Below are 57,671 nucleotides of genomic sequence, written 5' to 3' on the forward strand. Positions count from 1 at the left end.
CAGAATCAGGATCCAAAAGCCCTATGGATCCCGGATCTGCTTCGCGTCCGGGATGACGTGGATTTGTTAAATGAACAGCATCACGGGCATTGCCAGTTTTTCTCCCGACTCCAAACAATCAATTTGTTGTAGGCTGGGCCGTGCCCAGCAAATGTTGGGCGGGGCCCAACCTACTTCCGACACCGAGTCCGCTCTGCTGCTGAAACAAAAAAGGGCAGCCATACGGCCGCCCTGTAAAAGCGGGGAGAACATCAAGCGCCAACTGGAAGAAACCCCGCAAAGCAAATTCACACCTGCCAATAAAACATGCCGGACTTCTTGTTCAGCACCACGGCAGACCAGTGTTTATCAACGGCTTTACCTGCCATGCCATAACACACATGCAAAGGCAGCAAATGCTCTTCACGTGGGTGACAGAAGCGAGCTTCAGGCGCCTTTTCCCAACCTGAAAATCGCTCTTTCCTTTCAGTTTCTGACAAACGATCACTGCTACAGGTTTCCAGCAACCAGCTTTCAAACGCCTCATTTCGTGCCTGAAGTTCACGCGTGTTTGGTGCAAAGAACGCCCGCATGTTGTGGAACGAGAAACCCGAACCGAGAACCAGCAGATTTTCAAACTCCAGCCCTTGCAATGCTTCACCAATCGCCAGGTGAACATCCGGATTCAGGCTATGCACCAGCGACAGTTGCACGACCGGAATATCGGCCTCCGGGAAGAGGATCTTCAGCGGTACAAACATACCGTGGTCAAAGCCACGACGAGCATCACCACGCACCGGCAGACCAGCCGCCTGCAGGCTTTGCATGACTTTTTCAGCCAGTTGCGGATGGCCCGGAGCCGGATACTTGATGCTGTAGGTTTCTGGCGGGAAGCCATAATAGTCATAGATCAGCTCTGGCGTGGAACCGGTGGTGACCGTCGCAACCTGCTCTTCCCAATGGGCGCTGATCAGCAAAATCGCATCCGGCTTTTTCAGCTGCTTACGAATTTCGTGCAAACGTTTAACCATCTCCTGGTGACCAGGGTCGCCCATCAACGGCATCGGCCCACCGCCATGGGATACAAACAGAATCTGTTGTTGCTTGCTCATAACAATCTCCTTTCCGGCCTTCCAGACCGTTTTATAAGTTCAACGCTGTTCGGTACAAATGGGGCAGTTTCAAATGGAATAAGGTCCCACAGGCACAATTCCATTTGGATTCAATGCCTTGATAGAGTAATAACCCGCCTTGATATGTTTCAAATTGACGGTATTGGCAACTCCCGGTAACGCCAGCACCCGATGCATATAACCATGCAGGCCTGGCATTTCCTTCAAGCGATTGCGGTTACATTTGAACAGGCCGTGATAGGCTGCATCAAAACGCACCAGGGTCACAAACAAACGAATATCAGCTTCCGTCAGCTGCGCGCCAAACAAAAATTCACGGCCATCAGCAAAGCGGCTTTCGAGCTCATCCAGCATGCCGAACACATTTGCGTAGGCTTCGTCGTAAGCCAGCTGGGTGGTGGCAAAACCAGCCTGATAAACGCCGTTGTTCAAACGCGGATAAATCTGGCCGTTCAGTTCATCAATAGCACTGGCGAGCTCAGCCGGGTATAGGTCCAACGCTGCCTGCTCTGGCTGCTGTTCAGCCAACAGATCGTTAAAGGCCGTATTCAGCATCCGCACAATGTCAGCAGATTCATTATTGACCATGCGATTGGTCTGCTTGTCCCACAGCACCGGTACAGTCGCCCGACCGGTAAATTGGGGGTCGGCCTGGGTGTACAACTGGTGCATGTATTGAGCGCCATTCAACTCATCGTTATCTGCACCATCGAAGCCACCAAACTGCCAGCCCTGTTCGGTCAGCACCGGATTCACCACAGAAACCGTGATGTAATCCTGCAGACCTTTCAACTCCCGTACCATCAGGGTGCGAGACGCCCATGGACAAATATAGGCGACGTATAAATGATAGCGGCCCTTTTCAGCCTTGAAGCCAGCCTCTCCGGTTGGGCCAGCGCTGCCATCCGCGGTTACCCAATGACGAAAGGAAGAAACCTGACGGATAAAACGGCCGTCTTCGTCTTCGCTTTGCACCGGTTGCCAGTTTTGCTGCCAAACGCCATTCACCAACATCTGAAACCTCACCTTGAATTCGTCAAATCAAATATCGGCAGGCTCTGATCCGAGAGCCTGCCGCCTGTAGCTGTCGTGCCCGACTACTTAGTGAGCCAGTGCTGCCGCCGCTGAATAAGGCTTGCCAGCCACCAGCTTGTTACGCAGCACATTGTCCAGAGAGAAATAACCAGCACCCTGGATCGCCAGCGCCACAGTCACCGCCAGCAGGCTCAGGGCATATTCATAACCATTGTTGGTCAGGAACAGGCCGTTGCTGATGTGGGTACTGAAAATAGCCACCAGCATGGTGAAAGCCGTCACAATGGCCGCAGGGCGGGTCAACAAGCCCAGCACCAGCGCCAGGCCACCGAAAAACTCGGCACTACCCGCCAGCAAGGCCATCAGATAACCGGGTTCCAGACCAATGCTGGCCATCCACTGACCGGTTCCTTCAAGACCGTAGCCACCGAACCAGCCGAACAGTTTTTGCGAACCGTGGGCTGCCAGTACGATACCAACCGGTACACGCAGGGCCAGCGCAGCAAAGCCACCAGTGGTACCCAGCAGGGCATTCAGAAAACGTTTGTTAGTTGTGTTGCTCATGGCGAATTCCTCATCTTTCATCTGTTTGGGACGGAAGCCGCAACACTCTGTTTGTTGCCTTGCTTCAGCGTATGAGCACACTTTACTATCGCCGAATCGACACAATAAGATGGCTATCATTGCTTAATTAGCAACATTTCATTGATAGTTGTCCTGCAACCAGCCAGGCGGAAACGGAGTCACCGATGGACAGAATTGATGCCATGCGCACCTTTGTAACTGTGGTGAATGAAGGCGCTTTCAGCCGTGCCGCCGAGCGGCTGGATATGTCGCCCCAGCTGGTCAGTAAATACGTCTCGCAGCTGGAGCAACACCTCGGCGTGCGATTGCTCAATCGCACTACCCGCAAGGTCCATTTGACCGAGGCTGGCAACCGCTACTTCCAGCGCAGCCAACAGCTACTGGATGATATTGATGATCTGGAGAACCAGCTCGGCGACTGGCAGGATGGCGCTCGTGGTACCTTGCGTGTCAGTGCGCCGGTGTCGTTTGCCACCCAGCACATGGCGCAACTCCTGGTCGATTTTCAACAAGCCTATCCGGCAGTTGGGGTGGATTTGCAATTGAATGATCGCAAGGTCGATATCATCGAAGAAGGTTTTGATGTGGCGCTGAGGATTGGCCATCTGAAGAACTCGTCCCTGATCGCCCGCCGTATTGCTCCGGTCCGGCTGGCCATCTGCGCATCAGCGGATTACCTCAAGAAAAACGGTACGCCCACCAGCCTGGATGACTTACGCCAGCACAGATATTTACGCTACAGCTACGCCGACACCAGCAACGAGTTATTTGGCGTGTTGGGCAGTGGCCGCAATGATCAGGCGGATTTGATCAGTAATAACGGCGACGTGCTGGTGCAGTCAGCCATTGGCGGCGCCGGTATCGCGATTCAGCCCACCTTTATTGCCGGCCCGGCGATTGCGGCTGGCAAACTGGTGATGCTGCTGCCCGAGGAAGCACCACCACCATTGAACCTGTACGCCGTTTACGCTCACCGCCAGCTACTGGCCAGCAAGGTTCGCTGCTTTATTGATTTTCTGGATGGTTATTACGGCGAAGTTCCCTATTGGGATCAGGGGCTGTAACTGCTGCCCAGATCTGAATAGCCGGGTTATGCCAGTTCACAAGCATCTTCAGCAGCATCCAGCGAACGGGCCGTCAGACACTCCAGCACGACGTCTTTATCGACAAACGGAACGTGGCGCCCAGCCATGTTCTGATATGTCTCATGGCCACGACCAAGAATCATAATCAGGTCATTGGCTTCAGCAACTCTGAGGCTGTATTCAATCGCCTCCCGCCGATCGATGTATTTTTCATAAGGCGTGTTCGCCAAAAAACCCCGCTCGATATCTGCCAGAATCTTTTCTGGGTCTTCGAATCTTGGCGTATCGGACGTCAGTACAACCAGATCGCAGAACAGGCTTAGTAACCTGCCAATCATCGGCCGTTTATGCTCGTCACGATTACCACCACTGCCCATCACCGCAATCAGCCGCCCCCTGCAGATCGCTCTGGCGGCAATCAGGGTCTTTTCAACGCCGTCTGGCGTGTGAGCAAAATCGACCACGATTTCAGCCGGGTGTGAGGTCATCAGGCGCTCAAAGCGCCCTGGAATAACGGTTTTCTGCAGACCGGCAAAGATAACCTCAGCAGCCAGCCCATAATGAAAGCCAACGGCTATCGCCGCCAGGCAGTTATAAACATAGTGTTTACCCACAAACGGCAGCTCCAGGGCATAAGACTCGCCGTCGAACCAGAGATCAAAAGCGATGGTAAAGCCCAGGTAACGTATATTAGTGGCACGCAGATCCGCTTCCGCATCAATGCCATAAGTGACAACCCGGGCATGCGACAGAGACGCTGTGAGTTCAGCACCATAAGCATCGTCGATATTGATAATGGCAGTGCCGCAGCTGCGCTCGACACTGTCAAACAAGCTTTTTTTGGCCGCAAAATAATCTGCCATCGTGCCATGATGGTTGAGATGGTCGCGGGTCAGATTGGTAAATACAGCAACATCAAAGTCAACATCATCCACGCGGTTCAGAGAAAGACCGTGCGAACTGACTTCCATCACCGCATGGGAAACCCCATCATCTTTGGCCTGCCGGAAAAAACCATGCAACACCGGCGCTTCCGGCGTGGTGTTAACAGTCGGGATAATCCGGTTGAGGTAACGATTCTCAACGGTACTGACCAACGCCGTGTGATGGCCGCCGTGGTTGAGCATCTGCTCAACCATATAAGCGATGGAGGTTTTGCCATTGGTGCCCGTAACGCCCACCAGTTTCAGACCCTGCGCGGGTTGGCCATACCAACAGGCAGCAAGCCGCGACAGCGCCTTGCGGGTATGGGGAACGATAATTTGAGGCACCTGCGCAAAAACAGATAACGGCGCTTCCAGTACCAAAGCCACCGCGCCACGTTGCAGCGCATCGGCAACACTGGCTTCGATATGCTCACGGGAGTTTTCTGCAGGCATCAGATAGTTCGGCGTCCAGATAAACAGGAAGCCATCACTGACGTCTGTATTGACACAGGTTAGCCCGGTCAGCTGCACGTCCTGTGGATATTCACAATGCAATTCCAGCTCGCGCAGCAGCGCAGACAAATTGAGTTTCATAGGCCACCTTTCCCTGTGTGTTTATGAAACCGACTTAATACTCCCAAAACATGGCAATACTGAGCAGAAAATATGAATTCTGGCAGTTTGTGGCTCAAATAGTCTCAATACCACTGAAGCACCCGCAATAGTTGGGTACTACATAAATTCGAATGCCAAGCATAGTTCGACAAGCGTAGTTCGGACGGCAGTGATTTTACTTCGGCACTTCCCCCATCCAGCGGTACAGCGCCGGCACCACGTAAAGAGTCAGCAAGGTCGAGAACAGCAAGCCACCAACAATCGCCCAGCCCATCGGCGACCACATGCTGGAGCCCGACAGCGTCAACGGCAGCAGACCGCCGATAGTGGTCACACTGGTGAGCACAATGGGAATGAATCGGGTACGGGCGGATTCCAGAATGGCGTCGACCCGGCTTTCTCCTTCCAGCTGATTCTGATTGGCTGTGTCGACCAGAATAATGGCGTTGTTGACCACAATTCCTATCAGTGACGTCAGGCCGACAAAGGCCGTGAAACTGAAGGTGTAGCCGGTGAAATACAGCGCCCAGACTGCGCCAATCACCGCAAATGGAATCGCGCCGAAAATAATCATCGGCTGTACAAACGAGCGGAACTGCAGCACCAGCACCGCGTAAATTCCCAGCACGGCCAGAATCAGGGCCTTGGCCATGCCACCAAATGCTTCGTCACGGCTGGCGGCCTCGCCTCCCAGCACGTAACGCACGCCTGCTGGCCAGTGGTACGCATCGAGAGATTCTACCACCCGTTCAGTGACTTTCTGGGTAATGAAGCCGGGCAGCACCTGAGCGGTAACCTGAGCGGTTCTTTCAGTATCCCGGTGCTGGAAGCGGGCAATACCGGTTTCGAACCGGATATCCGCTACCTGACTCAAGGGAATCAGCTGACCGTCTGCAGACATCAAACGCAGTGATTCCAGCAAACTCAGCTGCGGCATAGGGCCCTGCGCCCTGGCTTCATTGCTATTCAGACGCACCATCAAGGGGTAGATTTCACCATCAACATGGCGGTAGCTCCCCACTTCAACACCCGCCAGCGTCGCCCGAACCATTTGATCGATGGTGCTAATGCCGATGCCCAGCATGGCGGCTTTTTCGCGATCAATATCCACCCGAATATCGGTCTTGTGGCGACCCACCGGGTTATCGATATCGGTCAGCCCCTCGGTGGATTTCAACAGATCAGCAATGTCTTTTGAGACAGACTGGATAGTACGAATATCGTTACCCACGATCCGGATCTCCACCGGTGCGGCAATTGGCGGGCCTTGCAACAACTCTTTTACCGTAATGTCCGCGCCTGCGATCTCTTCGAAGCGCTCGCGCAGCTGTGCCACAAAAGGTTCCACCACAGGCAACTCAAAGGCCTTGAGAGTGACGAACAATTGGCCATAGTTAACCCGCTGCTGGGCCGGAATTTCGTTGTAATAAATACGCGGATTGCCGCGCCCAATGTTGATGGCAACGTCTTTGACCAGCTCGTATTGACGCAAAATGTTCTCGACTTCTCTGGCCAGCTGGCGGGTCTGCTCGAAAGACGCGCTTTCCGGCAAGTCCAGATTCACCAGAATCATGGGCTTTTCCGCCTTCGGAAACAGACTCACACCAATCACAGGAATCAGCGCAACCGAGCCCACCAACATGGCAATCGACACCAGCAGAGTCAGAATCGGCCGTTTCACCACAGTGGCTAACGACGTTGCGTAGGCACCAGCAGCAACCTGCTCCAGCCAGCGATGCAGCAAGGTAGTGTCTCCACGAGGCGGTTTGCTGGCAGCTTTCGAGTCAGGTTCTTCGTCAGCAGCTTTAAACAAGGTGTTAGTCAGTGGCGTCACTGTCAGGGCAATCAGCAAGGAAGCCACCAGCGCCAGAATAACGGTAACTGGCATCGCCCGGATAAAAGTGCCGGAGCTATTCTGCATCATCAGCATGGGCAGGAAAGACAACACCGTGGTAATGGTGCCGGAAGCCACTGCCCAAGCTACTCGCTGGCTGCCTTCAATAGCCGCCACCTTGCCGCTCAAACCCTTGTGACGCTGCTGTTTGATGTTCTCGACCACCACAATGGCGTTATCCACCAGCAAGCCAAGCGCAATCACCAGCCCCACAATGGACATCTGCTGAAGGCCAAAACCCGAGAGATCCAGCCAACCAATGGCAATCAGAATCGACAGCGGAATCGCCATCACCACAACCAGAGAAGAGCGCCAGCCCAGCACCAGCAGAGCCGCAATGGCGACCAGCGCAAGCCCCTGATAGAAGTTGTTGAAAAAACCTGAAATCTGGCGGTCGACACTCTCGCTCTGATCCATGACGACCGTCATAGCCAGCGTATCCGGCAGCTGGGAACGATAGTCTTCCATCGCGGCCTTAACGCCATCCATCACATTGAAAATCTGGGTACCCCGACGCTGAACGACCGATAGAAATACTGCCGTTTGGCCATTCAGTTCCGCCCGATAAATCGGCAAGCCAGTGGTAAACCGAACCTCCGCCAGATCACCCAGATGCTGGGTGCCTGCTGATGCCGCCTTCACCACCACCTGTTCAACGTCTTCAGGCTGGTCAAATTCACCACTGGTACGAACCGTAAAACGGCGGTCTCCGGAAAGCAGATGCCCTGCCGGAATATTCCCCGACGCCTCCTTGATTGCGCCGATCACTTGAGCCAACGGCAGCTGTTGGCCCTCCAGCCGCAATGCATCGAGTTCAATCTGCATTTCCATCTCAGGCAAGGCGTCGACATCTACCCGCTTCACACCAGACACCCGTTCGAGACGACGTTCCAGCTGATTGGCGTGATAAGTCAGCAGCTCGTAATCAGAGTCAGCTGAAGTCAGTGCAATCTGAAGAATGGAAACTTCTGCCGGGCTGATACGATCCACATCCAGCAGTGCCAGGGTATCGGGCAACTCCGAACGCGCCCGGCTAACAGCCGCGACCACCTCATCAAATTTGTCGTCGGCATCTGTGCCATATAGAAATTCAATCTGAATCACTGCCAGGCCATCGGAAATACGGGTTTCCAGCTTGGCGACATCTTCCAGCTCGTACAGCTCAGACTCCAGCGGGTCGACCACCAGGGTTTCGATATCTTCGGGCGTTGTTCCCGGGCTAACGGCCTTGATCAGCGCCGCCGGAAAGTTGAATTGAGGGTCTTCCGAGCGCGGCATCGTCAGGTAGGAAACCGTCCCCAGCAGCACCAGCAAGGCGATGATTACCAGCGTAAACTGGTAGTAGCGAATCGCGAGCCGAGGGATTTGCATATCAATGCACCTCGTCTGCAGCAATCGGGCGCAGCAAATCTCCGGCTTCGATCAGTTCAGCGCCACGACTGACCAGAAAAGGTTCGTCTTCCAGTCCCGCCCGAATCCAGACAGAACCAGCACTCAATCGCTCAATTTCAACGGTACGTTGTTCGGCAGTCCAACCGCCATCACCCCTGGAAGCCACCATCACTTGCCCATGACGCCCATTAGCGGCGACGAGTGCCGCTGCCGGGATAGATGTCAGCCGGGCTTTCGTTGCCGGGGTAATTTCCACTCGAACCGTTAAACCGGCAATCAGCTGACGCTGCTGTGCGGCACTCAAATCGTCAAAAGCCAATTCTGCGGGAAACAGCGAAGAAGTGGCCATCAGAGACAACTCGCGCACGTGGGCCTTCAGGGTCACTTCATTAGGGGTATTCGGGTTCAGTACCACGCTGGCAGTATCGCCCATAGATACTGCCTGGCGTTGCTGATCCGTCAGCAATAAGCGAACACCAAAACCCGGATCAGCCGGGGCCATCACAAAAATGGTTTGACCCGACTGAACCCACTGCCCTGCCTCCACATTGCGAGCCAGAATCCAGCCATCAGCAGGCGCCAGGATGCGGCTGTGTTTGCGATTGAACTCGGCGATGCGAAGATTTTCTCGCGCCAGGGTTTCTTGCGTCTCAACGCCCTGCAAAGCCTGAATCGAGACAGCATCATTACCCTGCAAACGGCTCAGACGCTGACGCTGGCGAATCACATCATCCAGCTGAGCCTGAGCCTGCTGAACCGCCGCATCCGCTTCCAGGCTGTCCAGTTGTGCCAGCAGCTGTCCTTTGGAAACTCGCTGACCCACATCGCCATTGAGTTGCTGAATCAAGCCACCAATTCGAAAACCCAACAGCAGCTGCTCCAATGCCACCGTCTGACCCGTTACACGAATCGGCAAGGCCATCGAGCGCGACTGAACTTTTACCAGACTCACCGGCGTTTGCCTGATGGCTGATTCTGTAGCTGCCGCCAATGACAGCTGACTGATCGAACCGACCATCAAGCCAGCCAGAATCAACCTGATCCAACGATTAATCTGTCTCGGACATTCCATGTTGAGCACCCTGCGAATTCAATCGCACGCAAATGTTTACATTGAACACATGCTATTTCAGGCATGTTAACACTGTCAACACGCTATGCTAGGCTTGCAGGCAATCCGAACAACAGCCATAGCCACATGACCCCCATCGAAAACGACTCCTACCACCACGGCAACCTGAGACAGGCTTTGCTCGACGCCGCCGTCAGAACACTCAAAAACCACAGCGTGGAACAGCTCAGTTTGCGGGCACTGGCACGAGAAGCAGGCGTTTCGCAAACCGCCCCCTACCGCCACTTCAAAGACAAACACCAGCTGCTGGCGGAACTGGCAACACAAGGATTCGATGAATTAACCGAAGCACTGCTGGCAGACCGGCAGCCCGAAGATAATACCGCTCAAGCCATGTCAGCCTGTGGCCGGGGTTATTTAAGGTTTGCGCTAAACAATCCAGAGAAATACCGACTCATGTTCGGCAAGGGCATGCACGACAGAACGCTTTACCCCGAACTGGAAGCCAGCGGCATGCGCGCATTCGGCGTACTCCAGGAATGGGTAACCAGAGGAATAGAAAACGACGAACTCGACGCCAGCGACCCGGAACTCACCGCCTATCACGTATGGGCCTGTGTACATGGATTGGCATCCCTGATTATGGATGGCAAATCACACTGCAGTGATCAGGAGTCCGTTGAACAACTGGTGGAAGCAAACCTGGGAATGATCAAGCAACGATTATTGAAGTGAGTGAGCAAGACGAAACATCGACCTGGAATACCACATACATCACAAACCTGGGAGTACGGGATTATTGAACCACTACAATCCAATCGGCAAGTTTTGGGAGAGGATGGTAATTGGTATCCAATCGATCAGACTGATATGGGGCATATCGAGGCAGCAGTTGACTATTGGAATCGACTCGGACGCTTTCAAGGGGCTCGATCACCCGAGGTTAGAAGCTTCATGAATACACCAGAAAACTATGTTCTTGAGCCATCCAGCATTAATAGAAGTAAAGGCGCATCATCTGGCTCAAGATACTTGCCAGAAGCGACGGAAGCTGAAAAGAGATCATTCTTCGATATAAATGAACTTGAGCAAAGGGTGAAATGGCCGAACTACCAGAGAAATTGTACAGTGACATTACTTTGCTTTGTAAGCAAGGTGATGAATTGGCTAAATCGGAAAATCTAGAAGAGGCAAAGGTAAAGGTAAAGTATATTTCGGCGCTAAAGTTATTGCCCGACAATATAAATGAATGGGAAGCAGCTACGTGGATATATGTTGCTATTGGTGATATTCATTTTCGTATGGGGAATTACGAAAAGTGCTTTAAATGTTTTTATAATGCTGCCCAATGCCCAAAAGGATTAGGGAATCCATTTATACATTTGAGGCTTGGTCAGATGTACTATGAGCAAGGAAATATGAGTAAGGCAGCTGATGAGTTGACAAGAGCCTATATGGGTGCGGGTATAGATATACTCATGGAAGATGACCCAAAGTACCTGGAGTTTCTAGAGACAAAAATAGAAATCTAGCTCCTAAGTTTTTTCAGGTTGAAGGTTAGTCAAAAGGAGGGTGTTCAGTCAACTACATGAACACCCACTCCAATAACCATAAAAACCAATAAGTCAACTACACGGACATCCGCTTCAATAACCATTAAAAATCAATAAGTTACCAGCATTAATGTCCGGCTGATGCAGTCGGACACACACTAGCCACATCACAAACGGACAACAGCGGCTCCATCATCTGGGGCTTCGACGGCAACGGTAACCTGAAAGACGTCAGCTATCTCTACAACGACAGCCTGCTCGAGAGCGGCAACGAAAGCTATCTCTATGATGAATTTAACCGCCCCACCACCTTTACCGATATTGCCGGGCTGACCACACAATGGCGCTACTACAATAACGATCTGGTCGCCGCCATTGTCTATCCCAATGGCAGCACCACCACACTCACCTGGGATGACCGTCAGCGCCTGGAGTCCGTCATTACTGCCAAAGGTTCCGCCACCTACGGCTATTACAACGACGATCAGCTCGAAACCATTGAATACAGTAGCGGAACGGTCAGCCGTTACGAGTACACCGACCGCAATCTGATCCGCAGTATCAGCCACACCCTCAACAGCGCCACCATCGCCGAGCTGTCTTACACCTAGGACGGCAACGGTAACCTGTACTAAAGTCGTTCATGTAGACGCTCCCCATATTAGCGTTTTGCTCGTAACAGACCCCTTAGCGCTTTTAACGCTGGATCACATGGGAGCATCCATCTCATCATTCATTAAACCGTGCAGATGTTGTGTAACCATCGCCGCAGTTCCAGCCTGGTTACTCGACTTCGATCCGGAATAACCGCGCCCGAAACGCCGCAAACGAATCCGCCAGCCGTTGCAGCACGCCATCGTAGGGCGCAGCTACATACACAGCGCCATAGTCGTCTGCCAGCAGGGATACAAACAGCGGGTTGCCGCCATCGTCGCAGGCAAACGGCAGAAACTCACCGAGCTGCCATTGGCGTTCTTCATCGTCGAATTTCATATCATCGGCCAGATCACGCATCAGGGATTCTGCGGTCTGATGGCCATGGCGAATGGGGTTAAAGCTGTTGAGCGGCCAGCCCCAAAGCCCGGCTTCCCGATCCTGCTCAGACGGCTCGCCGCCGTTGGCTTGCAGATAATGCTGACTCAGGCTCTCTGGCAGGCGGGCGATCAGCTGAGCTTCCAGGGCCGCAATATCATCACGGGTCAGTTGGGCTTCGCAGTCGATCAGTTCGGGCATAAGAAGGGAATTCCGGGTGGCTCATATCGGTGGAGTAAACAGCCGGATATTATAGAGCCGCCCGATTTTATAACCGGAACAAGATCCACTTTCAGCGATCAGTTACGACGCAGGCTGTTCACCGCATCGGCAACTGTCGTATGGCCATCGGTGATTTCGATAATCTCGCGTTTGATTTCCGGCGCATCAATCAAGGCAGCCAGGGTTGCGGCGACGTTGCCACGGGCGATATTGCCGTACGGAATCGCCCGACCGGCATTGATGCGGCCATCGCCGTCGTCAGTCACCAGCGTACCAGGGCGACCGGCTACCTTGATCAGCCGTCTTTCGGTTGAGCAGCTCGCTTCACCGCCGTGTATTCCAGCTGATACCAGTCGATCCGCCGCGACAGATACATCACCACGCCCAGCCCGACAAACAGGCCGATGCTGCCCGCCAGCAAGGAATAGTCCTCAAGCTGCAGCAAGGCATACAAATAGCCATACAGCAGCGCCAGCACGCCACTGATGATCAGCGCCACTCTGGTTTGTCGGAACACCGAACCGGCGTAGCTGCCGATCATCAGGGTAATCGCCAGTGCGGCTATCCCGTAAGCGCCGTCAAAGCCAATATGCTCGGACAGGGAAATCAACAGCAAATAGAACACCGACACCGCAAAGCCAACCAGAATGTACTGAAACGGATGCACCCGGCTGCCACGTACCAGTTCGAAGCTAAAAAACGCGGCGAACGCCGAAAGGATAAATAACAACGCGTATTTGATGGTGCGAGTGGCCTGCTGATAGACATCAGCGGCCACAAACAGCGACACCCCGAAGGCAGAATATTCCACCTGATAGGCGGTGCCATCCCAACTTTGCGGATAGTTACGGTTCAGGTTCAACACGGACCAACGGGCTGTGAAGCCATCCTCTGTGACCTCCCGCTCATCCGGCAAAAACGCGCCATCAAAACTGGGCGATAGCCAGTCGGAAGTCAGCTTGATGGTGTTCTCCACCGCCAGCGGCACAAAGTTGAGCTGATCGCTGCCGTTCAGCACCACCTGTAGTTTAAAGCGCTTACTTTCGAGATTGGTCAGGTCATCAGGCCCGGAGAATCGGTAATTCACCCCGGATTCCACCACCTGTTTGTTCAGCACCCCAGGTGCCATTTCGTGCGACTGCTCGCCAATATTCAGCACAATGCGCTGCTGAATACCGGCCAGATCGCTGATGCCCAGCGATAACGAGCTTTTTGACCAGAGCACGTCATCGGCCTGCAAATCCTGCTCATCGAGAATATCCGCCGGAAACTGGCCTTCGATATCCAGCACCGTCCGGTACAGCACCACCTCGTAAATGCCGCGCTGGCGGATTTCGCTGGTCATCGACACTCTGACATTCAGCTCGTCTGGCAGAACATGGCGCTGGTAAACCAGCTCCCGAACCTCCTCGCCGGTATCCACCAGCGTACGCCACGGCAAGGTAATGAAGGGGCCAGACAGCGTTTGCTGGCCGCCCCATTTGGAGGTCACATCGGCAATTGCCTGATACTTGCGTGACTGCCGTTCATCCACCAGCGAGCCGATCATGCCCATCGGGATCAGCATCACCAGTACCAGCACACCAATCACGATTAACTTGCCGTTAATTCCCTGAAACACACGCATGCGGATTTATCCCTGTTCATTCTCTTGTTTGATCATTGGCATCAAGCGCCAAATGGGCTGAAAAACAGCCGCTTATCGACCATGTTCAACGGACAAATTCCAAAACAGCTGAGCTGTACCTTGATTTGATTCGAGACAAATTGGACACCCACTCTAACTGGTACTTCTGCCTGATTCCATTTTTCGGTTCACAAACCATAATCAGATTTCGATAACTTCACGGATGCAGTTCGATCATGCCCTACTCGCTAATAGAAAGTGCGCAAGCAACAAGTCTCCGTTGAGGCCACGCCCTACTATCACTGCGTTTCTCGCTGTGTTCGCCGCGCTTTTCTTTGTGGCACCGATTCAGTTTCTGGCCAAAGCTATGAACATCGACGTGGTTGGCTCGAAGAGCGAATATTGGCGTTGCCGCAGAGCTTCGCCATTCAGGTCGCGGCCTACGCCGTGATGTCGAAGCACTACCATATCGTTCTTTTCGTCGATTCAGACGAGGCAAATCGCTGGAGAACTACATGGACACCCACTTTAAGATTCGTTACAGATCAATAGATTAACAGCCCCGGAAGAGATTCCCCCATTAGAAGAGCGCAATGGCAAAGTCTGAACCTGAGAGCGACACGGTGAATTCTGCAAATCAACCTGATGCCGGCATGACCGCTAATGATTTAGCCCGCCATTTGGATGTGCATATTGATATCATCAGGTATCGCCTGCAAAATTTTATTGAGAAAGGTTTTGTTGTTCAGAGCGGCGAAAACCGGTACCGGATAAATGACACCAACGGCAATTCCAGGGAGTGGAGTATTTTGAAGCGAATTCTCTTAGTGATCGGCATTTTTCTACTCAGTGTAAACGGCTACACTGAGGTTTATAAATGCATGACAGCAAACAACAAAGTCGCATATCAAGATAAACCTTGTTCAATCAAAAATGTTCAGGAAGTGGTAACCATAGAAAATGGTCCAACTGATGAAGAAGTGAGGGAGGCACAAGCTATCGCAGAACGTATGAAAGGATCACCCAGTAATGCCCGTCATTCTTCCGAGAATCTAAGTCAGAACGCCAGCGAAGATACTAAGAAAGCCTACTGTAAGCAGCTGGTGCAAAAGTACAATGCCGAGAAACAACGAATTGTATCTGCCTGCAAGCAACGCCGGGAAACGTATTGCTCCCTCGATGCAAGCAGGATTCTTGATATGGAGCAGGCAAACTGGATGAAACGCGCCTCGCCACAACAGATCAGGATGTCGAATAAGAATAACCAAAACGAAAAAATCACAACACTGATCGACCAACTGAATTATAGCCATTGCCAATACACCAGATAATGTTCTGGTCAACAAAACCGGACAGCAATCAGGGCATCTATAGACGCTTCCCCAAACGCAAAAAGCCGCCGGGTCATTAACCCGCCGGCTTTTTTTGCATCCACAATCCTGTCTGTAAATCAGGCAGACTTACCGGCATTCAGGGCAGGCAGTGGCTGGGTGGTCAAGGCACACACCTGCTTTAATTCTGCCCGCTGGCTGGTAGTCAGTACGTTCAGTGCTTTCTCGCGAGCAGCAGCGCTGTTGTGTTGCAGCTGTTGTTGCAGATCGGCGACTTCCGCTTCCGCCAGAGTCACGTCGGCCTGGTTTGGATTGTCGTTGGCATACAGGCTATGCAGATGGGTAGTACGACGGTCCAGCTGACGCTGCAGTGGCTGTTGACGTTCATTCAGATCCACCTGGATCAACCGCAGTTGCGCTTGCTGAGCCTGGTTGAGTCCCAGTTTGCTAACGGTTTCAGCATCCACCAGCGGCTGCACGGCATTAGCGGCTGGGCGTACCTGATAGAAATCAGCGGGTTGGCCAGCCCAGTTAATGGAATCATCAGCGAACAGTTTACCGTTGGCGGCAGGGCCAGCTTGTACGGCCAGTGAAGTTAGCCCCAGGCTGGTAGCAACCAATGAACCCAGCAGCAGTTTGTTTACAGTGTTAGCAACAGAATGTTTTTTCATCAGAATATCCTCAAATTAGTTCAGTGCGGTTGGGCGCTGGTGCTGAAGAGCAACCTCTGTGCGCTACCGATGAATACAGATTACATTCGAGATATTTTGACAAACAGACCAATTCTGTTGCTTTATTAACAACAAAACATAGATAAACTTTTTGATAGTCCCATTTTGAAAACAAAAAGGCCGCTAATCCATGAGATTAGCGGCCTGATCGTTAGCTGGATTCTGCTCGTTTACGAATCTGCAAGCTCAGCTTTTGGTTCTTTCAATGTCACGCTTTGGATGCTTGCGCATCTCTTTAAGGCTAGTGCGTTGTTCGTCAGTCAGTAACGCCATCATGCTGGTACGGGCCTTGGTAGTAGAGAGAAACAGCTTCTGCTGAATCTCGGCCATCTCGCCATACGCCTTGTTAATGGCTTTTTCGTCAAACTTGTCGGCCATGTACAGATCACGCAGTTTGTTCTGTACGTCCATCATGGCACCACGAGCAACCCAGTGATCCTTGCGAATCTGATCCTGCAGTTTGGTCATAGCTGTTTGCTGGCTGTCGGTCAGATCAACACCACGCATGCCAAAGCCCATCATGTCTGGCTGGCCACCCATCATGCCAGGAGCCATTCCAGCCCCCATACCAGGACCCATGCCCTGCATGCCAGCCATTTGTGGACCAAAGCCACGACCATCCATCATGCCGCCACGGCCATCACGATCACCATGGCCATCGCGGTCGCCACGGCCATCACGGAAACCGGATTGCTGCATATGGCCGCGATCATTATCGCGCTCATCACACACCGGGCGGTCTTCGTTATCGCGGTCGCCGCGGAATCCGGCCTGGTCATCTTTCAAACGATCCCCTGCTATCGCAGCAACAGAAGAAACGCCCAGCACAACCGCCAGAGCAGTACCCAGCAAGGCTTTTTTGGACTTCATCATTGAGGTTTTCATGTCGTTCTCCTGTAGCCCTTCATGGGCCTTGTTCAGTTACCGGTAGAGAGTCAATTCCGGTGTACAGGATCAGTATATGAACGAAAATCGGCGGCGGAAGGGGGCCTAACAAGGCCTTTCAGACATTTGCACGGGCGGACAAGCCTTACCTAATCCTTACGTTCAAGAAGGAGATTTTAAGTCTCTTTTAATAATGATTTTGGAAAGACGATGTTGGTTTCAGCAAGCTTGTTGCTTTAATTGGAACGATTAACCAAGGATAACAAAGAAGCAGCCCCAACGAACATAGCTGCAAAGCTGCGATTCAGAATTTTTTGTTGTCGTGGTGATTTCAGGTAACGCAGTACCTTGGCGGCTAACCCGGTGTAACCTGCCATCACGATCATATCGACAGCAATCATGGTCACCATCATCAAACTGTATTGCGGCAGCTGGGATTTCGTCACATCGACAAACTGTGGCAACACCGCCAGCATAAATACAATCGCCTTGGGGTTACTGATGTTGACCAGAAATCCTTTCAGAATCATCTTCTGAGGCGACTCCCGTTGCAGCTGCTGCTCCAACTGATGCGTCTGCGCTTCCATATCCGTTGGTACTGCCCGCCATTGCTGCCAGGCCAGAAATACCAGATAACCAACGCCAAACCACTTGATCAGCTGAAAGGCCAGCTCGGATGCCACCAGCACAGCGCCGACCCCGGCCGCGACGATCAGAATCTGCAATGCCAGCGCCGACTGCAGGCCAATCACGTTCCAATAACCATATGGAAAACCATATTTCAGACCACTGGCCATCGACGCTACCGCCCCTGCGCCAGGGGAAATACTGATTACCCAACAGGCGGTAAAAAATGCCAGCCACATTTCAAACGACATACATCAGATCTCCCATTACCTCTTCAACCCAGCCGATTGTCCCGCCTGTAGCAACGCTGGCCAAGATACAGCGGATTAACAATTTGCCAGTACAGTTCTATCAGCCACTTAATCAGCTAATCGTGCCAAGCGTTGCAGTCAACAACTCCGCCAGCTGCTGGCGAGCGCTGTCAGCATCCGATTTGTTTTCGGCAATGGTTTTAGCCAGTTTCAGAAACTGCTTTTGCTCGGCGCTTTCGATATGCCGCAGCACACTCTGATCCTTGATGTTTTGGACTTCACCACCGCGGTTACCGTGGGCATGATTGGCAATTTCGCGGTAATACAGAATCGCCCGGTCCAGCAGCACTACCGGGAATTGCGGGTTTTTACTCGGCCCAACAATCACTTTGGAGCCGCCCAACGGCAGCTTCTTGATACGGATTTTGGCCAGCTCGTCACCCAGAAACCAGACGCTGCCACCACCAATAATCGCCCCTGCGGTCGCAAACAACCCCGCCGATAAACCGCCAAAGGCCGCTTCCAGCGTAACCCCCACCCCGGCGCCCATACCGGCTGCCGCCAGTACCATCTGGGTTTGGGTCAGACCCAATACCTGCCAGGTGGACTCGGAGAACAGGTCTTCTTTCAATACCGAATGCTGCGCCAGTCGGAGATCAAACAGGTTATGCAGATAGAGCTTGCGAATGCCCTCAAACAGCTTGATTTCACGCTCGCTGATCAACCGCTGGTATTGCTCCAGCCCCTGCTTGGCGGCGTCTTTTTCAGCACTGGCTTTGTCGCCGTCACGACCCACCGCTTGCTCGACCGTTAACGGCAAGGCCCATGACAGATAATCCACAATCAGCTCAGCCACCTGTTCACGACGGTTTTGCCAGTTCCACTCAAAGGCCGTGATCGCCCGGTCAATCATCGGCTCCCAGCTTTGCTGAATGGCCTTGAGGGTTTCCAACAGCGCCAGCCGTTCCGGGAAACGGGCCTGATGGGCATTGAATTCACGGATCACGTTAAAGTGACGCCGAAACGCCTGTTCCCATTGCGGCAGGTAATCACGATCCTGATCCTTGAAGTTGATCACTGCCATCCGAGGCTTGTTAATCAGCCGGAGGATTTCCATTTCCGCTTCATCGACAGCCAACAGAGGCCGCGAGCAGTCGACCACAAAAATCAGCGCGGCCCCCTGCGCCAGCGGCTGCATCAATTCGCAGTCGTGGTGATATTCCGGTTGGGACGAAAACTGCTGCAGAAACGCCTGCAACAAGGCATCGTCAGTTTTGCCTGTGGCCCGCATCCATTCCAGAATGCGCTGCGGATTCTGGAATCCCGGGGTATCCACCAGCTCCAGCACCACTTCGCCGTTAATCTCGACCGGAAAATACTGGCAATGGGTAGTTTCACCGGGATAGTCGTTAACCACCACGGAATCATCTTCCGTCAGCGTCGATAACACCGACGACTTGCCTTCGTTGGGATGACCAATCACAGCGATCAGGGGATGATTGCGATGGCTCATAGGTGTTCACCTGCAGTGGCTGCATCAACGTCGGCATGCAGCAGAATATTGGCACATTGCAGCAAATCGAGCTTCTTGCGCCAGACTTCCGCCTGCCGCGCCGACAGCGGCTTGCCAGGGCGCTCCGAAGTATTCCCATCCGAGTCTGAGCCCGGCGGCAAGGGTTTGCCGAGTAACAGCAAATGCAAATCGGCCTGTTGGCGGATCAGCCCGTCAGCCAGCTGTTTGAGTTGCTGCAGGGTTTCTTCGATGGGAGGCTGCCAGCCTTCGAGAATCAGCCAACAACTGTGATTACTGGCCAAATCTGCCAGCCGTTCGATTGGCTGAACCTCACTGACCGCGCCAGTACTTTGAGAAAGCCAGGCTTGCAGGCCTGCTGTCGGATAACGCTTTAGCGTGTCCGCCAGCACAAACAGATGGCTTTCGCTGGCGCTGATTTGCTGCAGTGGTGTCTGCACCGTCGCAGCTTCGCCCTGATGATCGCTGGGCAGGCTCTGGCTGCTGAAAGCCACCGAATGCATACGCCGCCACAGCGCCTGATCGTGATAACCGTCAAATGTCAGCGCATCCAGCAAACGGCCTTCACGCAGCCAGGTGATTGCCCATACCAGCAGCCGTGGCAACAGCCCATACACCAACACGCACAGCAGCATAAACGGCCACCAGACCCGGAAGTCGGCGGCTGCAAAATCCTGCCCGCCCTGTCCCAGGCGAATCTGGGTATTCAGAATTTGCTGTAACGATGGCCAGCCGGTGCCTTCGCCCCACAGCCAGCTCCACGGCAGTGCCAGCGTCGATACCAGACCATGAACCGTTTCCGCCGAAGTGGTTAGCGAACTTTGCCAACCGAACGCCCGATCGGTAACCGCCAGCAACACCAGCACGCACAACAAGGCTCCGAGGTTAAAACCAATGCCCATCACCTGAAACAGCCGCATGGCGCGGTTGGCAAACAAGGGCTTGTAACGCTGCGCCAACTGATTCAGCAATTGGCCACGAATGCGGGCGTCATCAACCTGTTCACGACTGAATTGCTGTCGCGCGCCAGACTTCCAGAACCGGTTCCAGAGCCACTGCGCCATACTGGTAAACGGCTGATACCAGCTGGCAAACAGCTGTTTCCCCACCAGTGAAAACGTCAGTGTTATCACCAACAAGAACAACAGCAGCAATTGCGGCAGTACCAGCAAGGCCAGAAACAGCGCCACATTCACCGGCACCGAACCGTCATACACCATGGCTGAGCTGGCCAGGCCAACACCACTGGCAAAACCAACCAGCAGCATCAGTAATGCCGACAGCGACAGACTGTGCTGTAACAGCTGCCCGGCATCCGAGCTTTGCGGCTGCTGCTCACTGCGTTTGGCCAACCAGAAGCGGTACAACCGGGAACGCAGATTCGGGCTTGCGCCGATTGCTGCAGCCTGAAAAATCTGTCGGTCACGCAGCGCCAGCTGCTCTTCATCCTGTTGCTGATCCTGCAGCCGGTATTGCTCAAACCGCACCAGATCCGCCAGCGACCAACGGTCATCAACCGCCAGCGGCGTGTCATCCTGAAATTGCTTCACTGAAATTCAAAACACCCGGGAAAATAAAAACCAATAAACACGAGATAAACCACAAATCCGATTCACTAAAGAGCCATGGCAATCACCAGCGCTGAGTCACCCATTCAGGTTTAACGAAGGCTCCGGCACAACTCGATAAACTCATAGTCTTCAGCATACCACTGCCGCAAACATGAGATGCCTTCTGGCGGAATATAGCGATCCAGATCCGCCGGATTACGGTGAGCAGAAACGTCGTCTGTCGGTAAAAGCTCAGTGGCAGGAATACTCAGAATACCTTTGAGTATTGCAAAATCGGCGTCCAGTGACTCCTGAAAACCCACGAACAGGATGTCATCAAGGCGGGACCTGAAGTAATCCAGGTCACCATACCAAAAGCGGTATTGCCGCAAATGCATCACCCGTTTCATTGCCATCCGGGCGACATCATGGTGTTCATGCGTTGGCTCCAGCAACGCTGAAGCAAGTTCGGCAGGCGTCGAAAAAGCCGCAAATACCTTTTCTTCAAACGGCTTCCACTCGGATAGATAACGCGGCTGGCCTTTGCGCTGACGACTGTAAAAACCACTGATAAAGCGAGACACAGGATCGCGCAGAAACATCACCACTTTTTCGCCAACCGGCACATCAGCCAGGGTGCTTTTATGGGCGTGTAACACCAGCGGGCTATCCACACTGTCGCTATAACGCTTTAACACCGACTTGACCGCAGTCCCGCCAGTTTTGCCGATATGCAGCAAGTGAACGGTTTGCTGATCGTTATCCTGATTCGCCATTCGAATGAACTGCCTCTCCTGAATATTTGCTGATTGTATCCGCTCACGGGAAACCAAAGTAGGTGCACGTTCAATGAGCGTATAACGCCCACCATGTACTTTCTGGTAGGTTAACTCGCAAGATGAATTCCAGCGGACAACAGCATGACTGCCTCCATTAACTGCGCCATCACTTTCGATTTTGATCAAGTTATTCCGCGCCGGGACTCCGGCTGCTTTAAATGGGATTCCAATCCCAGGGCCTCGACCCTGCCGATGTTTGTGGCGGATATGGATTTCCAGACTGCTCCGGCGGTCATCGAAGCACTGCAGCAGCGGGTTGAGCATGGGGTATTTGGTTACACCTGGATTCGTGACGAATACTTCGAGGCTCTGACCAGCTGGTTTCAGCGCCGTTATCAATTTGCCATCGAACGTGACTGGGTGCTGCCGACAATCGGCATTGTGCCGGCCATCTCGGCGATTTTAGCCAGCCTGGTTAAAGCCAACCTGAAAGCTACTGGAGTCATCGTTCAGACACCGGTTTACCACTGTTTCTTTTCCTCGATTCGTCGCAGCGGCTGTGAAGTGGTAGAAAATCCGCTGCAACTGGATGACCAGGGCGTTTATCAGATCGATTTTGACGATCTGGAACGCAAGGCGGCGGAACCCGATAACAGCGTGCTGCTGCTGTGCCATCCGCATAATCCGTCCGGCCGGGTCTGGCGCAATGATGAGCTGCAGCGTATTGGCGACATCTGTTTACGCCATCAGGTTATTGTGATCAGTGACGAAATCCACTGCGACCTGCTGTTCCCCGGCCAACGTCATCAGCCGTTTGCTGCCCTGCCGCTCCAGTACGCCCAAGACCAGGCCCAATCCCAGACAAAAACCTCCCCGGAACAGATATCCGCCTGGCAAGCCAACTGCATCACCCTGCATTCCGTCAGCAAGACCTTCAACCTGGCCGGGCTGCAAATCGCCAATATCATTATTGCCGATCGCCAGCTGCGCAGCCGGGTTCAGCAAGGCCTGCTGGCACACGAAATCCAGGGCGTAAATCCGTTTGGGGTTGAAGGCCTGATCGCCGCCTGTAACAAGGGCGAAGAGTGGCTGACAGCACTGAACCAATATCTGTTCGGCAACTATCAGTTGATTGAGCAGTTCCTGCAACAGCATTTGCCTCAGCTGCGGCTGTACCCACAACAGTCGACCTATCTGGCCTGGATCGACTGTGCGGCGACAGGTCTGAACGGTGATCAACTGGCCAAACGCCTGTTAGAAGACGGCGACTTGCGTATCAGCAGTGGCATGGGATTCCTGCCAGACAGCAACCAAAGAAACAGTTATATCCGGCTGAATTTTGCCTGCCCGCGATCGGTATTGCAGGATGGCCTGACACGGCTGGCCAAGGTGCTGGGCTAGATTAGCTTCGTAGGGGCTCTGTCCCGGCATGCCGGGACCCTACGAATACGTCTGCAGAACGCGGCGTCAGCCATATCCCGATATTCACAGGGGCAAGTCATGCCTTGCCAGACAATTCTGGCCTGCACCAGCCCGAGCCCTTTTACTGGCGTGCAGATACTCTATACTGCGCGCCCCTCGCACTCTCGCCACCTCATCAAAGTACAGCGGACTTCACCATGACCAGCTTCCAATCCCTGGGTCTGATTCCAGAATTGCTCGATAACCTGCAACGCCTGGGTTACCAGCAGCCCACCGATATTCAGCAACAGGCCATACCGTTGATTTTAAAAGGTCGCGACTTGATGGCGGCAGCGCAAACCGGCACCGGTAAAACCGCCGGTTTTGTGGTGCCCCTATTACAAAGCCTGTTGAAACTGAAAGATGGCAAACCGATGCCCGGCAACTCGGTGCGGGCGCTGATTCTGGTGCCAACCCGCGAACTGGCCGAACAATGTCTGCAAGCTGTGCAGCGTTACAGCGCAGGGCTGCCGCTGCGCAGCTACGCGGTTTACGGTGGTGTCAGCATCAATCCGCAGATGCTGGCAATGCGCAAGGGCATGGATATTCTGGTGGCAACTCCCGGCCGCCTGCTCGACCTTTACCGCCAGAATGCCGTGAAATTCGAGCAGTTGAAGTCGCTTGTGCTGGACGAAGCCGACCGCATGCTGGATCTGGGCTTTGCCGGTGAACTGGATGAGCTTTTCTGCGCCATTCCACGGCAGCGCCAGACGTTGTTGTTCTCCGCGACGTTTTCCCAGCGGGTACGGGATATGGCGGACATAATGCTGCGCGACCCGGCGCTGGTCGAAGTGGCGCAGGCCAACAGCGCTGCCGATACAGTGACCCAATGGCTGATTCCGGTCGACAAGAAGCGCAAGCAGGAGCTGCTGTTACAGGTGTTGCAGCAACAGGCCGCCGCGCAGGTACTGGTGTTTGTCAAAACCCGCAAAAGTGTGGATGAACTCGAAACCGTGCTGGTCAACGCCGGTTATGTGGTTGCCGCCATTCACGGTGACAAAACCCAGGCCAGCCGGATGGGAGCCATGCAGGCATTCCGCGAACGCCAGGTGCAGATTCTGGTGGCTACCGATGTGGCTGCGCGTGGTCTCGACGTCGAAGAATTGCCACTGGTGATCAATCTGGAATTGCCCATCAACGCTGAAGACTATGTCCACCGTATCGGCCGCAGCGGTCGCAAAGGTAATTCAGGAGCCGCCATTTCACTGGTCAGCGCCGATGAAGTCCAGCAACTGGCAACCATTGAAACCCTTATTGGCCAGCTGATCGAGCGCCGCGAAGACAGCGCCTTTACGCCGGAACACAAGGTGCCGGAAACAGCGCTGGGCGGCCAGATCGTCAAGAAGCCCAAAAAGCCGAAGAAAAAACTGATTCCGGGTACCGGTATGGGAATGGCCGAAGCCGCCCAGAAAGCGGCATCCAGACCCGCCAGCCGACGTAACGGCGGTGCCGGAACCGGACGCGTGTTCGATAGTAGTGAAAGTGCACCGGCCAAAGACCGTCGCCGCCGCAGTAATAAAGGTACGGGCAAAGGTAAAGGCAAGAGCCCGGCCGCTAGATAACCCCTTCAGGACGCCTTGAACTGAATCGCCAGCATTTCGCCGCTGGCGAATACCTGCTCGTTATCCCCGCTACCAATACCAAGTGTCAGCGCCAGCTGACACTTGCGGCCGTCCAGCTTTAACAACCGCGCCCGCACTGCCAGCTCAACCCCAATCGGCGTTGGCTGGTGAAAGTTAACCGTCAGTGAGCCAGTCACAAACCGGATCGGCTCGCCATCGTCGCCCCACTGACGTTCTAGCTGGCGATACTGAAAGGCGGCCGCCGAGGCCGTACCGTGGCAGTCCAGCAAGGACGCCACCATGCCGCCATAAACATGGCCCGGCACCCCGCCGCTGAATTTTGGATCGACCGTGTGTAACGCCAATGTCTGCTCAGGCTGCTGCGAGTCCCAGCGGCTTTTCAAATGATGGCCATGCGGGTTACTTCTGCCGCAGCCATAGCAATGGCTGAAGGCATCCGGGTAAAAGTCCTGAAAGGCAGCGCTGTTTTCCATTCGATCGTCCTTACACCTGTATGAAAGTCTTGCCAGCTGGAACCTGCCCCCGTCATCAGAACCCGCCCACGTCATCAGAACCCACACAGATTCATGAATCAGATTCATGGCCGCTATCCATTTATCTCTATAGAAGCTGGCAAGCAGGCCTGAAATCATGCCACAACAACCGAATTTCAATAACCCGTCAGTCTCACGCGCATCTGAGCGCTATATGGCAGACAGAGCCAATGGGTCCAAACAGACCGTTCAAGCTGCTGATCTGGTTTGCTCAGAACCCTTGTGCTGCACTGACAAACAGCAATCCGACTTAACCCATTCCATCCGACACGGCAAGTAACCGTCAGAGTTACGCCCCGGCAAGATCTGATGAGGAGACATTCATGATCAGCGTAACCATTAACGGCGAGCAACGACAGTTCGACGTTCCCGCCGACACCCCGATTTTGTGGGTTCTACGCGACTTCGCCAAACTCACCGGCAGCCGTTTTGGCTGCGGCATGGCACTCTGTGGTGCCTGCACGGTACACCTGGATGGCCAACCGATTCGCTCCTGCGTCAGCCCGATTTCCATGGCGGCCGGCAAACACATCACCACCATTGAGGCTATCGAAAACGACAGTATTGGCAGACGGGTACAGCAGGCCTGGATGGACGAAGCAGTGGCCCAGTGTGGTTATTGTCAGAGCGGCCAGATCATGAGTGCAGTGGCCTTGCTGAAACAGCATCCAAACCCGACTGATGCCCAAATCGATACTGCCATGGCAGGCAATATCTGCCGCTGTGGTACCTACACCCGTATTCGCAGTGCCATTCACCGCGCGGCTGGCCAACGTACAGCCAGCGCTGAGCAAACCAGTAACCGTAACAGCGACCTGTTTACGGAGGTGAAAGCATGAGCCAGAACACGACCATCCAGCAGCCGTCCGTGATGCTGGCGAACGTCAGCCGTCGTCGTTTTATGCAAGGTCTGGCCGTTTCCGGCGCGCTGGTAATGGCTGCCCGCTGGGATCTGGCCATGGCAGACGACAGCCCCAACGCAGCACAAAAGTACGGTGGCGATGCCATGCCGCACGGCTGGGTCGATAACCCGAACGTGTTTATTTCACTGGCTGCCGACGGCAAGATCACCCTGATTAACCATCGCGCTGAAATGGGTCAGGGCATTCGTACAAGTATCGTGATGGTGCTGGCCGATGAACTGGGTGCCGATTGGCAACTGGTCAGCGTAGAGCAGGCCCAGGCTAACGAAGAAAAATACGGCAACCAGAACACCGACGGTTCGCGCTCCATGCGTCACTGGTTCGACCCAATGCGCCGGGCTGGGGCTGCCATGCGTCAGATGCTGGAACAAGCCGCAGCGAACCATTGGCATGTAGCCGCCAGCGACTGTCTCGCAACCGTGCATCAGGTGGTTCACGAACCAACCGGTCGCAGCCTCTCCTTCGGTGAACTGGCGGCAGCCGCAGCCGCTCTGGAAGTACCTGCCCGCGATAGCCTGCGCCTGAAAACAACAGATCAGTGGCGTTATATCAACCAGCTGCCAAAAGCCTATCCCGAATCGAACCAGCAACAGCCGCTGGCAGTGGACGGTTGGGACATAGTCACCGGCAAAGCCAAATACGCCGCCGATGTTGAATTCGACAATATGCTTTACGCCGTGATTGCCCGCCCGCCGTCTTATGGATCGGCGGTGAAGTCCTGGGACGACAGTGAAACGCTCAAGGTCGACGGTGTGGTGAAGGTTATCGCCCTGCCAACCGCCAGCCAGCCGTCCGCCTTTGAACCGCTCGGTGGCGTTGCCGTGCTGGCGACCAACACCTGGGCTGCCATCAAGGGCCGTAATGCCCTCAAGGTGGAATGGGACAAGGGGCCAGCCGGTGATAACGGCCGTTATGACTCCAGCACGTTCAGCCAGCAAATGCAGCAAACTGCACAGCTACCAGGCAAGGTCGTGCGCCAACAAGGAGATTTTGTCGCCGCCCAACAGCAGGCCAACAGCACCTTCAAGGCCGAATATTATGCGCCGCATATGGCCCAGGCACCGATGGAACCACCTGCAGCCATCGTCCGCATCCAGCAGACAGACAACGGCATCAAGGCCGACGTCTGGACTTCGGTGCAGAACCCGCAACTGGCCCGTGACGGCGTTGCCAAACGACTGGGGCTGCAACCAACCGACGTGACCGTTAACTGCGCCCTGCTGGGTGGCGGTTTTGGTCGTAAAGCCAAGCCCGACTATGTGTTTGAAGCGGCAGACCTGTCGAAAGCCATGGGTGGACGGCCGGTACGGGTGCAGTGGACCCGCGAAGACGATCTGCATCACAGCTTCTTCCACACCGTCGCGCTGGAACATTTTGAAGCCACCTTCGACCAGCAACAGGCCGTCAGCGGCTGGCTGCACCGTTCGGTTTCACCGAGTATTTATTCGCTGTTTGCGCCCGGCGTAAAACTGCAGTCGGATATGGAAGTTGATCAGGGTATTCGTAACCTGCCGTTTGATATCCCGGCGATTCAGGCTGAAAGCGGCGAAGCCCCGGGGCATGTGCGGATTGGCTGGTTCCGCTCGGTGTACAACATTCCCCATGCCTTTGGCATCCAGAGTTTTGTCGCTGAGCTGGCCCACAAGGCAGGCCGCGACCACAAGGAATTCCTGTTGCAACTGCTTGGCCCGGATCGCCAGATTGATCCTCGCAGCCAACAGGTGGTCTGGAACTACGGCGAAAACCCGGAGCTTTATCCGATTGATACCGGTCGTTTCCGTGGCGTGATCGAAAAAGCCACCAAAGAAGCGGGCTGGGGCAAAAAGCTGCCGAAAAACCGTGGCCTTGGGCTGGCGGTGCATCAGAGCTTTGTTTCCTACTGCGCCGTGGTGATGGATGTTGAGGTCAGCGATGCCGGCGAAGTGATTATTCACCGCGCAGACATCGCCTTTGACTGTGGTCCACAGATCAACCCCGACCGGGTTCGTTCCCAGCTGGAAGGTGCCTGTGTGATGGGCGTCGGCATCGGCCTGATGACCCAGATAACCGCCAAAGACGGCGCTATCGAACAAGGCAACTTCCACCAGTATCTGGTGCCACGCATCAATCAGGCGCCCAAACAGATCCATACCTGGGCAGTCAACGCCAGTAATATGAGTCTGCCGTTAGGTGGGGTTGGTGAACCTGGTCTGCCACCGATTGCACCAGCACTGTGTAATGCGATTTTTGCCGCGACCGGCAAACGTATTCGCAATTTGCCGGTTGGCAATCAGCTGGCTTCCTGAGGTTCAGGCGTCTATGCAGTATCTGGATACTGAAGTCGTACAACAGGCGTTAGCCTGGTCTCGTGAGGGACACACCGTCTGGCTCTGTACCGTACTGGCGACTTTTGGCTCGTCACCGCGCGACCCAGGTTCCATGATGGTGGCGCGTCAGGATGGCCAGCAGCTGGGTTCACTGTCTGGTGGCTGTGTCGAGGAGGACTTCCTCGAGCAGTTGCAGGCCGGTGCTTTTTCACAGCCCTGGCAACGGGTTCGATACGGTGCCGGGGCCTGCCCCCCAAAGAATCCCGTGATGGATCCAGCTATGCTGTTGCGGCCGCAATTACAGCTGCCCTGCGGTGGCATTCTGGACGTGCTGGTTGAGCGCTTGCCCGCCAACGAGAGCGGCCAGCAACGGTTACAACAGCTACTGGCCTGCCTGCATGGAGAGACTCCAGGTCCGCAGCTACGCACCCTGTCACTGGCTGATGGCCGCTGGCAATTCAGCGCACTGACCGGCTGTCAGGGAGGCGACCGGGTGCAGCAAAACGACCAACAAATTGCTATTCGGGTCGGCCCTTCCAGCCGCTTGATCATTGCCGGTTTGTCGAGTGTCGCCCGCATCTGTGCGGAGTTTGCCGTCGCCCTTGGCTACGAAGTGATCGTCTGCGAGCCTCGGCCGGAGCAATATCAGAACTTTCAACTAACTGGCGTCCAGCTGATACAACAAATGCCATCCCGCTTTATTGCCGCCCAAGGCAATGTGCATGGTCAAACGGCGATTGTCGCCATGACCCATGATCCTCGTATTGATGACCTGGCGATGATTGAAGCGGTGAAAACCGGTGCTTTTTATGTTGGCGTAATGGGCTCACGACGTACATCGGATGCCCGTGCGACCCGTTTGATGCGCAGTGGTGGCCTGACTGCAGCACAACTTGAACGTATTCATATGCCCATTGGGCTGGCATTGGGCAGCAAGACCCCGGCAGAGATCGCGCTTGCTATCATGGCGGATATTTTACGTACCCAGCGGGGCCGCGAACGGCATGATCTCTGATTCAGGCAAACCAGTTTCAACGGTAATAGCGCTGGTAATGGCCGCCGGCTTCTCTCGTCGCTTTGGTCAACAGGATAAACGCACTGCCCTGCTGCCGTCTGGACAGCCATTGCTAGGCCAATTGCTGACAGGGCTGCAAGGCCGCTTTAAGCATCTGGCTGTCGTGATCCGCCCGGAAGATGATCCAGCTGTACTGGCCATTCCGGATGGCGTTCACATATTGCGGGCAGCTAATGCCGCTGAAGGGCTGGGCGCCAGCATTGCTGACGGCGTCGATCAACTATTGGCTATCGACTTGCCTGGTATCGAGAGCCTGGCCCTGATGCTGGGGGATATGCCAGTGCCAGCCACATCAACACTGGCCCTCTTGCTTGAAAATCAGGCAGCGGCACGTATCGTCCGCCCTATTTATCAGCCAGATGCCATTTCTGCTGACCAAAAACAGCCCGGCCATCCGGTGCTGTTTGGCCGTGAGTTCTGGCTGCAGCTCACCCGATTGTCCGGTGAGGATGGCGCCAAAGCGGTCATCCGTAACAACCGTGACTGCCTGACCCTGATTACAGTGAACGACGTTCGGGTGCTTCAGGATGTTGATCAACCAGACGCGCTGCTGCGTTATCCCGCCTCCTGATCATGCAGGTCCCGCAGCCCAGAAGCTAGCTGCCCCAGTGGCCGATATCCAACGCTTTCATGACCAGCTCCACCGACAGGGCCGCCAGCACCATACCCATCACCTTGACGAGAATGTTGGCGCCACCAGTACCAATCACCCGGATAATCCGGCCAGATGCCAGCAACAACAGCAGGGTCACTGCCAAAATCGCAATCAGCACCAGCGCAGTACCGGCCTGGGTCACAATCGGAAAACGCGAGTTATCAGTTAGCAGAATCACCGCCAGAATCGCACCGGGTGACGCGGTTGCCGGAATCGCCAGCGGGAACACCGCAATGTCGTGACGACTGTCCATCGGTGCATCCGCACCAGCCGGATCGCCAAAAATCATCTGCAAGCCAAACAGGAACAGGATAATGCCGCCAGCCAACTGCAAAGACACCAGCTGGATTCCCATGGCGGCCAACAGCAACTGCCCGACCACAATGGCAGCAATCAGCACGCCACCGGAATACAGAATGGTTTTGATCGCGGTGCGACGGCGAGCTTCCGCCGTCATATTCGCGGTCAAGCCGGCAAACAAGGCCATCGAGCCAATCGGGTCGATGGTCGCCCATAAAATCAGGGCATCCTGAACAAATTTATCAAGCATGGTGTCCTTGAACAGTTAGGGCAGCGATTAGCTGCATGTTGGGCTTGTGGGGAAACAGTTAGTCTGCCAAACCACATAGCGGTTCAGCTGAGTTGTCAGGAATGACAGAAAAATCAGATAGTTAGAGAGTATCGTGGGGACAGAGAAAAGCCAATAGCCAGTCGGGAAGCTGCCCGGTCAGGTACGTTTGCAGCGTACCTGAGCGGGCTACGGGAATCAGATGCGTTGCAGCTGTTTTTCCAGATCCAGCGTTTTGCGACGTGCCAGCGCCAGGTTGGAGCTGGCTTTATTCAGAACCAGATAGAGAAACAGGCCGTCGTTGCTGACGCTCGGGCGAATAATGTGCAGCTGGTCTGCCAGGGTAATAAGAATATCTTCGATACCACCCTTGATACCCAGACTGGCCATGGTTTTCAGTTTGGCTTTCACCACGTCGCTGTTACCAGCGGCGGCCAGTTCCAGATCCACACCACCGCCGGCACTGCCCAGCAGCATGCCCGATGTATAGTCGACAATCGCAGCACCCAAAGCACCATCGATTTCCATCATGCCTGCGATTGTTTCATTAATATTCGCCATATATAACTCCTTGCTCCTTGAGAAAAATCACCAGACGCAACTAGTGTTCCACGCAGTCGGTGATCAATTCATGCTGGTATACATCCGTCACCATTCGATTAACGATGGCCCGCAACTGGCCGATATTCATGGCATCAGAACCGGACACCGTTAATACGAATTCCTTGTTGGCAACACTCATGGCTACAAACATGACGTTGCCCTGTGCCGATTCGATAAACGACATCCGAAACGGCCTGGCCAGCATTTGCCGCGAAACCGCATTGCTGACCGAATAAAGTGTGCTGGAGGCTGCTGCCATGGCATCAGCTTCAAAATTCAGTGATGCCTTTTTCAGACTCAGGACCGGAAAGCCGTCGGTGGTCGACAGGCAAATACACTCAATGGCCTCATAGCTGTCGATACAGGACTGGAAAATCTGCTGTCCGACCAATTTGATACGCTCACTCATGTCCATTTAACAAGCCTCCTGTGACAGTTCCTCTGTCTCCATATTGAGCGATAAAAACAGCTCCAGCAGCATCAACGATGAATCCAGCTGACGAGCATCGACCGGCACAATAGGGGCGACCAGAGCATGTTTGGCGAGCACAAACTCGACGTATTCCAGCAAGACTTCGAGATCTTCGTCTTCAGCGTTTTCGCAATGGGTAATGCCGATAATCAGGGGTAGCTCATGAGCCGCCGGATCGAAGAAATCGAGGATTTCTTCCAGATCATCGAGGTTCAGGCCATCGCCATATTTCACCAGTACCAGCAGCCCCCACAGACCGCCCTTGACCATTTCCCACAACATTTTGAAACGTTTCTGACCCGGCAGACCGTATAGACCCAGTGCGGTGTCTTCATCCAGGCTAAGACGGCCATAGTCGATACCGACGGTGGTGAACTCCTTGCCGATATCAACACTGGAACGCTCTTCCGTCGCAAAGGGCGAAATCTCACTGATGGTATGAATAATCTGGGTTTTGCCTGCGCCAACTTCCCCGACGATGGCCAGCTTGCGGTAGGTTTTATCCGTCATTGGTTATCCTGCCTTGCGAGTGTTGGTCAGGAAGCGTCGCATCAATGCACTGAAACGGTCAGACCCACCCGAGCGGTTTGCCGGGGCTGTAGTGGCACCTTCCAGCGGGCTGACCTGGCGTGCCATTAGCACCCCGAAATCGAGCATTTTCTGCAAAAATTCCTGCAAATCCGTTTCACACTTCCAGTAGCCTTTTTCCTGCAACTGGCGATAACTGACTTCATTACGACTCAGCAGCGAACAGGTTTGCATCACCTGGGTCGACATTTTCATCTGGGTGGCCTTTGGCCAGGCGGTGATCCTAAATGTCATATCTGACCACGGAAAAGCGCTCGCAGGTGCACTGGTGACCGGTAAGTCGGGTTTACTGTCAGAGGGTAGCGTCGCAGTCTCGACCGAACGCAAGGCAGCCAGTGGCGGAAAAAAGCTGTCATACAGCGCCTGCTGATCAGGGTTGTTGATCACCGGATTGAGCAAATATTGCGAGCAGAGTTTTTTTACCCAGCTGATATGGGCAGCAGAATCTGCCAGGAAAAATTTGATACGCCAGTGGTCAAATACCGCTTGTTCGACCCGCAAATTGGCAATCACATCCAGACTCTGCAGGTGTTTGTCACGACTGACCTTGTATACCAGTCCGGCGATGGCATGACTCTCGCCTTCCAGCACCAGCAAGATGGCTTCGCTATGAACCAGCAAAACCCCATTGATGGCATGTTCTACGTTATAGACACGTAGTTCATTGTAAAGATTGAGAATATGCGCCGACTGACTGTCAGCTTCTCCTACCAGCTTGCCGATACAAGCAATCCTTTTGATATCCACAACTGACACCTGCTGTTCGTTGATAAATATCTGCACCAGCGCTATCTGTAATCCAATTACTGACTAAATTACCAATAAAGCATTTGATGCCGCCTACAACCGATATCCTGTTATTGTTATTACCCGGATATCTAAACCTCACTTAACGAGTGTAGCGTTTCGGCGAGTGTAGCATTGTCAGACCATCCAACAATCTTCACATTTGAGAACTGGTTTGCATTAAAAACAGCCAGAAGTTCACTTTACTGCCAGTGGCTTGATTCTGGTCTATTGACTGCATTTATGAATAATGATTCTTGTTTTAATTTTTATCGTATCGGGAAATCGAAATTCACGTCAGGATAGGGCTCGTTAGCCAACGTGAAATGCCACCACTCATTATCCAGTCCCTTAAATCCCGCCTGCTCCATCAGTACCTTCAACAGCAGCCGATTAGCCCGGCATAACGCCGATATGTCGGCGTAGGCTGTCCAGGAAGAATGGTCAAAATAATCGAAATGAGTGCCCATTTCGATATCCGCGCCGGTAGCCAGATCAATAATGGTCAGGTCAACCGTACTGCCGCGACAATGCGTTGAGTGTAGCCCGATATAGCCCAGTTCAAACAGCCGATTCTTGGCAATTGATGGGTAATAACGCGGCTTGGTTGTCTCATCAGCAGAATCTACCCAACGCAGGAAATGATCAATAGCCCGACGTGGTCGATACGCGTCAAACACCTTCAGTCCCAAGCCCATTGGTGCCAATCTGGTCTGAACTGAAGCCAGCGCCTCAGCAGCCGGACGGCTCAGAATTGCCCGGTTAACGTCATAACCATCTACGGGAGAACCTACAAAGTTGTTGCTGGAAGCGTAGGCCAGTGCGGTTACCAGCCCGGGAATGACCTCATCCAGACAGACAAAATCTGCTGGCATAAGATCGCAGTCGGAGTTTTTCAACGAGGTTGCCTTGTAATGCAGTAATAAAAGACCAGAAGACGTCAGTGTTGGGGATAATTTGCTCAGGTGCAAGGAAGCTGTCGTGATTGCATCATAAAGAGTCTGGATTTTGTCCTTTTATCCTCCGCGAACCTGATCGCTGCCTGCCGGAGTTTCACAAACAGCAAAGCCAGAAACATCCTGCCCTGAAACCACCGGACCACAAACAACCGGCCCACAAACAACAAGGCCCGATACCGCACAACGGCTATCGGGCCTTGAGTCACACAGGCGACCGCACCAGGCGATCGCCAACAGCCGTTGTTACAGCGGCTTCATGTGCGGGAACAGGATCACATCCTTGATGGTGTGGCTGTTGGTGAACAGCATCACCAGACGGTCGATACCAATACCTTCACCGGCAGTTGGTGGCAAACCGTATTCCAGCGCATTAACGTAGTCAGCATCGTAGTGCATGGCTTCGTCATCACCGGCGTCTTTCTCTTCCACCTGCTTGCGGAAACGAGCCGCCTGATCTTCGGCATCGTTCAGCTCAGAGAAACCGTTGGCCAGCTCACGGCCGCCAACGAAGAACTCAAAACGGTCAGTCACAAACGGGTTGTCGTCGTTACGACGGGCCAGCGGTGATACTTCCCACGGGTATTCGGTGATAAAGGTCGGCTGGTCGAGTTTTTCTTCGGCGGTAGCTTCGAAGATTTCACACAGGTATTTACCAGCACCCCAGGCCGCCTGCTTCTCGGAGTCTTTGACACCGACGCTGCGCGCGTACTGCTTGAGGGTTTCGATGTTGGCTTCGGCGTTGTTGAGCACCTCGGCATCCATCTCAGGGTTGTACTTGAGAATGGCGTCAACCATGGTGATACGCTGGAATGGCGCGGCGAAATCGTAAGTGGCTTCACCGTATTCAATGGTAGTTTTGCCCAGTACGCTTTCGGCGATGTATTTCAGCATGCCTTCGGTGATGTCCATCAGGTCATGGTAAGTCGCATAGGCCTGGTAGAACTCGATCATGGTGAACTCAGGGTTGTGACGAGTCGACACCCCTTCATTACGGAAGTTACGGTTGATTTCGAACACCCGCTCGAAACCACCCACCACCAGACGCTTCAGATACAGCTCTGGCGCAATCCGCAGGAACATATCGATGTCCATGGCGTTGTGGTGGGTTTCGAATGGCTTGGCGCTGGCGCCACCAGGAATGGTCTGCAGCATTGGCGTTTCGACTTCCATGAAGTCACGCTCGCTGAGGTACTGGCGAATGGCGTTGATGATTTTCGAACGCACCATAAAGGTGTTGCGCGATTCTTCATTGATCATCAGATCAACGTAACGCTGACGGTACTTCATTTCCTGATCAGCGAGGCCGTGGAACTTGTCTGGCAGCGGACGCAGGGACTTGGTCAGAATCTGCAGGTTTTCGATCTGGTCAACATCAACGTACAGCTCGTCTTTACCAGACTTGTGCAGTACACCGGAACAACCAATGATGTCGCCAATATCCAACAGGCTCCAGGCCTCACTTTCTTTCTGCAGTGGCTTGGCCATGTAGAACTGGATGGAATCAGAAACGTCCTGAATACCCACGAATGGACCACCGCGACGCATCACACGACCAGCTACCGATACACGCAGGCCCAATTCAGCCAGCTCTTCCCGGGTCTTGTCACCATAGGCTGCCTTCAGGTCGCCGGCCTTGTTCTCGCGCTTGAAATCGTTCGGGTGGCCATTGGATTTGCTACCTTCACGCAGCTGTTCCAGCTTGGCGCGACGCTCGGCGATGAGCTTGTTTTCTTCCTGAGCAGTTTGGTTTTGATCGGTCATTTTTAAACCCGGTTAACAAAGTATGTCAGGCGCCCGACGTTGAGAGTCAGACGCTTTGGATTGTAAAACAGGCACCCGAAGGTACCGATGACGTAGGATGGGCCGTGCCCATCGCTGTTGGGCATGGCCCAACCTACTTTCTTTGCGTTCAGTAAATCGCGTCACTGACGCCGGACGCGTAAATTCTATTGCGTAGGACGGGCCAGGCCCAACCTACATCCCGGCCCTACTCAAAGTGCCGGACGTCCAACCCGATCTCAAAGGCCCTTTTTCAGGCTGGCCTCAATAAACATATCCAGCCCGCCATCCAGTACCGCCTGAGTGTTACGGGTTTCTACGCCGGTACGCAGGTCCTTGATACGGGAGTCGTCCAGTACGTAGGAACGAATCTGGCTTCCCCAGCCGATATCGGACTTGGTGTCTTCCAGCGCCTGGGCTTCAGCATTACGCTTCTGGACTTCCATTTCATACAGCTTGGCTTTCAGCTGTTTCATGGCCTGGTCCTTGTTCTTGTGCTGCGAGCGGTCGTTCTGACACTGGGTCACGATACCGGATGGCATGTGGGTAATACGTACCGCAGATTCAGTCCGGTTAACGTGCTGACCACCGGCGCCGGAGGCGCGGTATACGTCGATACGCAGATCAGCCGGATTGATTTCGATCTCGATGTTGTCATCAACTTCCGGCGAAATAAACACGGAAGAGAACGAGGTATGGCGACGGTTGCCAGAGTCGAACGGGCTCTTGCGCACCAGCCGGTGAACGCCGGTTTCAGTACGCAGCCAACCGTAGGCATATTCACCTTCAACCCGGATAGTAGCGCTCTTGATGCCCGCGACGTCACCGTCGGAAGCTTCCATCAGCTCGCCCTTGAAGCCGTGGGCGTCGATCCAGCGCAGGTACATACGACAGAGGATTTCAGCCCAGTCCTGGGCTTCAGTACCACCGGAGCCAGCCTGGATTTCGATATAGGCATTGTTCGGGTCGAGTTCACCGGAGAACATGCGACGGAATTCCAGTGCTTCCAGCTCAGTCTGCAACTTGGCCAGCTCACTGCGCACGTCTTCAACAGAATCTTCGTCGTCTTCTTCGACGGCCATGTCGAGCAGGTCTTTGGCGTCCGCCAGACCGATATCGAGGGTGTCGATGGTTTTCACCACCGCTTCCAGGGCAGCACGTTCCTTACCGAGATCCTGGGCGCGCTCAGCGTCGTTCCAGACATCCGGTTGGGAAAGTTCCTGCTCTACTTCTTCCAGCCGTTCTTTCTTGCTGGCGTAGTCAAAGGTACCCCCTAAGCACGTCTGTACGTACTTTCAGGTCTTTGATGGTCTCGACGATCGGATTAATTTCCAAGGGACTACCTATCTATATCGATAATTCTGGGAATAGTGCCGGACGTCCAGCGGATTGGACAACTGGACAGAGCGCACGAAAATGACGCGGTATTCTACAGAATCATGACAGCCGAAGCGAGATCTGCGGGCAGGTTTCCCATTTGAGGTCTGGGACAGGCCGCGCTGGCGCCTAGGCACGATAGGATCTCCCGTCCCCCGTCGCTTACTAACAAACTGCTCACAAATACGAATTATTTTCAATTTTCATTGAAAAGCCATTGCAAACCCTTCTCGTTTAGAATAACTTCTATTTCGTTGATAGTGATTCCCAATTGCGGGGGGTTAAAAATGTACGTTTGTCTGTGTAAAGCCATTACCAATCAGCAGGTCAAGGATGCGGTTGAAGAAGGTCAAAGCTACGGTGAAATCCGCCGTTCGCTGGGTTTGGCCACAGATTGCGGTTGCTGCGGCCGGGCTGCCAAAGAGCTGATCCGCCAGCATGTATCCAGCCTGCCTCCGTGTGAATTTGCTGAAGCAGTCTGAGCTGCTGATCAAACGCTCTCCATTCTGAAAGAACCGGCCTGCAAGGCCGGTTTTTTTATGCCTGTCATTCAGCCCTGCCAATCATCAGCCGAGTCCCCTGAATTGCGGCCAACAAAAAACCGGCCGAAGCCGGTTTTCTGGAGACCATCACTGTCTTGCGACAGGGTTGCCAGTCATCCCTGACCGACGTGCCAATTGGGCTGAATCGATTAGAACCAGACTTCAGTCTGGGCACCGAAGCTAATGCCCTGGGTAGCATGCTCAGGAGTAACACCACCGGCATTGGAGTTCGCACCAGCGTCATCCCACTTGGCGAAAGTAGCAAACAGACGCAGGGATGGACGTGAATAGAACTTGGAACCGGCAGAGAACTGCTGGGCCACAGTGAACTTGGTCATGGAAGCGGTTTTCAGACCATCAGCCTTTGGATCAACCAGGTCGTAGCCCAGCTCAAATGCTGTGCTGGAGTAACCACCCCACTGAACCACTGGACGGATACCAAAAGAAGTCCAGGTGTAGCCTTCGGTAGCGGCCTTGTCGTCGTTCTTGTCTTCGTAGATAGCAACGAACTGGGCTTCAGTCTGGTCGCCGATGGCAACGATACCGGAATCGATAATACGGAAGAAATCACCTTCCAGAGAGCCGTTCTGGTTACCTGTGTTGGCGTCAGCAATCATGCCGTCTTTGGCGTGCTGCAGAGTCAGCTTGTTGCTGCCACCCAGTACGTCACTGAACATAAAGTTCACAGTCACCAGCGAGCCGGAGTTGTCGTTGCCGTCGTAAGACAGACGCTTGGTACCACTGGTAGAACCCAGAGTCAGACCAAACTCAGCAGAAACCTTGTCAGTCAGGGCAACCTTGCTCAGACGGATGTCATAGGTGTTGTTAACATAGTTACCAGCATCACCGCCGTCATCTGTTGCGTTGGTAGAACCGTTGCGCAACCAGGACACACCCACCTTACCAAAACCTACGTCGATATCGCGCAGACCAACGCCTGGACCTTTTGGATCCCAGTAGAAAAAGTCGTTGATGTGAACGTTCTGACGATCCACGAATTCCTTACCAATCCACAGGGTAGCGCCAGGCAGGGCTTCAATCACATCAGTACCGGCAACGTTAAAACGACGGATAGCCAGACGGTCGGCAGAAGAAGTGTCGCCGTTGATCTGCTCCCAGTCGGTGTTCTGATCCGTTTCGTAGATCATCTCGGTGGTAACCTTGAATTTGCCAGCGCCTTCAACGTCCAGACCCTTGATCAGACGTACAGCAGCATAGGTTTCACATTCGTTACCAAGACGGTATTTGGCCGGAGCATTCTGGGCCTTGTAACATACCTGGTCACCACCATCGACAGCAGAACCGATACCGGAGCGGAAATACAGGTGGAACGGGTTTTCATCTGCAACTGCCGGGAAAGCAGCAGCGGCGGTTACAGCCAGGGCCAGGGCTTTTGGGGCCAGATTTTTTTGGACAATGGCAGAGATACGGGCGGCTTGCTTGTGCTCACGCTTCATCATTTCAGCTCTCGTGTTGTTTTTATAGTTCGGGTACCAAGCGCACCAAGGCTGGTCTGGTACCCGGATTGCGTAGGGATACTAGACAGTTTGTTTCAAACGTAAGAAATGAAAGTTTAGGCGATTTTTATATCAATTCAGGTATGGAACCCCCTGCCAATTCCGGCTGTTTCCACCTTGATTAGTGATCAATTCAAAAAATACCCTATATTTTAAGGCGCGAAACATAAGCAAGTACTTACATACCGGCTAGCAAGTAACAGCTGACAACCTATTCCCTGGCCGCTAAAAAACCGCCTCAGCCCATAAAACTGTCAAACAACAGCTTGAGACCAATCAGCCCCAACGCGCTATAGATCAGCCGATAGAACCAGACATCGGAAATGACCGCCTGCAACCGCACGCCATAACGAACCCCGATCCAGGCCAGTGGCATCAGCAGCAATGAAATTGCGATGTTGTCCAGATTCAGCTGCCCCAGCAGTGCGTAGGGAACCAGTTTGATCACATTGATACAGGCGATGGTCATCACCACCGTCGCCAGGTATTCCGGTCTCGGTAACCGCAAAGGTAACAGGTACAAATTCAGCGGCGGCCCACCGGCATGCGCCATAAAGCTGGTGAAACCGGTGACACAACCACAGATACGCGCCAGCCAGGCATTACCGGTACGGGCTACGCCGAGTTTAACGCCGGAAGCAAAGCCCCAGGCGGCAAAGGCAATCGACAGCAGCCCCAATAGCAGCCGGATAACCCCGGCGTCGAGCCAGTCGTAAATCAGGTAACCGATCAGGATGCCGATCGCCGCCGGGCCTATCAGGCGTTTGAACTGGAAGCGGTTTTGCTGCCCCCACCAGATCCGCATACTGAAGTAGTCCATCACCAACAGCAGCGGCAACATAATCGCAGCCGCCTGGCGCGGGTCGATATAAAGTGCCATCAAGGGCACAGCGACCACCCCGACGCCCCCGGCAAAGCCGGACTTGGAAATACCGGTCAACAGCACCGCTACTGCGGCCAATAACCAGAAGCCCCATTCAAATCCCATCAACATGTGTCGCCGCCCATCCTCAATAATTCTTATCACCAGCCTCATATGCAAAACGATATGTCAGGTCGGCGATTTTTTATTAGGCCCGGATACGGGCCAGCGCCAGAATAACAGCCATCCTGCGTGCCTGCCCAACGGATGCAGAACCGGCCACCGGGCGACAAATGAATTCAGCGTTTCACTGTTTGAAATTCCCCTGCAGACAGAGCAGTGGTAGCGTCTGCCGCTGTTTACCTGATGCCCAACCGTTGTGATGGGCTGGAAATAACAACAACAAATCGTTTTCCAGACACAGCAAGGACACCGCATGTTCGCCATACTTTCTGTTATTACGCCGATTTTTGCGATTATCGGGCTCGGCTATTTCCTCGCCCGGCGAGACTTTCTGCCACAACCGATGCTGCCGTTGTTGTCGAAACTGGTGCTGTTCTGCCTGATCCCGGCGTTAACCTTCAAGACCGTCGCCCAACTGGATTTCAGCAAGGTGCTGGCGTGGGATTTCCTCGGCGTTTATGCCGTTGGTGCGTTGCTAGCACAGCTGGTTGCACTGCTGGTTTTCAAGGGTGCACTGAAACAACCGCTGTCTGATGCTGCGGTGAAAGCCATGGGAGTCTCCTTGCCCAACAGTATCTTTATTGGTTACCCGATTGTGGTACAGGCCTTCGGTGAAGAATGGGGCCACACCTTTGCATTTGCGGTGATGGTTGAAAATATCGTCATTCTGCCGTCTATATTAATCATGGCGGAACTGGGTAAACGGCGCGCGGAAGCCACCTCTTCACGACTCATTCATTTACTTGGCGGCATCTCCAAACGGGTAGCAACCAACCCGGTTATCATTGCCATTACCTGTGGTGTGCTGGTATCGCTGTCAGGACTCGAATTGCCAGCGGTTGCGGTACGTACCCTGACGGTGCTGGGCAATGCGGCGGGCGGTATTGCCCTGCTGGTCATTGGCGGCTCGCTGGTTGGTAACCCGATTCGCGGCAACATTCGCGACGTCAGCCTGGTGTCCGTCACCAAACTGCTGATTCACCCCTTGATGGTGGTGTTGGTGTTGATGGTGTGGCCACCGTTCAACCCAACCCTGCAAGACATTGTGATTGTTTATGCGGCACTGCCGATGGCAGCGATTTTCCCTATCATCGGCAGCAACTACGGCCTCGGAAAATTCTGCGCCAGCAGCCTGGTGGCCACCACCATCAGCTCATTTGTAACACTGACCATCGTGCTGACGCTGGTGCTCGGCTAGGCGCTTTCAAACATCAAGGAGCCTGAATCATGCTGGCTGTATTGGCAGTCACTACCCCGATCTTTCTGCTGATTGCGACAGGTTTCCTGATTGTCCGCCGTGGCGTTATCAAGGCCAGCGAAATGCCAACGCTGGGTCGACTGGTGACGTCCGTCGCGCTGCCGGCGCTGATTTTTTATTCGCTGTCGCAGCGCAACTTCAGTGAAGTCATCAACCCCGTCTTTCTGCTGGCCTATGGCTTTGGTTCGTTGTTGCTGTTTGTTGCCGTCCTGTGGTTCTGCCACAACGTCCGCAAGCAGCCACTGGTGACCAGTGTGCTGAATGCCATGGCGTCGAGCTGCTGTAACAGCGGCTTTATTGGTTTTCCGCTGGTGCTGGCGTTGCTTGGACCGATTACTGCGGTAGCACTGGCACTCTGCATGATCATCGAAAACGTGTTGATCATCCCCCTCGGGCTGGCACTGTCCGAATGGAGCCAGCACCGTAACCGCCCGATTCGGGAGTCGGTTGGCAAAACCATGGCGCTGCTGGCGAAAAGTCCGATCAGTCTGTCGATTGTGGCGGGCTTGCTGGCCTCGTTTCTACAGTTGCCAATTCCGGCGCCGGTATTCAAGGCGGTTGAAATGGCGGCCGGAGCGTCGGGAGCCATTGCGTTGTTTACCATCGGAGGCAAGCTGGCAGGACTGTCGTTACGCGGGCTGGGCAGTTCCTGGTGGGAAATCATTATCCCGACCGTTGGCAAGCTGGTCCTGCATCCCTTGATCATGATTCTGATGCTGATGATTCTGCCGCCGTTCGACCCGCAGTTGCAGGTCGCAGCTGTCGCTATGGCCTGTTCTCCCATGCTGAGTATCTATCCGATCCTGGCCGCCCAATATAATTACGACGGCACTGCTGCAGCGACCTTATTGGTGGCGACAATCGTCTCCTTCTTTACCATCTCGCTGGCGTTCTGGTTATTTGATGCGACTCATTTTGTCCAGCAAGGTGCGTCGATTTTACCAACCCTGTTTCTGCAGCCCTGACACCTGAGCTCTGACTCCTGACAATACATGCCCGGCGGTTATGGATAGAGTGCGAATCGGACTGCGAGATACAACCGGATTCCGCTACACTGGGCGGGATTTTTTCATTGCATTAGAGCGCCCCCGGCTGTTTCGGCCAGCGCTATGGAACACAGATAATGAGCAAAACCATTTACGTACTGAACGGCCCTAACCTCAACCTGCTGGGCAAGCGCCAGCCAGAGATTTACGGCTCCGAAACCCTCGCTGACGTTGAGCAAAAAGTTCGTGCGCGCGCCGCCAGCCTGGGCCTGGAAATCGAGTTTTTCCAGAGCAACCACGAAGGCGCCATCATCGACAAGATCCATGAAGCGCGTGAAAAGGCCCAGGGCATTATCATTAACCCGGCGGCCTACACCCACACGTCAGTGGCGATTCTGGACGCACTCAACGCTTTCGAAGCACCGGTGGTAGAAGTGCATATTTCCAACGTCCACAAGCGTGAAGCCTTCCGCCATCACTCCTACGTTTCACTGCGTGCCGAGGCCGTCATTGCCGGCATGGGTACTCTGGGTTACCAGGTCGCACTGGAATACTTCGCCTGATATGCCAGCCAGCAACCGGGCAACTCTGATGATTGGTGCCAGTCGTTGTCCGGTTTGTTTGTATGCCAGTCTGATAACCACTAACTCCGTAATGGAATGGCTAGCAATGCGGAGTTAGTGATAGCATCAGGAGAATATGGCTGTTTGCGCCAATCGCAATTGCCGAACCGTCTGCAAGCTATCATCAATCAGCACCGGGTGCGTGCCGCTCGCACAATATGAATACAACAGAAGAAAAAAAACTGGTCGGTCAAACGGCCTACGAAACCATCCGTTTTGATATCGTCAATGGCAACCTGCCTCCTGGTGAGAAACTCAAGCTTAATGGCCTGCAAAAGCGCTATGGCGTCAGTGTAAATACCCTCCGTGAAACCCTGATGCGACTGGTATCCGAGGGCTTTGTGCTGTTCGAAGACCAGAAAGGCTTTCGGGTTAACGCCGTTTCACTGCGCGACTTTGAAGAACTGATCGAATTACGTTCAACCCTGGAGTTATTGGGTTTGAGCAAGTCGATGGCCAATACCAAAAACCTGATTGAATGGAAGTCACGGCTGATCAGCGCTCACTATCGCCTGACCGTCGCCCAAAAAGGCATGATGGCCGATGAATCCGGTCACACGGCCGAATGGGAAAAGGCCGATCGTGAATTCCACATGGCAATTGTTTCCAACTGCGGGTCCAATCAACTGATTCGCTACCACAGCAGCGTGCTGGAACTGTTTATGCGCTATCAGGTACTGGCACTGAAGAAGCGTCCGTTCCGTGGCCAAAGCGTTGTTGATGAACACCAGAGCCTGCTGGACAGCCTGCTTAACGACGAATTTGAAAAAGCCGAAGCCTGCCTGCGCGAGCACATCGGCAAGGGTGCCCAAGTGCCTTTGTGAAAAGTCCCTCTATAAAAAGCGCCCTTGTGAAAAGTCCCTCTATAAAAAGTGCCCTTGTGAAAAGTGCCGTTATGAACAGTACCCCTGTAAAAAGCGCCGCTATGAACAGTGCTGCTGTAACCATCCACGCCTGAACCTCAGCCAATAAAAAAGCCGCTCAGACAGCCAATGGCTACCTGAGCGGCCCAAGTCAGACCGAGCGTCAGTCCAATAAGAGCGCCGACTCCGACCCGGGTCAGAGACGGCAAAAAATCAACTCACCATGCGTTCCGGAAACACCACATCAGCAGCGTCAACGCCACTGATAATTTCCTGAGCACTTTCCCGTGCCGCTTCCATCAACAGTCGCAACTGCAAGGATGGCAAACGATCGGAGCGAGTGGTCAAACCAACCGGGCCAAGGGTTTCCTGACCTTTCAGTGGCAGTTCTACCAACTCTCCACTATCGAGTTCACGCATTACCACACCGCGCGACACAATCCATACCGCATCCGAACGACGGGTGTATTCCTTGCCGAACGGATCGGAAATGGTTTCGATACGATCTGGCACCGAGCCAATGCCCAGCGTTACCAGGTAGCTTTCCACCGCATTAAAGATGATTGAACCCTGCGGCGGGTAAAGCACTGGATAGTTCACAATATCCTGCGGGTCAAAATCCTTGCCGAGCAAAGGATGATCTGGACGTACAACAAAACTAACCCGTTCGGAATACAGGTGTTCAAAGGTCAGTCCGGTAACCTGATCCGGCTCCCCCAGACGACCAATCACCAGATCCAGCTCACCCACACGCAGCTGGCTCAGCAACAAGGTGTTCTGGGCCGAAACAATGTTGAGAGTCACATCAAGATCTGACTGACGGAATTTCTGCACCACTTTTGGCATCAGGCAAGCGGCTACAGTTGGCAGCACCCCAATCGACAGACGGGCACGGCCTTTTTGTTTGGCATTGGCGACGCTGCTGGCACCTTCACGCAGCGCAGCCACGCTGGTACCGGCAAACTTGATAAACACTTCGCCATACTGGGTAAGTTCAACGCCTTTTTTACTGCGTTCCAACAGGCGTACGCCAAGCATGTCTTCCAGTTCTTTCAGCTTCTTTGATACGGCTGGTTGCGTCAGAGCCAATACATCCGCTGCACGGCCCACACTTCCCTGACGAGAAACCTCCAGAAAGCACTGCAAATGGCGGTACTTGATCCTGTTTTCCATCATTGAACTACCCTCTAATTATAAAAATATAGGATATTTTTTGTTTGAGAGGGTGTTTTATACAATTACCAGCTCAAAAGCAATATAAGAAATGCCTGAAAGTGGAATGTATCGGGCCAGATCTAACCGGACGGCCCTGACTTGTTACATCTGACAGCCAAACTTGTAATTGCAGTCGCCTGATCCGCTGGTCATAGCAAAACGGCATGGATAACGCCGAGTTTTTCATTTTCGTCATTGCCGGTTCAGACTTAGCGTATGCGACCCTGGCTAACCCCATCCCGAGCGGATGCATCAGCACGATTGAGGAATCTTCATGAAAACTTCTCTGGCAACTGTTTCGATCTCAGGCACGCTGGAACAAAAGCTCCAGGCTGCCGCCAGGGCCGGATTCGACGCCGTTGAAATTTTTGAAAATGATTTCACCCAATATCCGGGCACAGCCCGCGATGTGCGCAAGATGTGTGACGATCTCGGCCTGCATATTCTGGCATTTCAACCGTTCCGCGATGGCGGTGGTGTACCAGCCGCCATGCACCAGCAGTCGCTCTACCGAATGGCAAAAAAATTCGAAGTGATGCACGAGCTCGGCACCAGCCGTCTGCTGGTTTGCAGTGTCGTGCCGGACTTTGCCATTGATGACCCCGAGCTGACTGCCGCCCAGTTACACGACTTTGCCGAAATCGCCAAAGACGCTGGCGTCAGCCTCGCCTATGAAGCACTGGCCTGGGGTAAATATATTGCTGACTACGACGATGCCTGGGAAATCGTCAAAAAAGTTGCCCACCCGAATCTTGGCATTGGCCTCGATACCTTCCATATGTTCTCCCGCGGCTGCACACTGGACACGTTGGAGCGGGAAATCACGCCGGAGAAAATCGCGCTGGTACAGGTTGCGGATGCGCCACTGATGAAAATGGAAGTGTTGCAATACAGCCGCCACTATCGTTGTTTCCCCGGTCAGGGCGAATTCCCGATGGTCGACTTTATGCGTTGTCTGAAAGCCAAGGGCTTCGACGACTATGTCTCTCATGAGATTTTCAACGACGACTTCCGGGCATCATCACCGGTAGAAAAAGCCGTCGATGGTATGCGCTCACTGATCTGGCTTGACCGCCAGAGCGAACTGCCAGTCGAAACCGCAGCAGAAAACATCATTGATGACGTCGAATTCGTTGAATTTGCCGTCGCTGGTGAAACCGGCGAGCAGATGGTCGCCTTCCTGCAACAGCTGGGCTTTAGCGAAACCCATCAGCACAAGTCCAAGCAGGTCACATTGATGCGTCAAGGTGACATTAACCTGGTGCTTAACCGTGAGCCGCAAAGTCAGGCTCACAAGCACTTTGAAGATCACGGTGTGTCGGTCTGCGCACTGGCCTTCAGCACCCCGGCAATGAAAAAAGTGATGCAACGGGCCGAACTGTTCCGTTGTCCCCGCTTCACCAACCAGACCGGCCCTGGCGAGCTGAATATTCCGGCGATTCGTGGTGTTGGCGACAGCCTGGTGTATTTTGTTGATCGTAAACCGGTACGCTTTTTCGAACTCGACTTCGAACCCATTGTTGAACCGGCAAGTCCGGCCGCCAGCAGCCCTGGCCTGAGCCGAATCGACCATATTGGCCAAACCGTTGCCAGTGTTGACTTCCTGTCAGCCGGTTTCTTCTACAAGAGCCTGTTTGATTTCTCGGTTGAAGCCAGTCAGGACCTGCCCGATCTGCACGGCCTGGTCGTTAGCCGTACGGCCGTTAGTCCGAACCGCAAGATCCGTATTCCATTGAACATGACCACCGCGCGGGCAGCCTCCGCGCAGCGTTTCCTCGACCAGACCCGTGGTTCCGGTGTACAGCAGCTGGCGTTTGCCTGTGAGGATATTTTTGCCGCCGCAGCAGCCGTGCCGGATGAGTTACGACTGGATATTCCAGCCAACTATTACCGTGATCTGGAAGCCCGCTTCCAGCTGTCAGATGAATTGATTGAGCGCCTGAAGGCCAATCATATTTTGTACGACCGTAACGACCAGGGTGAGTTTTTCCACTTCTACACCCGTGAACAAAACGGCATGTTCTTCGAAGTCTTGCAGCGCTGTGGCAACTACGACCGCTATGGTGAAGCCAACGCCTTTATCCGTCTGGCGGCGCAGGCCCGCGCCGCTTCTGCCTGATCACTCTGATTGTCGATTATCGGCAATGTTTGGCCGCCCAATGGGCGGCCTTTTTTTGTTTGCCTGAATCAGCCCGGCTGCCTTACATCAGCGGCTGACCATTCAGGGTCGCCACCCCATCACTCATACGGAAGGCAATCGGTTCGCCGGTTTGGGCGATTTCAGCCACCATCGGATGCGCCTGCGACGCCAGCATGGCAGCCATCGGACTGAGTTCGGCATCAACTTCCGCATTAATCACGGAGGTCAGCATCATCATCGCCATCGGATCACCACCACTGGCTGCCAACTGGCTAAAATAGTCTTGTGGCAATTTGCTGGTTTCCAGTTTCAGCTTGCCCTTGATGTCCACAAACTGTGAGCCATTCATATCAAGGCGGGTTTTGGCTTCGATCACCGGACCTGGCGCCAGCAACTCATCTGCCCGTTGCTGCGCAAAACTCATGATCATCGGCAACATCACCGCCGGATCACTGCTACTGCTGCTGACATCCATCAACTGTTGGATAAACTCACGCAATACCTTGCCATCCAGCCCTCCCATGCTGCTGTGAATATCCAGTCCACTGATTGCGCCCATCGGGCTGACAGCCTCTGCCAGCTTGACGGAAAACTGATAATCGAAGGTTTTGGCAATAGCGACGTCAGCGCCAATTTCCAGCCCACTCATCTCCAACTGCTCGAGAGGCTTGCTGGAAAGGCTTTTCAGGTGCTTGATTCGAATCGTTTGATCGCTGTCCAGTGACCCCGCAGAACCCTTGTAGTTCTGCTGATAATCCAGCGCCGATACTTCAACGCCACTGTCCGCCGTGGTTACCCGAATGGTTGGAATACTGGCACTGATGTGCGTCTCACCTTCAAGCCGGTTTTGCTCATAACCACTCATGGCAAAGTCGACCGGGTAAGCCGGAATATCCACTGTGAGAGTATTTTCCGGGGTCAGCTCATCACCTTCGAGCGGCAGGTCACGGCGAATTGCCGGAATCAGAATCTGGCCACTGCCACCATCCAGTTCCGCCTTGCCGATGATCCGGATTGGCTGATTCGAAAATACTTCCGTGTTGATTGACAGCATTTCACTGGCCTGGCTACCGACCAACAACTGCACCACCGAGGCTTCGTACTGTACCCCCTGCAGCACAGAGTGGCGGATCTGGTAGTCCACCACCATATCCACTGCCGCTGGACTGAGATCAGCATGAATCAGGGTACGACCAACACTGGTCATCCAGCCGTCATGACGACTTTCGACCTGTACCTGCACCGGGTGACCGAGTTGCTTGCTGAGTGCAGCCGAAGTCAGTTGCTGATCCAGCTCCGTACTGACAGCTTCCTTGACGGCATATTGGGCATAGCCAACGCCAGCCAGAGACAAGGATGCCAGGGCGATACCTGCATAGATTGCTTTCATCACAATTCCCTTTGTTATTAGGACTGAGTCTGCTCCGATGTAAGCCCGGAGCTTCCTGTTGATTCGGCATGATAGCCGGAATCCGGGACAAAACTTTACAGAAGTTCCCCGCCAGACACAGCCGATCAATCCACGAAATCACAGCGATGGATCAATTTTTCGGGAGACGGGAGAGGAGCGGGCCGCGCAGGTACGGGAGACGGGAACACTATGGCAGTCTGGGCCATGCCCAACAATTATCAGGGGCGGCTCAGCCGACGTCCAAACCAGACCCAGACCCCAGGCAAGAAAGACCAGCGGCCCGCCGGATCAACGAGCCGCCGGCATCACTCAGAACAGGGCTGAGGTGATGTTGTATTTTTTCGAGAAATAATCCAGCGCCGCACGGTCGTCTTCGACCTTGTGACCAGTGAAGATTTCAAAGGCATCAACGCCCTGGTAGAAGAACAAATCATAGCCGGACACGATCTGTACATCCTTGCTGTGACATTCAACCAGGAATTCCGTGTCCATCGGCGTGTATACCGCATCAAACGCCCAGCGCTGACCACCAATACAGTCGGCTTTCAGCGGAATGCCCGGGGTTTTGTTATGACCAACCGGGGTACAGTTGATCAGGCCGTCAACGCCACGGGAAGCCTCTTCCATCTCTGCGAACGGCACCACTTTGGCGTTATAGCCAGCAGCCACCAGCGTGCTCACCAGCGACTCGGCACTGGCCGGGTTGAGGTCACACACCAGCAATTCGGTGGCACCCAGATCAAACAGGCCAAAGGCAACCGCACGACCAACACCACCAGCACCGATCATCAGTACCTTGCCAGCAGCGGCATTACCAAAACGGCTCTGGTAACCGCGCACAAAACCGGTGTAATCGGTATTGAAAGCCTGTACACCATTCTGCATACGCAGGGTATTGGTTGCGCCCATCTTGCGAACCGAGTCATTCAGCTCGTCGGCATAACCAACGGCCAGGGTCTTAAACGGAAAGGTCACGTTGGTACCGGCATAACCTTCGTCACGCAGGCGCTGCAACATGGCCGCAAAAGCTTCCGCCGAGTCATTTTCCGGCTCGCACAGCTGGTAGTTCACCGGGATGCCAAACATCTCACCCAGAGTCATATGCAGGGACGGTGCCCGCGATTGCGAAATTGAAATGCCGATCAGACCGAGTTTGACCATGTGATTATTCTCCAGAACTTCCAGCGCGGCTTACAGGGCGGTTTGTAAAGAAACCCGCCGAGGCACGAAAACCGCACGACGATACACCAGCGCCGAACGCTGCTGGATGAATTTTGCAGTGGTGATCCATTCCAAAACCGCAAGCAAGACCACCATTCCTGGTGGCCCTGACGCCAGCTATATAGCTCGGCATTGATCGACCACAGAAATATCTGACACACCGTCATGCATGCCAAATCGGCATACATCTTCAACAAACTCTCACTTTTAAAATCATCCTTGCTAATTCAGAGTGTCCCTCGCTTTTAAAAATACCCTATATTTTTACCTGCCCTTTGCAGGAACTCAGGGTTAAACTGGCCGACGGCCCACTTGAGCAGCCGCCGGTCTGATAAATTCGCACAAGCAATACGCGAACTGCCGATTGCAGCTGAATAACAATAACCAGGGTGTCCAGACAGACCCCGATCGGAGAAGTGACTATGAAATCCATGACCAAAGCCCTGCTCGCTGGCGTAATCGCTGCCGCAGCATCTATCCCGGCCTATGCAGCCACTACCCTGACTCTGGCACACGTTGACCCGGTTGACTGGCACACCTCCAAAAAAGGTGCCGCCGCCAAGGTTTTCAAAGAACTGGTTGAAGCTGAATCTGCTGGTCGCCTGAAAGTGAACGTCTACCCATCTGGCCAGCTGGGCGGTGAAACTGACGCTATCCAGTCTGCCCAGGACGGTACCCTGACCATGACCATGGTTTCCGGTGCCTATGCCCGTGTTTGTCCTGAAGCCGGTGTGCTGGAAATTCCATACCTGTTCCCATCCGCACCGGTTGCCTGGTCCGTACTGGACGGCGACTTTGGTAAAGCGCTGGGTGAACAGTGTCTGAAAACCACTGGTCTGCGTACCCTGGCGTACGGTGAAACCGGTTTCCGTAACTTCACCAACTCCAAACGTGCGGTTGCTGAACCAAAAGATCTGGATGGCCTGAAAATCCGTGTGATGACCAACCCGCTGTACGTTGAGATGGTCAAGTCCATGGGCGGTGAACCAACACCAATCGCCTGGCCAGAAGTACCAGCAGCACTGACTACCGGTGTTGTTGACGGTCAGGAAAACCCGGTTTCCGTTATTTACGCCAACAAGTTTTATGAAATGCAGAAGTACCTGACCCTGGATGGTCACGTGTACGGTGCCGACTTCTTCCTGATCAACGACGAGATCTACAGCGATCTGCCCGCCGAAGACCAGGCGATTATCGCCCGTGCCGCCAAGGTCGCTGCACTGACTGGCCGTGCCATTCAGCAAATCAACTCTGCTGAAGGTCTGACTGCTCTGGCAGCCAAAGGCATGACCATCACAACTCCAACTGCAGCCCAGTTGGATATGTTCCGCGCTGCAGCTCAGCCTGCGGTTGTTGAATGGCTGTCCAAGCAGATTGATCCAAGCTGGATCGAACGTGCCCAAAATGCCGTTGATGCTGCTGCCAGCAAGTAATATCCACCCCTGAAAAGAATGCACCGTACCGCGGTGCATTTTTTTTACTCAGTCCGGTACCCACCCATGTTTTCCATCTACACCCGATTGCTGTCGTTTATGACAGGTCTGTCGCTGTTCGCTGTATTTGCGGTTGTGCTGGTTGCCAGCTTGTCTCGCTACCTGTTCAACATGCCGATTCAGTGGAGTGAGGAAGTTGCCAAGTACGCCATGATTTATGGCGCCATGTTTGGCATGACGCTGTGTTATCTGAATAACAGCCATATTCGCTTCACACTGCTGGAAAGCCTGACTCCCAAGGTTCATCACCGCTGGATCTATCTGACTCACGATGGCATTGCGCTGGTCAGCGGGGCGATCCTGAGCTGGTCTGGCTATCTGTTCATGATGAAACGTGGCGCGCTGATTGCCACCGGCACCGGACTGCCAATGTATTACTTCCAGAGCGCCATGGTTGTGGGTGGAGCCACCCTGACACTGGCCGCGCTGATCAAGATCGTTCGTCACTTCACCCACCCGGAACAAGGGGAATAATTCGCCATGATCGCATTTGCTATTCTGATCGGCCTGCTGGTCATTGGTGCCCCACTGGCGTTTGCCATTCTGCTGGCAGTGGTTGGTTACGTCGGTTTTGAAACCCCGTTCAAGATTTCGCTGGTTGCCCAACGGGTATTCTCTGGCGTTGATTCCTTCGCCATTCTGGCGATTCCGCTGTTCGTACTGGCCGGTGAGCTGATGAACGAATCCGGTATTACCGGCCGTATCATCAAGTTTGCCAACGCGCTGGTTGGCCATATGAAAGCCGGCCTGGCGCAGGTGAACATCTGGGCCTCGGTGATTTTTGCCGGACTGTCCGGTTCTGCCGTAGCGGATACCTCGGCACTGGGCCGGGTGTTTATTCCGACCATGGAAAAAGAAGGCTACCCGCGTGATTTCGCGGCGGCGCTGACTGCTGCATCCTCCGTGATCGGCCCGATGATCCCACCGTCAATTCCGGTCATCATCTATGCCCTGATCACTACGGGCGTTTCCGTACCGGGTTTGTTCCTGGCGGGTGTTGCGCCTGGCATCCTGCTGGCCATTGGCCTGTCGATCTATGTCCGCATGACCGCTGCACACTATGCCGAACAGCATCCAAAGTTGAGCATGAAGGAACGTGTCAAGGCGTTCAGTGAAGCCTGGGTACCACTGCTGATGCCAGTATTTATTGTTGGCTCAATCCTGACCGGTATCGTGACGCCGACTGAAGCGGCCGCACTGGCGGCAGGTTATGCACTGGTTGCCGGTATGTTTGTCCTGAAGAGCCTCAAGTTCAGCATGTTGCCAGGCATCTTCAGCCGCGCCATGCGTGATTCTTCTGTGATCCTGCTGATTATCGCGGTCGTTGCTGCGGCTAACTGGCTGCTGACCTTCTCGCAGATTCCACAGACCATCAGTGAAAGCGTGCTGTCTTCAATCACCTCTCCATGGGTGTTCCTGCTGATGGTGAACGGTATCCTGCTGATCGTGGGCCTGTTCCTGGAAGGTATTGCGGCGATGCTGATCCTGCTGCCGATCCTGCACCCGATTGCCATGACGCTGGGTATTGATCCGACCCACTTTGGTATTGTGGTGATCTTCAACCTGATGATTGGCCTGATCACGCCACCGATGGGCATCTGTCTGTTCGTCTCCAACTCGGTTGCCAATGTTGGCATGGGCGCGATTTCCCGTCGCATTATGCCGATGTTCCTGGTTGAGCTGGCGGTACTGGCGATTATCACCTTTATCCCGCAAACCGTGACCTTCCTGCCGAAGATGTTCGGTTACTAAGGCCCGCTGAGACTCTGTTTCGCCGCTCTGGGCGGTGAAACAAGCCCCATAAAAAAACCGCCAGCAGGCGGTTTTTTTATGGGCGGGATTTGATAACTGAGCGCTGCAGACTCAAACACTCAACTGCCGCACGACCCACTCACGGGCATCGGCAGCCAGCCCCATGGTCTGGGCCAGCCCCTTGTGCCGATAGGATTCGTCATTAACGCTGAGCACCACATCCCCCCGGTAACCGGCATCACGACATTGATGCAGCAACCCAGCCAGATCACTGGTGAGGTTACCTGCGCCCGGCAGGAAACGCTGATGACCATCGACTTCGATCTTGTCTTCCAGAATGTGCAGCGAGCTCATCTTGAAGTCGGATACCCGCAGCAGAAAGACTTTTTCCGCAGGCAGCTGCTGAAAGACCTTGCTGATGTCCAGCTCGGTGAGATCCTGAAAGCTGTCCACCACCAGCCCGAGGTTGGCATTGCCCGCCTGTTCAATCAGCTTCCAGGCAGACGCCAGATCGTAGGCATGATCGGACCAGGGTAACGGCCGGTAGCCAATCCGGATACCGCGTTTCATCGCCAGCGTGGCCAGCGCCTGCAACTGGATCACCAGGTCGGCCACATGGCTGGTTTTGTTAAACGCAGACGGGTTAACGATCAGCAGCTTGCAACCCAGCTCTGCCATCATGTCGAGGTTGGTTTTCGCCAGCTCCATGCGATAACCCAGTACATGACCAATATGGCCAGTAAAGTCGCGTAACTCCTTATAGGCCGACACCCGCAGGCCACTGCGTTTGATCAGCTCAACGCCATCACGGATGCTGGTACTGGATTTGGCCAGATCATGGGCATCCAGTTCGATACCATCAAATCCGGCGGCCTTGATAGCCAGCAAACGATCGGCGAACTGGCCCGGCAAACCGCCAAGGCCCAGTACCACAGCATTACTCACTTGTCGGACTCCCAATAGAAGCTCAACGAGCTGTACTGGCTGTCGAGTAACAAACGGCCGCTGGCATCGACTTGCACCCCAGCCGGAACCTCGGCACCAGCGAAAGTAATACCGCAGAAATGTTCAGCACCAACGTTGTCGTCAGCCGCCAGGGTGTCAGCCGCAATCGCCAGTTTGCAGTGGCCTTCTTCAGACACCAGCGAACCATCGTCCTGCAATTCAAAACCAAACAGCTGCACAAAGAAGTCGCGCCATTCCTGCTGACGACCGTCGACCACTTTCATGGTCAGCTGTGAGACCGAACCCAGATAGCTGGCAGGCAAGGCATGCTGCGGCAACGGCTGAAAATCGACGTCGTAAATGGTTGGCCGGTTAGGCTTGCGGTCAATCAGGAACAGTTGGGAACCACCAATGCCTTCGATCGCCGGAATGTTCAGCTCCATCGCTCCAGCGCTGGTTTCAGACGGCCAGGCACCTTTCGCCTGCAGGGTCTGGAACGCGGTCTGGGCATCGTCCACCAGCACCCCAAGGGCACAGACGGTGACGCCATACTGACGCGCCAGATCTTTTGGCGTACCAGACGGTGATTCATTCACAATCAGGTTGATATCCCCCTGACGGTACAACATCACGGGTTTGTGACGGTGGCGGGCAATGGCTGCAAATCCCAGCCGGACAAGTTCCTGCTCCAGCGCCGCAGTATCAGGCGCAGACAATTCGATATACTCGAGTCCAAGGGCACGGACAGCGGTGGGGTACAGTTCATCAGTCACTGATCAACTTCTCCAAGATAAGAAATCAGCTTTCAGTGTAATCCAATCGGCAGATTCCGCCCAGCGACGTAATCGAGCTTCCCGGGGATATTTTCAAAGCGCCACCGTGATTTTGACAAATATCCCTAACACATTGAATAACAATAAGTTTTTTTGAATTCGTATGAATTTCCGGGTTTTTTGATTATGTTTTTCGATATAAAACCACAGATTACAACCGCTTATTATTGATCCAGCCGCTCTACCGCATAAGGCCCCTGCTGGAGGTTGCGAATCAGGTAATCAACACAGGTTTTCATCCGTACGGAATTCGATGAGCGCATTGGCGTGACTGCCCAGATATCTGCCTGCTGACGATATTCCGGCAATACCCGCACCATTTTGCCCTGTCGAATCAGCTCCACTACGTCCCATTCCGCCAACAGAATGATGCCATGCCCCGCCACCGCCCAGTTTTTGACTATGTCACTGTGGTGCGAACGGGTGCTGCGGCTGTCGACCCGCACGGTCTCGGTACCATTCGGCCCCTGCAAACGCCAGGAACCATGGCCAATATCACCATGTTTGTAGAGCAGACAATCGTGCTGGGTCAGTTCCCAGATGGATTTGGGCTCGCCGCGCCGCTGCAGGTATTCCGGTGCTGCAACCAGTACCCGGCTGGATTCCTGTACCAGCTGGGAAACCACATGAGGCTCTCCCACTGTGCCGTTACGAATATCGATATCAATGCCTTCTTCGAGCAGGTCCACCCGGTGGTCAACCAGTTCCAGCCAGACATCAAGGCTGGGATATTCCCGCACCAGTTCAGACAGAATCGGCGCTACGTGCTCACGTCCCAACCTCAGACTGGTGGCAATTCGCAATGACCCGGTCGGCAACTCCTGGCTGCTGGTCACTTCCTTTTCCAGCGCATCAGCCGACTCCAGAATTTTTTCTGCCCAGCTGTGCGCAACACTGCCCTCACGGGTGATCTGGATGGTGCGGGTGGTGCGATTGAACAGCCGGGTACTCAGCTTCAGCTCCAGATCTGAGATGCGTTTGCTGATGTAGGCGGCGGAATAGCCCAGTTCCGTCGCGGCCCGCGAAAAACTGCCATTACGAACCACACAGCAGAACACTGTGAGATCCATCAAATCCCATCGATTCTTCATTATTAGTTACAAATAATTCAAATGTTTCGCTAATTATTATTCATTTAATCATGAGATAGCATCCTTCCCCAGTCTTCCTGCACTCAAAATATAACTATGACAGGTATGAACAAATTCCGAATTGCCGTGGTCGGTAATAGCCCAAGCGCCCATCAGTACATTGAGCGCATCATTCGCCATCCTCATTGTGAACTGGCGGCCATCGTTGAGCCATCAAAGCCCGCGCTGGTATTGGCCTGTCATCTGCAGGTTGCCTGGTTCCCGAGCCTCAATGAATTGTTGAACAGCGATAAGCCCGATGCGGTGATTGTCTGTTCCGCCACGGAACAGCATCTGCAACAGGCGATTTTCTGTATCGTTGCGCGGGTCCCGGTGATGCTCTCGGCCCCGCTGGTCAGTTCACTCGATGCCGCCCGCGAATTACAACATGCGTTAGATTGCCTGCCATCCATTTGCCTGATGGCCAAGCCACTGCAATACAACGACCGACTGCAAGCATTCCGGCAACAACTCGCCGATCCAACAGCCGGCCAGCTTATGTCAATTGAAGGCATACTGAATATTCGTCGCCAACCACTGCCGTTTTGGGCCGCTAAACACAACCCAAACACCTGGCTGACTGATGATGAGTCCTTGATCAGCCTGCTGCCGCAGCTCTGGATACTGCAAGCTGTCGCCGGAGACATCCATAAAATTGCAGCGGTTCCTGACGGTGTACGGCCAGCCAATGGGCCATACAGCCCAACCATTGAGCTCGAATTTGCCAACGGTATACAGGGGCGATTCCGCCTCAACAGCAGCGCCCTGATCAGTAACCTGACCGGCACCCCGGCCAGCGATCCGGACGATGATGGTCTGACTGAATTCGCCGATTTCAGCTTCCACACCAACACCGGCACGCTGCAGCTGCACACAAACGGAACAGCCTTCAGGTGTCACTTGCCGATCGGGCAACCCAATATCCACGCCAACAACCGTCCATCCGGCACGGACTGCCTGAGTGCGCAACTTGAGCATTTTTATCTGCTGCTGTGCCGGCGCCAGCCAGAGTCTCGTTCGGTGGCAGAATTTATTCAGCAGCTGGAATTGGCGAAACAGATTTTTCAGGCCATGGCGGGCAAATATCCAGCCCTGCATTTGCCTGTTACTCACGATCTGCCAGTCTTAACTGATACTCTTTAACAACGACAAGAATAATCGGAGCACAACATGAAGAAGTTTTTGGCAACAACC

Annotated in this window: 54 protein-coding genes and 1 pseudogene (1 of these 55 only partly in view); 22 read left to right on the forward strand and 33 right to left on the reverse strand. The window is 54.0% G+C overall.

Going from position 1 to position 57,671, the window contains the following annotated elements:
- Positions 1-287: 287 nt before the first annotated feature.
- The 3 genes from K6123_RS20910 to K6123_RS20920 all read right to left on the reverse strand — a co-directional run bounded on the left by K6123_RS20910 (position 288) and on the right by K6123_RS20920 (position 2,711).
- Positions 288-1,091 carry a DODA-type extradiol aromatic ring-opening family dioxygenase gene (locus tag K6123_RS20910; protein WP_221801308.1) on the reverse strand — a complete coding sequence of 268 codons (804 nt, stop codon included), beginning with the start codon at positions 1,089-1,091 and terminating at the stop codon, positions 288-290.
- A 69-nt stretch (positions 1,092-1,160) separates the two neighbouring features.
- Positions 1,161-2,126 carry a glutathione S-transferase family protein gene (locus K6123_RS20915; protein WP_221801309.1) on the reverse strand — a complete coding sequence of 322 codons (966 nt, stop codon included), beginning with the start codon at positions 2,124-2,126 and terminating at the stop codon, positions 1,161-1,163.
- An 87-nt stretch (positions 2,127-2,213) separates the two neighbouring features.
- Complete coding sequence (locus K6123_RS20920) at positions 2,214-2,711, reverse strand: DoxX family protein (RefSeq protein ID WP_221801310.1); 498 nt, start codon at positions 2,709-2,711, stop codon at positions 2,214-2,216.
- Positions 2,712-2,896: 185 nt separating this feature from the next.
- Here K6123_RS20920 and K6123_RS20925 point away from each other — a divergent pair, with 185 nt between their 5' ends.
- Positions 2,897-3,796 (forward strand): LysR family transcriptional regulator, encoded by a 900-nt coding sequence (locus tag K6123_RS20925; RefSeq protein ID WP_221801311.1) that lies wholly within the window; start codon positions 2,897-2,899, stop codon positions 3,794-3,796.
- A gap of 26 nt (positions 3,797-3,822) precedes the next feature.
- On the opposite strand, the gene K6123_RS20930 is transcribed toward K6123_RS20925, so the two are convergent.
- The 3 genes from K6123_RS20930 to K6123_RS20940 form a co-directional block, all read right to left on the reverse strand.
- Positions 3,823-5,337, reverse strand: a complete 1,515-nt coding sequence (locus K6123_RS20930) for a UDP-N-acetylmuramoyl-L-alanyl-D-glutamate--2,6-diaminopimelate ligase (protein ID WP_221801312.1) — start codon at positions 5,335-5,337, stop codon at positions 3,823-3,825.
- A 196-nt stretch (positions 5,338-5,533) separates the two neighbouring features.
- Positions 5,534-8,623, reverse strand: coding sequence for an efflux RND transporter permease subunit (locus tag K6123_RS20935; RefSeq protein ID WP_221801313.1), 3,090 nt, complete (start codon positions 8,621-8,623; stop codon positions 5,534-5,536).
- Between the two features lies 1 nt (position 8,624).
- Entirely contained in the window at positions 8,625-9,716 is a 1,092-nt protein-coding gene (locus tag K6123_RS20940) for an efflux RND transporter periplasmic adaptor subunit (protein ID WP_221801314.1), read from the reverse strand.
- Positions 9,717-9,842: 126 nt separating this feature from the next.
- Between K6123_RS20940 and K6123_RS20945 the strand changes: the two genes are divergently transcribed.
- Entirely contained in the window at positions 9,843-10,451 is a 609-nt protein-coding gene (locus tag K6123_RS20945; protein ID WP_221801315.1) for a TetR/AcrR family transcriptional regulator, read from the forward strand.
- A gap of 365 nt (positions 10,452-10,816) precedes the next feature.
- On the forward strand, positions 10,817-11,248 hold the full coding sequence (locus tag K6123_RS20955) for a tetratricopeptide repeat protein (protein WP_221801457.1): 432 nt from the start codon (positions 10,817-10,819) through the stop codon (positions 11,246-11,248).
- 188 nt (positions 11,249-11,436) lie between these two features.
- Here K6123_RS20955 and K6123_RS23310 read toward each other — a convergent pair whose 3' ends face one another.
- The 4 genes from K6123_RS23310 to creD form a co-directional block, all read right to left on the reverse strand.
- Entirely contained in the window at positions 11,437-11,838 is a 402-nt protein-coding gene (locus tag K6123_RS23310; RefSeq protein WP_246624939.1) for a hypothetical protein, read from the reverse strand.
- Between the two features lie 214 nt (positions 11,839-12,052).
- Entirely contained in the window at positions 12,053-12,502 is a 450-nt protein-coding gene (locus K6123_RS20965; protein WP_221801317.1) for an SMI1/KNR4 family protein, read from the reverse strand.
- Between the two features lie 98 nt (positions 12,503-12,600).
- Positions 12,601-12,789: a hypothetical protein gene (locus tag K6123_RS20970; protein ID WP_221801319.1), complete on the reverse strand. Its 189-nt coding sequence runs from the start codon at positions 12,787-12,789 to the stop codon at positions 12,601-12,603.
- A 29-nt stretch (positions 12,790-12,818) separates the two neighbouring features.
- Positions 12,819-14,150 (reverse strand): cell envelope integrity protein CreD, encoded by a 1,332-nt coding sequence (gene creD, locus K6123_RS20975; protein ID WP_221801321.1) that lies wholly within the window; start codon positions 14,148-14,150, stop codon positions 12,819-12,821.
- Positions 14,151-14,408: 258 nt separating this feature from the next.
- On the opposite strand from creD, the pseudogene K6123_RS23315 reads away from it, so the two are divergent.
- Together K6123_RS23315 and K6123_RS20980 are read left to right on the forward strand one after the other, a co-directional pair.
- Positions 14,409-14,657 (forward strand): annotated as a pseudogene (locus tag K6123_RS23315) (transposase); the annotation flags it as partial.
- 86 nt (positions 14,658-14,743) lie between these two features.
- Positions 14,744-15,481, forward strand: coding sequence for a DUF4124 domain-containing protein (locus tag K6123_RS20980; RefSeq protein WP_221801323.1), 738 nt, complete (start codon positions 14,744-14,746; stop codon positions 15,479-15,481).
- 119 nt (positions 15,482-15,600) lie between these two features.
- On the opposite strand, the gene K6123_RS20985 is transcribed toward K6123_RS20980, so the two are convergent.
- From K6123_RS20985 to K6123_RS21010, 6 genes are all read right to left on the reverse strand, one after another.
- The gene (locus K6123_RS20985) at positions 15,601-16,152 is read right to left on the reverse strand and encodes a Spy/CpxP family protein refolding chaperone (protein WP_221801326.1); all 552 of its coding nucleotides are present in this window, start codon (positions 16,150-16,152) and stop codon (positions 15,601-15,603) included.
- 246 nt (positions 16,153-16,398) lie between these two features.
- The gene (locus K6123_RS20990) at positions 16,399-17,097 is read right to left on the reverse strand and encodes a Spy/CpxP family protein refolding chaperone (protein WP_221801328.1); all 699 of its coding nucleotides are present in this window, start codon (positions 17,095-17,097) and stop codon (positions 16,399-16,401) included.
- A gap of 236 nt (positions 17,098-17,333) precedes the next feature.
- Complete coding sequence (locus tag K6123_RS20995; RefSeq protein WP_221801329.1) at positions 17,334-17,975, reverse strand: LysE family transporter; 642 nt, start codon at positions 17,973-17,975, stop codon at positions 17,334-17,336.
- Positions 17,976-18,087: 112 nt separating this feature from the next.
- A complete protein-coding gene (locus tag K6123_RS21000) occupies positions 18,088-19,488 on the reverse strand; it encodes a GTPase/DUF3482 domain-containing protein (RefSeq protein ID WP_221801330.1) in 1,401 nt (466 codons plus the stop codon).
- A complete protein-coding gene (locus tag K6123_RS23320; protein WP_221801331.1) occupies positions 19,485-21,056 on the reverse strand; it encodes a DUF2868 domain-containing protein in 1,572 nt (523 codons plus the stop codon). Before K6123_RS23320 ends, K6123_RS21000 begins: the two co-directional genes overlap by 4 nt.
- A 110-nt stretch (positions 21,057-21,166) precedes the next feature.
- Positions 21,167-22,021 carry a sulfotransferase family 2 domain-containing protein gene (locus K6123_RS21010; protein WP_221801332.1) on the reverse strand — a complete coding sequence of 285 codons (855 nt, stop codon included), beginning with the start codon at positions 22,019-22,021 and terminating at the stop codon, positions 21,167-21,169.
- Between K6123_RS21010 and K6123_RS21015 the strand changes: the two genes are divergently transcribed.
- Both K6123_RS21015 and K6123_RS21020 read left to right on the forward strand, forming a co-directional pair.
- Positions 21,977-23,236, forward strand: a complete 1,260-nt coding sequence (locus K6123_RS21015) for a MalY/PatB family protein (protein WP_246624940.1) — start codon at positions 21,977-21,979, stop codon at positions 23,234-23,236. The two genes, K6123_RS21010 and K6123_RS21015, sit on opposite strands and share 45 nt — an antisense overlap.
- A gap of 218 nt (positions 23,237-23,454) precedes the next feature.
- Positions 23,455-24,858, forward strand: a complete 1,404-nt coding sequence (locus K6123_RS21020; RefSeq protein ID WP_221801333.1) for a DEAD/DEAH box helicase — start codon at positions 23,455-23,457, stop codon at positions 24,856-24,858.
- A gap of 5 nt (positions 24,859-24,863) precedes the next feature.
- Here the strand turns inward: K6123_RS21020 and K6123_RS21025 are convergent, their stop codons facing one another.
- A complete protein-coding gene (locus tag K6123_RS21025) occupies positions 24,864-25,352 on the reverse strand; it encodes a PaaI family thioesterase (RefSeq protein ID WP_221801334.1) in 489 nt (162 codons plus the stop codon).
- 383 nt (positions 25,353-25,735) lie between these two features.
- Between K6123_RS21025 and K6123_RS21030 the strand changes: the two genes are divergently transcribed.
- From K6123_RS21030 to K6123_RS21045, 4 genes are read left to right on the forward strand one after another with little or no spacing between them, the layout of a single operon-like run.
- Positions 25,736-26,251 (forward strand): (2Fe-2S)-binding protein, encoded by a 516-nt coding sequence (locus K6123_RS21030; RefSeq protein ID WP_221801335.1) that lies wholly within the window; start codon positions 25,736-25,738, stop codon positions 26,249-26,251.
- A complete protein-coding gene (locus tag K6123_RS21035) occupies positions 26,248-28,620 on the forward strand; it encodes a xanthine dehydrogenase family protein molybdopterin-binding subunit (RefSeq protein ID WP_221801337.1) in 2,373 nt (790 codons plus the stop codon). Before K6123_RS21030 ends, K6123_RS21035 begins: the two co-directional genes overlap by 4 nt.
- Before the next feature lie 13 nt (positions 28,621-28,633).
- On the forward strand, positions 28,634-29,656 hold the full coding sequence (locus tag K6123_RS21040) for an XdhC family protein (RefSeq protein WP_221801339.1): 1,023 nt from the start codon (positions 28,634-28,636) through the stop codon (positions 29,654-29,656).
- A complete protein-coding gene (locus K6123_RS21045; protein ID WP_221801341.1) occupies positions 29,646-30,287 on the forward strand; it encodes a nucleotidyltransferase family protein in 642 nt (213 codons plus the stop codon). The genes K6123_RS21040 and K6123_RS21045 overlap by 11 nt, the downstream gene beginning before the upstream one ends.
- Before the next feature lie 25 nt (positions 30,288-30,312).
- On the opposite strand, the gene K6123_RS21050 is transcribed toward K6123_RS21045, so the two are convergent.
- From K6123_RS21050 to prfB, 8 genes are all read right to left on the reverse strand, one after another.
- Positions 30,313-30,921 carry a MarC family protein gene (locus tag K6123_RS21050; protein WP_221801343.1) on the reverse strand — a complete coding sequence of 203 codons (609 nt, stop codon included), beginning with the start codon at positions 30,919-30,921 and terminating at the stop codon, positions 30,313-30,315.
- 216 nt (positions 30,922-31,137) lie between these two features.
- Entirely contained in the window at positions 31,138-31,500 is a 363-nt protein-coding gene (locus K6123_RS21055; protein ID WP_221801346.1) for a hypothetical protein, read from the reverse strand.
- A 40-nt stretch (positions 31,501-31,540) separates the two neighbouring features.
- Complete coding sequence (locus K6123_RS21060; protein WP_221801348.1) at positions 31,541-31,957, reverse strand: roadblock/LC7 domain-containing protein; 417 nt, start codon at positions 31,955-31,957, stop codon at positions 31,541-31,543.
- Positions 31,958-32,524 (reverse strand): GTP-binding protein, encoded by a 567-nt coding sequence (locus K6123_RS21065; protein ID WP_221801350.1) that lies wholly within the window; start codon positions 32,522-32,524, stop codon positions 31,958-31,960.
- 3 nt (positions 32,525-32,527) lie between these two features.
- A complete protein-coding gene (locus tag K6123_RS21070) occupies positions 32,528-33,349 on the reverse strand; it encodes a BLUF domain-containing protein (protein ID WP_221801352.1) in 822 nt (273 codons plus the stop codon).
- 308 nt (positions 33,350-33,657) lie between these two features.
- Positions 33,658-34,263: a M15 family metallopeptidase gene (locus K6123_RS21075; RefSeq protein WP_221801353.1), complete on the reverse strand. Its 606-nt coding sequence runs from the start codon at positions 34,261-34,263 to the stop codon at positions 33,658-33,660.
- A 327-nt stretch (positions 34,264-34,590) separates the two neighbouring features.
- The gene (lysS, locus tag K6123_RS21080; RefSeq protein ID WP_221801354.1) at positions 34,591-36,108 is read right to left on the reverse strand and encodes a lysine--tRNA ligase; all 1,518 of its coding nucleotides are present in this window, start codon (positions 36,106-36,108) and stop codon (positions 34,591-34,593) included.
- 257 nt (positions 36,109-36,365) lie between these two features.
- A protein-coding gene (prfB, locus tag K6123_RS21085) for a peptide chain release factor 2 (protein WP_221801355.1) occupies positions 36,366-37,461 on the reverse strand; the annotation gives its coding sequence in 2 pieces (ribosomal slippage) (positions 36,366-37,388 and positions 37,390-37,461; 1,095 coding nt in all).
- Positions 37,462-37,790: 329 nt separating this feature from the next.
- Between prfB and K6123_RS21090 the strand changes: the two genes are divergently transcribed.
- The gene (locus K6123_RS21090) at positions 37,791-37,985 is read left to right on the forward strand and encodes a (2Fe-2S)-binding protein (RefSeq protein WP_221801356.1); all 195 of its coding nucleotides are present in this window, start codon (positions 37,791-37,793) and stop codon (positions 37,983-37,985) included.
- Positions 37,986-38,194: 209 nt separating this feature from the next.
- Here K6123_RS21090 and K6123_RS21095 read toward each other — a convergent pair whose 3' ends face one another.
- Positions 38,195-39,505, reverse strand: coding sequence for a maltoporin (locus K6123_RS21095; RefSeq protein WP_221801357.1), 1,311 nt, complete (start codon positions 39,503-39,505; stop codon positions 38,195-38,197).
- Positions 39,506-39,800: 295 nt separating this feature from the next.
- Entirely contained in the window at positions 39,801-40,556 is a 756-nt protein-coding gene (locus K6123_RS21100) for a sulfite exporter TauE/SafE family protein (protein WP_246624941.1), read from the reverse strand.
- Positions 40,557-40,860: 304 nt separating this feature from the next.
- On the opposite strand from K6123_RS21100, the gene K6123_RS21105 reads away from it, so the two are divergent.
- The 4 genes from K6123_RS21105 (at position 40,861) to K6123_RS21120 (ending at position 44,298) form a co-directional block, all read left to right on the forward strand.
- Entirely contained in the window at positions 40,861-41,805 is a 945-nt protein-coding gene (locus K6123_RS21105; RefSeq protein ID WP_221801358.1) for an AEC family transporter, read from the forward strand.
- Positions 41,806-41,834: 29 nt separating this feature from the next.
- Entirely contained in the window at positions 41,835-42,830 is a 996-nt protein-coding gene (locus tag K6123_RS21110; RefSeq protein WP_221801359.1) for an AEC family transporter, read from the forward strand.
- Between the two features lie 158 nt (positions 42,831-42,988).
- A complete protein-coding gene (gene aroQ, locus K6123_RS21115) occupies positions 42,989-43,414 on the forward strand; it encodes a type II 3-dehydroquinate dehydratase (protein ID WP_221801360.1) in 426 nt (141 codons plus the stop codon).
- A 218-nt stretch (positions 43,415-43,632) separates the two neighbouring features.
- Entirely contained in the window at positions 43,633-44,298 is a 666-nt protein-coding gene (locus tag K6123_RS21120; protein WP_221801361.1) for a GntR family transcriptional regulator, read from the forward strand.
- 252 nt (positions 44,299-44,550) lie between these two features.
- On the opposite strand, the gene pcaQ is transcribed toward K6123_RS21120, so the two are convergent.
- The gene (gene pcaQ, locus K6123_RS21125) at positions 44,551-45,513 is read right to left on the reverse strand and encodes a pca operon transcription factor PcaQ (RefSeq protein WP_221801362.1); all 963 of its coding nucleotides are present in this window, start codon (positions 45,511-45,513) and stop codon (positions 44,551-44,553) included.
- Positions 45,514-45,826: 313 nt separating this feature from the next.
- Here pcaQ and K6123_RS21130 point away from each other — a divergent pair, with 313 nt between their 5' ends.
- The gene (locus K6123_RS21130; RefSeq protein ID WP_221801364.1) at positions 45,827-47,671 is read left to right on the forward strand and encodes a bifunctional sugar phosphate isomerase/epimerase/4-hydroxyphenylpyruvate dioxygenase family protein; all 1,845 of its coding nucleotides are present in this window, start codon (positions 45,827-45,829) and stop codon (positions 47,669-47,671) included.
- Between the two features lie 82 nt (positions 47,672-47,753).
- On the opposite strand, the gene K6123_RS21135 is transcribed toward K6123_RS21130, so the two are convergent.
- A complete protein-coding gene (locus K6123_RS21135; protein ID WP_221801366.1) occupies positions 47,754-49,082 on the reverse strand; it encodes a DUF945 family protein in 1,329 nt (442 codons plus the stop codon).
- A 330-nt stretch (positions 49,083-49,412) separates the two neighbouring features.
- Positions 49,413-50,264, reverse strand: a complete 852-nt coding sequence (locus K6123_RS21140) for a shikimate dehydrogenase family protein (protein ID WP_221801368.1) — start codon at positions 50,262-50,264, stop codon at positions 49,413-49,415.
- 482 nt (positions 50,265-50,746) lie between these two features.
- Here K6123_RS21140 and K6123_RS21145 point away from each other — a divergent pair, with 482 nt between their 5' ends.
- The 3 genes from K6123_RS21145 to K6123_RS21155 all read left to right on the forward strand — a co-directional run bounded on the left by K6123_RS21145 (position 50,747) and on the right by K6123_RS21155 (position 53,569).
- Positions 50,747-51,757, forward strand: coding sequence for a DctP family TRAP transporter solute-binding subunit (locus tag K6123_RS21145; protein WP_221801370.1), 1,011 nt, complete (start codon positions 50,747-50,749; stop codon positions 51,755-51,757).
- A gap of 66 nt (positions 51,758-51,823) precedes the next feature.
- Entirely contained in the window at positions 51,824-52,291 is a 468-nt protein-coding gene (locus K6123_RS21150) for a TRAP transporter small permease (protein WP_221801372.1), read from the forward strand.
- 6 nt (positions 52,292-52,297) lie between these two features.
- Positions 52,298-53,569: a TRAP transporter large permease gene (locus tag K6123_RS21155; protein ID WP_221801374.1), complete on the forward strand. Its 1,272-nt coding sequence runs from the start codon at positions 52,298-52,300 to the stop codon at positions 53,567-53,569.
- A 111-nt stretch (positions 53,570-53,680) separates the two neighbouring features.
- Here K6123_RS21155 and K6123_RS21160 read toward each other — a convergent pair whose 3' ends face one another.
- From K6123_RS21160 to K6123_RS21170, 3 genes are all read right to left on the reverse strand, one after another.
- Positions 53,681-54,514: a sugar phosphate isomerase/epimerase family protein gene (locus K6123_RS21160; protein WP_221801376.1), complete on the reverse strand. Its 834-nt coding sequence runs from the start codon at positions 54,512-54,514 to the stop codon at positions 53,681-53,683.
- A complete protein-coding gene (locus K6123_RS21165) occupies positions 54,511-55,287 on the reverse strand; it encodes a VOC family protein (protein WP_221801378.1) in 777 nt (258 codons plus the stop codon). Before K6123_RS21165 ends, K6123_RS21160 begins: the two co-directional genes overlap by 4 nt.
- 224 nt (positions 55,288-55,511) lie before the next feature.
- The gene (locus tag K6123_RS21170) at positions 55,512-56,417 is read right to left on the reverse strand and encodes a LysR substrate-binding domain-containing protein (protein ID WP_221801380.1); all 906 of its coding nucleotides are present in this window, start codon (positions 56,415-56,417) and stop codon (positions 55,512-55,514) included.
- A 126-nt stretch (positions 56,418-56,543) separates the two neighbouring features.
- Here K6123_RS21170 and K6123_RS21175 point away from each other — a divergent pair, with 126 nt between their 5' ends.
- Both K6123_RS21175 and K6123_RS21180 read left to right on the forward strand, forming a co-directional pair.
- The gene (locus K6123_RS21175) at positions 56,544-57,620 is read left to right on the forward strand and encodes a Gfo/Idh/MocA family protein (RefSeq protein WP_221801382.1); all 1,077 of its coding nucleotides are present in this window, start codon (positions 56,544-56,546) and stop codon (positions 57,618-57,620) included.
- A gap of 27 nt (positions 57,621-57,647) precedes the next feature.
- Positions 57,648-57,671: the start of a Bug family tripartite tricarboxylate transporter substrate binding protein gene (locus K6123_RS21180; protein ID WP_221801384.1), read on the forward strand. The gene runs 975 nt beyond the window's last position; 24 of the gene's 999 nt are visible here — the first part of the coding sequence; it begins with the start codon at positions 57,648-57,650; its stop codon lies off the right edge, out of view.

Source organism: Oceanobacter mangrovi, assembly GCF_019740315.1.
Classification (GTDB): Bacteria; Pseudomonadota; Gammaproteobacteria; order Pseudomonadales; family Oceanobacteraceae; genus Oceanobacter; species Oceanobacter mangrovi.

What these genes read in the sequence shown, in the direction of transcription:
- K6123_RS20910 (WP_221801308.1), bottom strand. Translation starts at nt 1,091, where the DNA reads ATGAGCAAGCAACAACAGATTCTGTTTGTATCCCATGGCGGTGGGCCG.
- K6123_RS20915 (WP_221801309.1), bottom strand. Translation starts at nt 2,126, where the DNA reads ATGTTGGTGAATGGCGTTTGGCAGCAAAACTGGCAACCGGTGCAAAGC.
- K6123_RS20920 (WP_221801310.1), bottom strand. Translation starts at nt 2,711, where the DNA reads ATGAGCAACACAACTAACAAACGTTTTCTGAATGCCCTGCTGGGTACC.
- K6123_RS20925 (WP_221801311.1), top strand. Translation starts at nt 2,897, where the DNA reads ATGGACAGAATTGATGCCATGCGCACCTTTGTAACTGTGGTGAATGAA.
- K6123_RS20930 (WP_221801312.1), bottom strand. Translation starts at nt 5,337, where the DNA reads ATGAAACTCAATTTGTCTGCGCTGCTGCGCGAGCTGGAATTGCATTGT.
- K6123_RS20935 (WP_221801313.1), bottom strand. Translation starts at nt 8,623, where the DNA reads ATGCAAATCCCTCGGCTCGCGATTCGCTACTACCAGTTTACGCTGGTA.
- K6123_RS20940 (WP_221801314.1), bottom strand. Translation starts at nt 9,716, where the DNA reads ATGGAATGTCCGAGACAGATTAATCGTTGGATCAGGTTGATTCTGGCT.
- K6123_RS20945 (WP_221801315.1), top strand. Translation starts at nt 9,843, where the DNA reads ATGACCCCCATCGAAAACGACTCCTACCACCACGGCAACCTGAGACAG.
- K6123_RS20955 (WP_221801457.1), top strand. Translation starts at nt 10,817, where the DNA reads ATGGCCGAACTACCAGAGAAATTGTACAGTGACATTACTTTGCTTTGT.
- K6123_RS20965 (WP_221801317.1), bottom strand. Translation starts at nt 12,502, where the DNA reads ATGCCCGAACTGATCGACTGCGAAGCCCAACTGACCCGTGATGATATT.
- creD (WP_221801321.1), bottom strand. Translation starts at nt 14,150, where the DNA reads ATGCGTGTGTTTCAGGGAATTAACGGCAAGTTAATCGTGATTGGTGTG.
- K6123_RS20980 (WP_221801323.1), top strand. Translation starts at nt 14,744, where the DNA reads ATGGCAAAGTCTGAACCTGAGAGCGACACGGTGAATTCTGCAAATCAA.
- K6123_RS20985 (WP_221801326.1), bottom strand. Translation starts at nt 16,152, where the DNA reads ATGAAAAAACATTCTGTTGCTAACACTGTAAACAAACTGCTGCTGGGT.
- K6123_RS20990 (WP_221801328.1), bottom strand. Translation starts at nt 17,097, where the DNA reads ATGAAAACCTCAATGATGAAGTCCAAAAAAGCCTTGCTGGGTACTGCT.
- K6123_RS20995 (WP_221801329.1), bottom strand. Translation starts at nt 17,975, where the DNA reads ATGTCGTTTGAAATGTGGCTGGCATTTTTTACCGCCTGTTGGGTAATC.
- K6123_RS21000 (WP_221801330.1), bottom strand. Translation starts at nt 19,488, where the DNA reads ATGAGCCATCGCAATCATCCCCTGATCGCTGTGATTGGTCATCCCAAC.
- K6123_RS21015 (WP_246624940.1), top strand. Translation starts at nt 21,977, where the DNA reads ATGACTGCCTCCATTAACTGCGCCATCACTTTCGATTTTGATCAAGTT.
- K6123_RS21020 (WP_221801333.1), top strand. Translation starts at nt 23,455, where the DNA reads ATGACCAGCTTCCAATCCCTGGGTCTGATTCCAGAATTGCTCGATAAC.
- K6123_RS21025 (WP_221801334.1), bottom strand. Translation starts at nt 25,352, where the DNA reads ATGGAAAACAGCGCTGCCTTTCAGGACTTTTACCCGGATGCCTTCAGC.
- K6123_RS21030 (WP_221801335.1), top strand. Translation starts at nt 25,736, where the DNA reads ATGATCAGCGTAACCATTAACGGCGAGCAACGACAGTTCGACGTTCCC.
- K6123_RS21035 (WP_221801337.1), top strand. Translation starts at nt 26,248, where the DNA reads ATGAGCCAGAACACGACCATCCAGCAGCCGTCCGTGATGCTGGCGAAC.
- K6123_RS21040 (WP_221801339.1), top strand. Translation starts at nt 28,634, where the DNA reads ATGCAGTATCTGGATACTGAAGTCGTACAACAGGCGTTAGCCTGGTCT.
- K6123_RS21045 (WP_221801341.1), top strand. Translation starts at nt 29,646, where the DNA reads ATGATCTCTGATTCAGGCAAACCAGTTTCAACGGTAATAGCGCTGGTA.
- K6123_RS21050 (WP_221801343.1), bottom strand. Translation starts at nt 30,921, where the DNA reads ATGCTTGATAAATTTGTTCAGGATGCCCTGATTTTATGGGCGACCATC.
- K6123_RS21055 (WP_221801346.1), bottom strand. Translation starts at nt 31,500, where the DNA reads ATGGCGAATATTAATGAAACAATCGCAGGCATGATGGAAATCGATGGT.
- K6123_RS21060 (WP_221801348.1), bottom strand. Translation starts at nt 31,957, where the DNA reads ATGGACATGAGTGAGCGTATCAAATTGGTCGGACAGCAGATTTTCCAG.
- K6123_RS21065 (WP_221801350.1), bottom strand. Translation starts at nt 32,524, where the DNA reads ATGACGGATAAAACCTACCGCAAGCTGGCCATCGTCGGGGAAGTTGGC.
- K6123_RS21075 (WP_221801353.1), bottom strand. Translation starts at nt 34,263, where the DNA reads ATGCCAGCAGATTTTGTCTGTCTGGATGAGGTCATTCCCGGGCTGGTA.
- lysS (WP_221801354.1), bottom strand. Translation starts at nt 36,108, where the DNA reads ATGACCGATCAAAACCAAACTGCTCAGGAAGAAAACAAGCTCATCGCC.
- K6123_RS21090 (WP_221801356.1), top strand. Translation starts at nt 37,791, where the DNA reads ATGTACGTTTGTCTGTGTAAAGCCATTACCAATCAGCAGGTCAAGGAT.
- K6123_RS21095 (WP_221801357.1), bottom strand. Translation starts at nt 39,505, where the DNA reads ATGATGAAGCGTGAGCACAAGCAAGCCGCCCGTATCTCTGCCATTGTC.
- K6123_RS21100 (WP_246624941.1), bottom strand. Translation starts at nt 40,556, where the DNA reads ATGTTGATGGGATTTGAATGGGGCTTCTGGTTATTGGCCGCAGTAGCG.
- K6123_RS21105 (WP_221801358.1), top strand. Translation starts at nt 40,861, where the DNA reads ATGTTCGCCATACTTTCTGTTATTACGCCGATTTTTGCGATTATCGGG.
- K6123_RS21110 (WP_221801359.1), top strand. Translation starts at nt 41,835, where the DNA reads ATGCTGGCTGTATTGGCAGTCACTACCCCGATCTTTCTGCTGATTGCG.
- aroQ (WP_221801360.1), top strand. Translation starts at nt 42,989, where the DNA reads ATGAGCAAAACCATTTACGTACTGAACGGCCCTAACCTCAACCTGCTG.
- K6123_RS21120 (WP_221801361.1), top strand. Translation starts at nt 43,633, where the DNA reads ATGAATACAACAGAAGAAAAAAAACTGGTCGGTCAAACGGCCTACGAA.
- pcaQ (WP_221801362.1), bottom strand. Translation starts at nt 45,513, where the DNA reads ATGATGGAAAACAGGATCAAGTACCGCCATTTGCAGTGCTTTCTGGAG.
- K6123_RS21130 (WP_221801364.1), top strand. Translation starts at nt 45,827, where the DNA reads ATGAAAACTTCTCTGGCAACTGTTTCGATCTCAGGCACGCTGGAACAA.
- K6123_RS21135 (WP_221801366.1), bottom strand. Translation starts at nt 49,082, where the DNA reads ATGAAAGCAATCTATGCAGGTATCGCCCTGGCATCCTTGTCTCTGGCT.
- K6123_RS21140 (WP_221801368.1), bottom strand. Translation starts at nt 50,264, where the DNA reads ATGGTCAAACTCGGTCTGATCGGCATTTCAATTTCGCAATCGCGGGCA.
- K6123_RS21145 (WP_221801370.1), top strand. Translation starts at nt 50,747, where the DNA reads ATGAAATCCATGACCAAAGCCCTGCTCGCTGGCGTAATCGCTGCCGCA.
- K6123_RS21150 (WP_221801372.1), top strand. Translation starts at nt 51,824, where the DNA reads ATGTTTTCCATCTACACCCGATTGCTGTCGTTTATGACAGGTCTGTCG.
- K6123_RS21155 (WP_221801374.1), top strand. Translation starts at nt 52,298, where the DNA reads ATGATCGCATTTGCTATTCTGATCGGCCTGCTGGTCATTGGTGCCCCA.
- K6123_RS21170 (WP_221801380.1), bottom strand. Translation starts at nt 56,417, where the DNA reads ATGGATCTCACAGTGTTCTGCTGTGTGGTTCGTAATGGCAGTTTTTCG.
- K6123_RS21175 (WP_221801382.1), top strand. Translation starts at nt 56,544, where the DNA reads ATGAACAAATTCCGAATTGCCGTGGTCGGTAATAGCCCAAGCGCCCAT.